This is a genomic window from Leeia oryzae DSM 17879 (assembly GCF_000376945.1).
In the GTDB taxonomy this organism is placed as follows: domain Bacteria; phylum Pseudomonadota; class Gammaproteobacteria; order Burkholderiales; family Leeiaceae; genus Leeia; species Leeia oryzae.
In genome coordinates this window covers 1-57,671 of the sequence record NZ_AQXU01000014.1, presented here as the reverse complement: position 1 = coordinate 57,671, position 57,671 = coordinate 1, and the positions used below count along the sequence as shown (strand labels likewise).

General features: G+C 55.0%; 50 protein-coding genes (1 of these 50 running past the window's edge). 16 read left to right on the top strand and 34 right to left on the bottom strand.

The genetic code is table 11. The features are described 5' to 3' along the window. Positions 1–1,585, bottom strand: the 5' portion of a protein-coding gene (locus F552_RS0102415) for a ribonucleoside-diphosphate reductase subunit alpha (protein ID WP_018150122.1). It extends 1,316 nt beyond the left edge of the window; the window shows 1,585 of its 2,901 coding nt (coding positions 1–1,585); it begins with the start codon at positions 1,583–1,585; its stop codon lies off the left edge, out of view. 604 nt (positions 1,586–2,189) lie between these two features. Here F552_RS0102415 and purU point away from each other — a divergent pair. The 6 genes from purU to tsaD all read left to right on the top strand — a co-directional run bounded on the left by purU (position 2,190) and on the right by tsaD (position 8,463). Then, positions 2,190–3,044 carry a formyltetrahydrofolate deformylase gene (purU, locus tag F552_RS0102410; protein ID WP_018150121.1) on the top strand — a complete coding sequence of 285 codons (855 nt, stop codon included), beginning with the start codon at positions 2,190–2,192 and terminating at the stop codon, positions 3,042–3,044. A gap of 17 nt (positions 3,045–3,061) precedes the next feature. Further along, positions 3,062–3,598, top strand: a complete 537-nt coding sequence (locus F552_RS0102405) for a hypothetical protein (protein WP_018150120.1) — start codon at positions 3,062–3,064, stop codon at positions 3,596–3,598. Between the two features lie 205 nt (positions 3,599–3,803). Next, positions 3,804–4,265: a GNAT family N-acetyltransferase gene (locus F552_RS0102400; RefSeq protein ID WP_018150119.1), complete on the top strand. Its 462-nt coding sequence runs from the start codon at positions 3,804–3,806 to the stop codon at positions 4,263–4,265. Positions 4,266–4,356: 91 nt separating this feature from the next. Then, positions 4,357–5,529 carry a hypothetical protein gene (locus tag F552_RS0102395; protein WP_018150118.1) on the top strand — a complete coding sequence of 391 codons (1,173 nt, stop codon included), beginning with the start codon at positions 4,357–4,359 and terminating at the stop codon, positions 5,527–5,529. Between the two features lie 172 nt (positions 5,530–5,701). After that, complete coding sequence (locus F552_RS0102390) at positions 5,702–7,372, top strand: NAD+ synthase (protein WP_018150117.1); 1,671 nt, start codon at positions 5,702–5,704, stop codon at positions 7,370–7,372. A 77-nt stretch (positions 7,373–7,449) separates the two neighbouring features. Next, positions 7,450–8,463 carry a tRNA (adenosine(37)-N6)-threonylcarbamoyltransferase complex transferase subunit TsaD gene (gene tsaD / locus F552_RS0102385; protein ID WP_018150116.1) on the top strand — a complete coding sequence of 338 codons (1,014 nt, stop codon included), beginning with the start codon at positions 7,450–7,452 and terminating at the stop codon, positions 8,461–8,463. Here tsaD and F552_RS0102380 read toward each other — a convergent pair. Next, positions 8,440–8,745, bottom strand: coding sequence for a hypothetical protein (locus F552_RS0102380; RefSeq protein ID WP_018150115.1), 306 nt, complete (start codon positions 8,743–8,745; stop codon positions 8,440–8,442). The genes tsaD and F552_RS0102380 overlap by 24 nt on opposite strands. A gap of 9 nt (positions 8,746–8,754) precedes the next feature. Here F552_RS0102380 and F552_RS18265 point away from each other — a divergent pair, with 9 nt between their 5' ends. Both F552_RS18265 and F552_RS0102370 read left to right on the top strand, forming a co-directional pair. Next, positions 8,755–9,483 carry a lytic transglycosylase domain-containing protein gene (locus F552_RS18265; protein WP_018150114.1) on the top strand — a complete coding sequence of 243 codons (729 nt, stop codon included), beginning with the start codon at positions 8,755–8,757 and terminating at the stop codon, positions 9,481–9,483. Between the two features lie 261 nt (positions 9,484–9,744). Beyond that, the gene (locus F552_RS0102370) at positions 9,745–10,242 is read left to right on the top strand and encodes a hypothetical protein (RefSeq protein ID WP_018150113.1); all 498 of its coding nucleotides are present in this window, start codon (positions 9,745–9,747) and stop codon (positions 10,240–10,242) included. Between the two features lie 160 nt (positions 10,243–10,402). Here the strand turns inward: F552_RS0102370 and ppsA are convergent, their stop codons facing one another. Beyond that, positions 10,403–12,787: a phosphoenolpyruvate synthase gene (gene ppsA / locus F552_RS0102365; protein WP_026182324.1), complete on the bottom strand. Its 2,385-nt coding sequence runs from the start codon at positions 12,785–12,787 to the stop codon at positions 10,403–10,405. A gap of 333 nt (positions 12,788–13,120) precedes the next feature. Between ppsA and ppsR the strand changes: the two genes are divergently transcribed. Then, positions 13,121–13,948, top strand: a complete 828-nt coding sequence (ppsR, locus tag F552_RS0102360; protein WP_018150111.1) for a posphoenolpyruvate synthetase regulatory kinase/phosphorylase PpsR — start codon at positions 13,121–13,123, stop codon at positions 13,946–13,948. A gap of 108 nt (positions 13,949–14,056) precedes the next feature. On the opposite strand, the gene F552_RS20280 is transcribed toward ppsR, so the two are convergent. From F552_RS20280 to F552_RS18255, 9 genes are all read right to left on the bottom strand, one after another. Next, on the bottom strand, positions 14,057–17,458 hold the full coding sequence (locus tag F552_RS20280; RefSeq protein WP_018150110.1) for an EAL domain-containing protein: 3,402 nt from the start codon (positions 17,456–17,458) through the stop codon (positions 14,057–14,059). A 255-nt stretch (positions 17,459–17,713) separates the two neighbouring features. Next, positions 17,714–18,709, bottom strand: a complete 996-nt coding sequence (locus tag F552_RS0102350; RefSeq protein ID WP_018150109.1) for a sulfate ABC transporter substrate-binding protein — start codon at positions 18,707–18,709, stop codon at positions 17,714–17,716. A 196-nt stretch (positions 18,710–18,905) separates the two neighbouring features. After that, a complete protein-coding gene (gene tauD, locus F552_RS0102345; protein WP_018150108.1) occupies positions 18,906–19,742 on the bottom strand; it encodes a taurine dioxygenase in 837 nt (278 codons plus the stop codon). 36 nt (positions 19,743–19,778) lie between these two features. Beyond that, the gene (locus F552_RS0102340; RefSeq protein ID WP_018150107.1) at positions 19,779–20,639 is read right to left on the bottom strand and encodes an ABC transporter permease subunit; all 861 of its coding nucleotides are present in this window, start codon (positions 20,637–20,639) and stop codon (positions 19,779–19,781) included. Next, positions 20,636–21,421 (bottom strand): taurine ABC transporter ATP-binding protein, encoded by a 786-nt coding sequence (locus tag F552_RS0102335; protein WP_018150106.1) that lies wholly within the window; start codon positions 21,419–21,421, stop codon positions 20,636–20,638. Before F552_RS0102335 ends, F552_RS0102340 begins: the two co-directional genes overlap by 4 nt. A gap of 92 nt (positions 21,422–21,513) precedes the next feature. Next, positions 21,514–22,521 carry a taurine ABC transporter substrate-binding protein gene (tauA, locus tag F552_RS0102330; RefSeq protein ID WP_018150105.1) on the bottom strand — a complete coding sequence of 336 codons (1,008 nt, stop codon included), beginning with the start codon at positions 22,519–22,521 and terminating at the stop codon, positions 21,514–21,516. Between the two features lie 335 nt (positions 22,522–22,856). Then, complete coding sequence (locus F552_RS0102325; protein WP_018150104.1) at positions 22,857–25,070, bottom strand: SulP family inorganic anion transporter; 2,214 nt, start codon at positions 25,068–25,070, stop codon at positions 22,857–22,859. Between the two features lie 184 nt (positions 25,071–25,254). Continuing rightward, on the bottom strand, positions 25,255–25,755 hold the full coding sequence (locus tag F552_RS0102320; protein ID WP_018150103.1) for a GNAT family N-acetyltransferase: 501 nt from the start codon (positions 25,753–25,755) through the stop codon (positions 25,255–25,257). Between the two features lie 93 nt (positions 25,756–25,848). Further along, entirely contained in the window at positions 25,849–26,613 is a 765-nt protein-coding gene (locus tag F552_RS18255) for an EAL domain-containing protein (RefSeq protein WP_018150102.1), read from the bottom strand. Between the two features lie 254 nt (positions 26,614–26,867). On the opposite strand from F552_RS18255, the gene F552_RS0102310 reads away from it, so the two are divergent. From F552_RS0102310 to F552_RS0102290, 5 genes are all read left to right on the top strand, one after another. After that, positions 26,868–27,377 (top strand): glycine zipper 2TM domain-containing protein, encoded by a 510-nt coding sequence (locus tag F552_RS0102310; RefSeq protein ID WP_018150101.1) that lies wholly within the window; start codon positions 26,868–26,870, stop codon positions 27,375–27,377. A 68-nt stretch (positions 27,378–27,445) separates the two neighbouring features. Further along, the gene (locus tag F552_RS20680) at positions 27,446–27,739 is read left to right on the top strand and encodes a hypothetical protein (protein WP_018150100.1); all 294 of its coding nucleotides are present in this window, start codon (positions 27,446–27,448) and stop codon (positions 27,737–27,739) included. Further along, a complete protein-coding gene (locus tag F552_RS0102300) occupies positions 27,739–28,416 on the top strand; it encodes a response regulator transcription factor (protein WP_018150099.1) in 678 nt (225 codons plus the stop codon). Before F552_RS20680 ends, F552_RS0102300 begins: the two co-directional genes overlap by 1 nt. Next, complete coding sequence (locus F552_RS0102295) at positions 28,409–29,767, top strand: ATP-binding protein (protein ID WP_018150098.1); 1,359 nt, start codon at positions 28,409–28,411, stop codon at positions 29,765–29,767. Before F552_RS0102300 ends, F552_RS0102295 begins: the two co-directional genes overlap by 8 nt. Positions 29,768–29,828: 61 nt before the next feature. Next, positions 29,829–30,635 (top strand): thymidylate synthase, encoded by an 807-nt coding sequence (locus F552_RS0102290; RefSeq protein ID WP_018150097.1) that lies wholly within the window; start codon positions 29,829–29,831, stop codon positions 30,633–30,635. A 73-nt stretch (positions 30,636–30,708) separates the two neighbouring features. Here F552_RS0102290 and F552_RS0102285 read toward each other — a convergent pair whose 3' ends face one another. Continuing rightward, on the bottom strand, positions 30,709–31,452 hold the full coding sequence (locus tag F552_RS0102285; RefSeq protein ID WP_018150096.1) for a hypothetical protein: 744 nt from the start codon (positions 31,450–31,452) through the stop codon (positions 30,709–30,711). A 346-nt stretch (positions 31,453–31,798) separates the two neighbouring features. Next, positions 31,799–32,176 carry a nuclear transport factor 2 family protein gene (locus F552_RS0102280; protein WP_018150095.1) on the bottom strand — a complete coding sequence of 126 codons (378 nt, stop codon included), beginning with the start codon at positions 32,174–32,176 and terminating at the stop codon, positions 31,799–31,801. A 152-nt stretch (positions 32,177–32,328) separates the two neighbouring features. On the opposite strand from F552_RS0102280, the gene F552_RS0102275 reads away from it, so the two are divergent. Continuing rightward, entirely contained in the window at positions 32,329–33,249 is a 921-nt protein-coding gene (locus F552_RS0102275) for a LysR family transcriptional regulator (RefSeq protein ID WP_018150094.1), read from the top strand. A gap of 111 nt (positions 33,250–33,360) precedes the next feature. Here F552_RS0102275 and F552_RS18245 read toward each other — a convergent pair whose 3' ends face one another. The 16 genes from F552_RS18245 to F552_RS0102195 all read right to left on the bottom strand — a co-directional run bounded on the left by F552_RS18245 (position 33,361) and on the right by F552_RS0102195 (position 51,308). Beyond that, positions 33,361–33,984, bottom strand: coding sequence for a nucleoside/nucleotide kinase family protein (locus F552_RS18245; RefSeq protein WP_018150093.1), 624 nt, complete (start codon positions 33,982–33,984; stop codon positions 33,361–33,363). An 18-nt stretch (positions 33,985–34,002) separates the two neighbouring features. Then, the gene (locus F552_RS0102265) at positions 34,003–34,449 is read right to left on the bottom strand and encodes a VOC family protein (protein WP_018150092.1); all 447 of its coding nucleotides are present in this window, start codon (positions 34,447–34,449) and stop codon (positions 34,003–34,005) included. A gap of 9 nt (positions 34,450–34,458) precedes the next feature. Further along, the gene (locus tag F552_RS0102260; protein WP_018150091.1) at positions 34,459–35,358 is read right to left on the bottom strand and encodes an SPFH domain-containing protein; all 900 of its coding nucleotides are present in this window, start codon (positions 35,356–35,358) and stop codon (positions 34,459–34,461) included. A 116-nt stretch (positions 35,359–35,474) separates the two neighbouring features. After that, the gene (locus F552_RS0102255; RefSeq protein WP_156802201.1) at positions 35,475–36,287 is read right to left on the bottom strand and encodes a transporter substrate-binding domain-containing protein; all 813 of its coding nucleotides are present in this window, start codon (positions 36,285–36,287) and stop codon (positions 35,475–35,477) included. A 210-nt stretch (positions 36,288–36,497) separates the two neighbouring features. After that, a complete protein-coding gene (locus F552_RS0102250; RefSeq protein ID WP_018150089.1) occupies positions 36,498–37,439 on the bottom strand; it encodes a choline ABC transporter substrate-binding protein in 942 nt (313 codons plus the stop codon). A 241-nt stretch (positions 37,440–37,680) separates the two neighbouring features. Then, positions 37,681–38,628 carry a choline ABC transporter substrate-binding protein gene (choX, locus tag F552_RS0102245; protein WP_026182320.1) on the bottom strand — a complete coding sequence of 316 codons (948 nt, stop codon included), beginning with the start codon at positions 38,626–38,628 and terminating at the stop codon, positions 37,681–37,683. Between the two features lie 128 nt (positions 38,629–38,756). Next, the gene (locus F552_RS0102240; protein WP_018150087.1) at positions 38,757–39,740 is read right to left on the bottom strand and encodes a GlxA family transcriptional regulator; all 984 of its coding nucleotides are present in this window, start codon (positions 39,738–39,740) and stop codon (positions 38,757–38,759) included. 264 nt (positions 39,741–40,004) lie between these two features. After that, positions 40,005–40,853 (bottom strand): ABC transporter permease, encoded by an 849-nt coding sequence (locus F552_RS0102235; protein ID WP_051078245.1) that lies wholly within the window; start codon positions 40,851–40,853, stop codon positions 40,005–40,007. Positions 40,854–40,869: 16 nt separating this feature from the next. Further along, positions 40,870–42,048, bottom strand: coding sequence for a quaternary amine ABC transporter ATP-binding protein (locus tag F552_RS0102230; RefSeq protein WP_018150085.1), 1,179 nt, complete (start codon positions 42,046–42,048; stop codon positions 40,870–40,872). 490 nt (positions 42,049–42,538) lie between these two features. Next, a complete protein-coding gene (locus F552_RS0102225; protein ID WP_018150083.1) occupies positions 42,539–43,648 on the bottom strand; it encodes an FAD-binding oxidoreductase in 1,110 nt (369 codons plus the stop codon). Between the two features lie 2 nt (positions 43,649–43,650). Beyond that, a complete protein-coding gene (locus F552_RS0102220) occupies positions 43,651–44,898 on the bottom strand; it encodes an aromatic ring-hydroxylating oxygenase subunit alpha (RefSeq protein ID WP_018150082.1) in 1,248 nt (415 codons plus the stop codon). A 28-nt stretch (positions 44,899–44,926) separates the two neighbouring features. Beyond that, the gene (locus tag F552_RS0102215; protein WP_018150081.1) at positions 44,927–45,691 is read right to left on the bottom strand and encodes a hypothetical protein; all 765 of its coding nucleotides are present in this window, start codon (positions 45,689–45,691) and stop codon (positions 44,927–44,929) included. A 5-nt stretch (positions 45,692–45,696) separates the two neighbouring features. Then, positions 45,697–46,806 (bottom strand): electron transfer flavoprotein subunit alpha/FixB family protein, encoded by a 1,110-nt coding sequence (locus F552_RS0102210; RefSeq protein ID WP_018150080.1) that lies wholly within the window; start codon positions 46,804–46,806, stop codon positions 45,697–45,699. Between the two features lie 11 nt (positions 46,807–46,817). After that, a complete protein-coding gene (locus F552_RS0102205; RefSeq protein ID WP_018150079.1) occupies positions 46,818–48,701 on the bottom strand; it encodes a (Fe-S)-binding protein in 1,884 nt (627 codons plus the stop codon). Position 48,702: 1 nt separating this feature from the next. Continuing rightward, positions 48,703–50,763 (bottom strand): NADH:flavin oxidoreductase, encoded by a 2,061-nt coding sequence (locus F552_RS0102200; protein WP_018150078.1) that lies wholly within the window; start codon positions 50,761–50,763, stop codon positions 48,703–48,705. Positions 50,764–50,774: 11 nt separating this feature from the next. Next, complete coding sequence (locus F552_RS0102195) at positions 50,775–51,308, bottom strand: DUF5943 domain-containing protein (protein WP_026182319.1); 534 nt, start codon at positions 51,306–51,308, stop codon at positions 50,775–50,777. A 431-nt stretch (positions 51,309–51,739) separates the two neighbouring features. Here F552_RS0102195 and F552_RS0102185 point away from each other — a divergent pair, with 431 nt between their 5' ends. After that, positions 51,740–53,632, top strand: a complete 1,893-nt coding sequence (locus F552_RS0102185) for a putative bifunctional diguanylate cyclase/phosphodiesterase (protein ID WP_169333556.1) — start codon at positions 51,740–51,742, stop codon at positions 53,630–53,632. A 112-nt stretch (positions 53,633–53,744) separates the two neighbouring features. Here F552_RS0102185 and F552_RS0102180 read toward each other — a convergent pair whose 3' ends face one another. The 4 genes from F552_RS0102180 to F552_RS18240 form a co-directional block, all read right to left on the bottom strand. Next, positions 53,745–54,599, bottom strand: coding sequence for a glycine betaine ABC transporter substrate-binding protein (locus F552_RS0102180; protein ID WP_018150074.1), 855 nt, complete (start codon positions 54,597–54,599; stop codon positions 53,745–53,747). Between the two features lie 255 nt (positions 54,600–54,854). After that, positions 54,855–55,826, bottom strand: coding sequence for a dipeptidase (locus tag F552_RS0102175; RefSeq protein ID WP_018150073.1), 972 nt, complete (start codon positions 55,824–55,826; stop codon positions 54,855–54,857). A 126-nt stretch (positions 55,827–55,952) separates the two neighbouring features. Next, positions 55,953–57,242, bottom strand: coding sequence for a serine hydroxymethyltransferase (locus F552_RS0102170; protein WP_018150072.1), 1,290 nt, complete (start codon positions 57,240–57,242; stop codon positions 55,953–55,955). A gap of 30 nt (positions 57,243–57,272) precedes the next feature. Further along, on the bottom strand, positions 57,273–57,671 hold a 399-nt coding region (locus F552_RS18240), incomplete at its 5' end, for a sarcosine oxidase subunit gamma (RefSeq protein WP_018150071.1).

Here is a 57,671-nt window from a genome sequence, read left to right as displayed (position 1 = left end):
TCTTGGCCACACGGATTTCGCCACGCTCTGCCTTGGCTTCATAGTTGGTATAGGCCACTTCAAAGGCTTTACCGTACAGGTCATGCAGGTCTGGCACTTCGCTTGGGCTGAACAATGTCCAGTCCGCACCTTGCATCACACGCTTCATGAACAGGTCAGGAATCCAGTTGGCGGTGTTCATGTCGTGCGTACGGCGACGGTCGTCACCGGTGTTCTTGCGCAGTTCCAGGAATTCTTCGATGTCGGCGTGCCAGGTTTCCAGATAGGCACACACAGCGCCTTTGCGCTTGCCACCCTGGTTAACGGCCACGGCGGTGTCGTTTACCACTTTCAGGAAAGGCACGACGCCTTGTGATTTGCCGTTGGTGCCCTTGATATGACTACCCAAGGCACGTACTGGTGTCCAGTCATTGCCCAGACCACCGGCGTATTTGGACAGCAGCGCGTTTTCCTTGATGCCTTCGTAAATGCCGTCCAGATCATCGGCAATCGTTGTCAGGTAGCAAGAAGACAACTGGCTGTGCAAGGTGCCAGAGTTAAACAATGTCGGGGTAGATGACATGAAGTCAAAGGTAGACAACACATTGTAGAACTCGATGGCGCGGGTTTCGCGGTCGATCTCGTTCAGTGCCAGGCCCATGGCGACACGCATGTAGAAAGCCTGCGGCATTTCGATACGGGTACCATGCACGTGCAGGAAGTAACGGTCATACAGGGTTTGCAGGCCCAGATAGCCAAACTGGTAATCGCGGTCGGCTTTTAGGGCTGCGCCCAGCTTCTGCAGGTCGAACTGTGCCAGTTTAGGGTCCAGCAAGTCTGCCTCGATACCCTTCTTGATAAAGCGAGGGAAGTAATCCACATAGCGCTCGGCCATTTCGGCCTGGCTCAGTTCTTCACCCACGATCTCACGGCGAATACTGTTCAGCAGCAGGCGGGCGGTCACGTAGTTGTAGGCCGGGTCATGCTCGATCATGGCACGCGCGGCCAGAATGGTGGACTTGCGCACTTCTTCTGCCGGTACGCCGTCGTACAGGTTTTTCAGGGTTTCGGCCAGCAGGTGCTCGACATCCACGATGTCTTCATAACCTTTGGCAGCAGACTCGAACAGTTCGCGCAGTTTTTTCAGGTCCAGCGGGCTGCTGGTACCGTCAATTTCCAGTACGTTAATGGCCAGATGCTGGTCATCAGAACCTTGTGCATGACGCTCGCGGTTACGCTCTTCGCGGTACAGCACGTAGGCACGGGCGACATCATGGTCACCAGAACGCATCAGGGCCAGTTCTACCTGGTCTTGAATGTCTTCGATATGAATTGCGCCGCCTTCTGGCTTGCGGCGGACAAACGCGTTAACCACGTTTTGGGTCAGTTGCTCTACGGTTTCACGCACGCGCGCACTGGCGGCGGCCTGACTGCCATGAACCGCGATGAAGGCTTTGGTCAACGCGACAGAGATCTTGACCGGTTCAAACGCAACGACAGAACCATTACGACGAATGGTTTTGTAATTGGCGTACGCGCCTTGATCTTGGGTATCGACACCGCGGTTGGCGGTATCTGGCAGCGCGGCTTCGGCGACAGTTTGCATGCATGGCCTCCATGTTGTGCAGGATAAAACCAGCTTGTCATCCGGCACGATTTATGCACTGTGGACAAGCTGTGGATAATTTGTGAATAACCACTACATCTAGTGTTATTCGTCAAGAACTGCACAAATTCTAGTACTACGAGACAATAACTGCAAGATTGATTTTTTCCAGAATTCAGGTATGTAGCAAGGGCGATTTATGCAAATGTTATTGAAAAATCAGCACGATAAATGCATAACTTCAAGCATGCAATGCAGCATTGCATGACTTTGCATTTACATAAAAATCAAGGTGATAGCGCATGGAGCTAAAGTAGATTTTTGGTCAAATGACATGTGTTTTTTCTGCCAAAAACCCTGATGAAATTATATTTTGAGCTTAATCTGGTTTGTTTGTGATGCAAAACACTAGATCTAGTGTTTTGTGAAATGATCAAACCGAGACGGGTTTGATCGTATTTATTGGTGGATATCGCTTCGCCCCATCCACCTGCCAGCCCCCTATCCTCACCAAAGAACATGGAATAAGGCATGAGCAAAACGGCGGCTTCTGCTAAACTCTGTTTCTTTACTCTCTTGCTTCGCAAAGCACCGCGATCCGCTCATGAAAAATACCGCGACCCTATTGATCAGCAGCCCGGACCGTAAAGGCCTGGTGGCTGCCATTGCCGATTTTCTGTACCAGCACAACGCCAACATCCTGCATGCAGACCAGCATCAGGATGCCACCGAAGGCATCTTTTTGATGCGGGTGGAGTGGGATCTGACCGACTTTAACCTGTCGCTGGACGAGTTTCCGGCTGCATTTGATGCGGCCATGGCAGATTTCAAGATGAACTGGCGACTGGAAGACGGCCGACGCCGTACCCGGATGGCGATTTTTGTGTCCAAGTTTGACCACTGTCTGGTCGACTTGCTGTATCGCCACAAGCAAGGCGAACTGCAGTGTGACATTCCACTGATCATCAGTAATCATGAAGATACCCGTGACATTGCCGATTTCTATGGCATTCCGTACCACGTGATCAGCGTCACGGCCCAAAACAAGGAGGCAGCAGAGGCAGAACAGTTCCGCCTGCTGGCCGAGTACAACATCGACCTGATCGTGCTGGCGCGTTACATGCAGGTATTGTCGCCGGAGTTCTGCAAGCGCTACCCGCAAAAAGTCATCAACATCCATCACAGTTTTCTGCCGGCATTCCATGGCGCACGTCCATACCACCGCGCCTTTGAACGCGGGGTGAAACTGATTGGCGCCACCGGCCACTATGTGACCGAGGTACTGGATGACGGCCCGATCATTGAACAAAACGTTGCCCGCATTTCTCACCGGGATTCGATTGACGACCTGCTGCAGAAGGGGCGTGATCTGGAACGGGTGGTACTGTCCAGTGCCGTGCGCTGGCATATAGATCATCGGGTACTGGTGTATAAAAACAAAACGGTGGTATTCGACTGAACGCCCTGCTTAACCGGTTGGTAGATGATGCCTGGCTGGTAATCACCGGCCGGGTTTCTGCCCCGTTCAAAATCGCTTTCCGGACCTGGGAACTGTCTGCCATTTTGTTGCTGATCGGCTGCGTGACGGCCACCCCCGGCGACTTCTTCAAGGCCGACCTGGTTACCCGGTTTGTCTTTTTTGGCGGCCAGTATCTGGCCGCTACCGCCACGTTCGCCTGGATTACGGCCCGCTTGCTGCGCCAGTCAGGCTACCCGATCCCGTTTATCCTGAATTACAGCCTGCTAACCTTGCTGGCCCTGCCAGATACACTGGTACCGGTAGTAGCTACGTTTGATGAAACCAGTGCCGTGATGGTCAGCATCGGCTGGATGATTTTTAGCCTGTTTGCCTTTTCCAGGGCCATGATGCGCCTGATCCCTGTCTCCAAGCCCCGCATGGCAGGCATCGTACTGGCCGGGCTGATGTCTAGCCAGCTGGTGAGCTATGTAGCCTATCAGTTTGCCGACAGCACCGGCTGGATGGATGTTTCCAGTTTCACGGCCAGCGAGTAAGTCTTTATTTCCCCTGCGGTTTTGCCTGTTGCCCAAAAAATGCCTATAGTGGATGAGAGAGCATGGATTGGCGATCCGGGCACTGCATCTGCAGTCGTGCGGGCTTGCCTCTGCTGCTTCTGGGTAGATTGTGCTCGCCCTTCCCTTACCCGGCCTTCATGCCGGTGAGCACACAGATTCGCTGACTTCTTACCGAGGGAATATCATGCCGGATACCTTACCCATCAATATCGACGTCGTGACTCATGACAATCTGGATGATCTGCTGCCGCTGATAGAGGGTTATCAGCAATTCTATGAGGCTGCGGATATAGACGAAGCACGCAACCGAGCATTCTTTGGACAGCTGATTGATGAGCCCTACCGAGGCATTCAGCATATTGCCTATGCCGCTGGCCAGCCGGTTGGCTTTACCACCCTGTATTTCACCTCGGCCAGCATCACGGCTGAGCAGATCTGCACCTTGTACGATGTATTCGTGTTACCGCTGTTTCGCGACCTGGGTTACGGCCAGCAACTGATGGAGCATGCTGCTGCATGGTCGCGCGCGGCAGGATATCCGGCCATGAACTGGTTCACTGCGCCAGACAACCACCGGGCACAGGCGGTCTACGACAAACTGCCCGCCACCAAAAGTAACTGGCTGGAATACGAGTGGAGGCTATGAACCTTGACCAAACCGGTTATTCTGACAGCATAAATATTCCCCTTGCATGATACAATGTGACTTCCTTCATTCTCGAAGCCACATTGTCATCATGCGCACTCTTCTGCTTGCGGCAAGCCTGCTGCCGACACTCGCGATTGCAGCCCCGGACTTTACGACCACCACCGGGTTCCAGCAAACCTGCCAACACGCTCCCCAAACTGCGCAAATGGCTAACGCCAATGCCGACAAACAAGCATTTGTCTTGTGTCGCGATGTTGCTTTGGTGCAGCAGGTTAGCGGCTGGCTCAAAACCAATATGGCCCGGCTGGACCAATCCAAGACCGGTTACAAACAGCTGGAGGAAGACTTGCACCGGGAAATCCTGCTGGTACGGGACCACTTGCGTACCACACGTGCGGTGCTGACGAAAATCAACCTGCAAAAAGGGGATGGCCTGAAAGTGACACCCGGAACCTGGCAGGTTGACCTGGATGGCGACAGCAAGATAGACGTCTGGGAAAAATACTTTTTTGCCATTCCCAAGGCCGGCACCCGTCCGTTTGAAGTGCATCCGCCGATGAACGAACCGGATTACTACGCTAACGAATACCAGCTGGATGCGAGCTTTCGCATCGACCAGAGCGATATCCTCTGGGCGCTGGCTTACCACCAGTTTGCCGAAGGCATCATCGAGCTGGTGGGGGCTTACCGGGTTAACCCGGACGAACAAAAAGACTTTGAGCGCATGGTTTATCTGGGCGACCCAAAAGGCATGACTCGCGCACATGCACTAATCACCAAAGGGTTCGAGACCTCGCTGGCGATGTCTCGCAGCGTACTGGCAGAAACGGATGACGAAGACGAATGGATTCCGAACCCGAAACAAAAGCATACTGCCTTTCCGCTGACGCTGGATGCTGAGTCCTTTAGTACATGGCAACACCTGCTGGAAGAAGTCATTCCGGCCTGGAAAGGCAAGACCTTGCTGGTGTCAGAAAAAATGGACAGCGGCATGCTGGCTGGCGTCACCGAGCTCTGCCCTGCCGGCCAGGGGCTGAATATTGCCCGGTATTTCCAGAAACCGCTGAAGTACCCGATGCAATCATTCACGGCCATGAACCGGGATGGGCGCATGCATCTGCCTGGTGGTTGCCAGACCGTAGACAAACAGCACCCCAAGTCTGGCCTGTTTGCGTATATTCGTGACTACATGAGTCGCCACGAAAATGATCCGCAAGCCCCTGGCATGCACTTCTTGCGGCATTTGTACTGGGTCAACTGACACACGGACCATCTGCCAAGCACAAACGGCCACTTCCACATGAAGTGGCCGTTTGTTTTTGTACGGGCAGGTTGTGCATGCACACACGTTTGAACACACGCATCAATAAACGGCAGAAAAGCACTGCATACTACGTTACAATATTGGCAATACACACCAGATGTACTCTGGCATGCAATTGCATGATGACTCCCGCTCCAACCTTATCCGACATGCGGTCAAACACGATATGCGTATAGCCATTTCCCAATTCAATGCCATCGTTGGCAATCTGTCACACAATACCCAGCAGATGCTGGAACAGACAATCACGGCAAAAGCCGCCGGTGCGCGCGTGGTGCTATTCCCGGAGCTTTCGGTGTGCGGCTATCCGCCGGAAGACTTGCTGCTGCGTCCATCCTTTTATCATGACTGTGATATGGCTCTGCAGCAGCTGGCCGATGCCAGCCAGGGGATCGCCATGGTCATCGGGCACCCGGTACTGGAAAACGGCAAACGCTTTAATGCCGTGACCGTACTGGATGGTGGCAACAAGATTGCCCACTACCGCAAACTCAGCCTGCCCAATAACGAAGTATTTGATGAATACCGTTATTTTACACCGGGCGGTGAACCTGCCGTCTTTGAGCTGGACGGGGTCAAACTGGGCATCAACATCTGTGAAGATGTCTGGCATCCGGAAGCCCCAAGGCGTGCCAAGGCGGCGGGTGCAGACATCTTGCTGGTCCCCAATGCAAGCCCATACCACCGCGGCAAAGAGCAGGAACGGGTACACATTGCCGAAGAACGCGTAGCAGAAACCGGGCTGGCCATGGTGTACGCCAACTGGGTGGGCGGACAGGACGAACTGGTGTTTGACGGTGGCTCTTTTGCGATGAATGCCAACGGACGTCTGGCGGCGCACCTGCCCCTGTTTGAATCTGCATTGGCGTATGTAGATTATGCCGATGGCCAGCTCAGCTCTGATACCCTGGCCGCCTGGCCGGATGAAGAGGCGGCGGTATATGCCGCGCTCGTGGTCGGCGTACGCGACTATATCCAGAAAAACCGTTTTCCGGGCGTACTGCTTGGCCTGTCTGGCGGAGTGGATTCGGCCCTGACACTGGCAATCGCTGTCGATGCACTGGGCGCCGACAAGGTACATTCCGTGATGATGCCTAGCCGCTATACGGCCGACATCAGCTTGACTGACTCCCGCGACATGGTAAGCCGCGTACATTGCAAATATTCCGAACTGGATATCTGGCCCATGTACGAGCAGTTTGTGGGCACCCTGGCCCCCGAGTTTAACGGCCTGCCACTGGATACCACCGAAGAAAACATTCAGGCACGTGTTCGAGGCACCCTGCTGATGGCCCTTTCCAACAAAACCGGCAAACTGGTGCTGACCACAGGTAACAAGTCCGAAATGACCACCGGTTATTGCACCCTGTACGGCGACATGGCAGGCGGCTTTGCCGTACTGAAAGACGTCAGCAAGATGTGGGTCTACCGGTTGTGCGAATATCGTAACCGCGTGACGATACATGGCCTGACCGATCCGATCCCGACCCGCATCATTACCCGGCCGCCGTCTGCCGAGTTGCGTCCGGACCAGAAGGATCAGGACAGCCTGCCACCTTATGACGTGCTGGATGCCATCATGGAACGCTATGTCGAGCATAACCAGAGCATTGCCGACATCATCAAGTCAGGTTATGCCGAGGCCGATGTCTTGCGTGTGGTCAAACTGCTGAAAATCAACGAGTACAAACGCCGTCAGGCCCCTGTGGGGGTACGCATTACGCCGCGCGGTTTTGGCAAAGACTGGCGCTACCCGATTACCAACGGGTACTTTGCGTAAGGCACGAGCTGGGATAATCCCTCGGCCGCTTGTTCATATACATATATATAGTTACTTTTAGACAGATTAGATCTCATATGCTCGTTCTTGGTATCGAAACCTCCTGTGATGAAACAGGCATTGCCCTCTACGACACGGACACCGGACTGCTGGCCCATCAGCTGCATAGCCAGATTGCCATGCATGCCGAATACGGCGGCGTAGTGCCGGAGCTGGCATCTCGCGACCATATCCGCCGGGTGTTGCCGCTGACAGAAGCTTGCCTGAAGGAGTCTGGCAAGCAGTTGAGTGATCTGGATGCCATTGCCTACACCGAGGGTCCGGGGTTGGCAGGGGCACTGCTGGTGGGTGCCAGCATCGCCAATGCGCTGGGGTTTGCGCTCGGCAAGCCGGTGATACCGGTGCACCATCTGGAAGGTCATCTGCTATCTCCCTTGCTGGCGACACCTGCACCGCAGTTTCCGTTTATCGCCCTGCTGGTGTCTGGTGGCCATTCACAACTGATGGCGGTACGTGGCGTGGGCCAATACGAGTTGCTGGGCGAAACGGTAGACGATGCCGCTGGTGAAGCATTTGACAAGACCGCCAAGCTGCTGGGCCTGTCTTACCCCGGTGGCCCCGCCTTATCCCGACTGGCTGAGCAAGGCTCGCCAGAGCGCTTTACCCTGCCCCGCCCGATGCTGCACTCCGGTGATCTGGATTTCAGCTTCTCCGGCCTGAAAACGGCGGTACTGACGCTGGTCAAGCAGCAGACAGTGCTGGATGACCAGACCAAGGCTGATATCGCCCGCGCCTTTCAGGATGCCATTGTCGACGTGCTGGTCAAAAAGTCATTGTCTGCATTAAAACAAACCGGCATGAAACAGCTGGTAGTAGCTGGTGGCGTAGGGGCAAACAAGCAACTACGCGAACAGCTAAACGAGGCAGCGGCCCGCCGAAAACTGCAAGTCTATTACCCGCCGCTGGCATTCTGTACCGACAATGGCGCCATGATTGCCTTTGCCGGTGCACAACGTCTGGCCAGCGCCAACCACGATTACCGGTTTGCCATCAAACCGCGCTGGGATTTATCCAGTTTGCCCGCCGCCTAAGTTACGTTTCGGCTCGTTAGCAGGCACCTTCCCGGGTGCCTGTTTTCCTGCGGTTCCGCCGCTGCAAAATACCCGTGTTTTAATCACCCAAACCGCATTTTTGCCCTGTTTTTCGGGTATCAGAACCTCGTTTTTGTGGTTTTTAAACGACAGCACGAACAGCGCCACAGCCCGCACCAAAACTAAACCAAGGACATTGTCATTGAGAATAGCCAAGGCATAAAACAGGCCAAGTTTTTGAAAAATATGGTTTTTCTGGTAAACTGGCGTTTTAGAGCACATTGATTACGCATGACATTTAAATATAAAGCCTCGCTTGCCGCACTCCTGCTAAGTGCCTCTTTTGCAGCCAGTGCCGACATCTATGCTTTTGTAGATGGTGACGGTGTAGCCCACTATAGTAATGAACAGGTCGATGATCGTTATACGCTTTTCAAGCGTGAAAACACGGTCACTTTGTCTGACAGTGAGCCACTGGCCACCCAGCAAAGACTGACCCCTGTCCCTAATTTCAAGCCAGCGGCCCCCGGTGTCGATGAACGCCGGAAAAAGTACGCCAAGCTGGTTCAGAAGATCGCCAAAGAGACCAAGGTTAGCCCGGCACTGCTGGATGGCATCATTACGGCAGAATCCGGTTACCAGCCCGATGCCGTATCACCACGCGGCGCACTGGGCATGATGCAGATGATGCCGGCCACTGCCGTGCGTTATGGCGTCAAAAACCCGATGAACCCGGAGCAAAACATCCGTGGTGGCGCCAAATACCTGCGCGACCTGCTGAAGATGTTTGACCAGAACCTGGAACTGGCGGTAGCAGCTTACAATGCCGGCGAAGGCTCCGTGATCCGTGCCGGGTATAACATTCCCAAGTTCAAGGAAACCCAGGACTACGTACCCCGCGTGATTGGCAACATGAACCGTGCACAGTTCCAGAACGTCAGTTTGCGCATCAGCCAGCGTTTGCGGGTTACCCTGCTGCCGATGGGACGCAAGCTGGTTGCCAAGGTTCGCCAGTTCTAAGCCATACCGTTTCGCTAAAACCAGTGTTCGCCCGCCATACTACGGCTGAACTTTTAGCGCTTGAAGCCATCAGACTACACTCAGGTCCAGTCTGGTGGCTTTTTACATTGACCGGCTGATACCTGCCTCGGGGGTAATTGACCGTACCGCTCCACCCGCAGAAGCATACCGTCCGTCAAAACACGGTTTATTCTGTCTGCTTTTTTATCAGTTACGTGTAAAATTGCCAGCTTACTTAACTTACCCACTGGACAGTCGCTCATGATGAACAAGATGCGCTATCTAGCCCTTGTGTTGCCACTCTGGCTAGGCACCTCATTCTCTGCCCATGCAGAAGGACCTGCCCCGCTTCCCTTTGATACCCCTGGCTATTCAGAGCCGCCTGCCACCAAGGCACCTGCTGCTGCGAAAGATGAAGCCCGCAAACCGGCCGCAGAAGCAGAAGAAGATGCTGAACCTGCCAAATGTGAAAAGGCCAAGCCCGCCAAGAAGGTCAAGGGCAAGAAAGCCAAACCCGTAAAAACCGTCTGCAAGCCGATAGCCAAGAAAGGCAAGGGCAAAGCCAGTGACGAAGCGGATAATGGCAGCAAGGCGTCCAAGAAAGGACGCAAGCAGGATCACGCGGATGCGCAGGAAGCGCCTGTCAAAGGCAAGCGAGGCAAACATGCCAAGCAAGAGAGTGAGAAGTCTGCACAAAGTGATAGCAGCACCAAAAAATCCAAAGGCAAAGTGATTGTGAAGAAGAAAGTGCGCAAGTAATACGTACATTCCTGCCACAATAAAAAAGGAGACCACGAGTCTCCTTTTTTATTGTTTGCTGGTAGCGCGATTTGTACAGCTGCTGCTACCGTCAACAGACAAAAAAATCCCCGGGGCTGTGAGCACCCGGGGATTTTTTAGGCAGTAAACCCGTGAAGGTTTATTTGGTGCCCAGTTCTTTTGCCAGATAGATCCAGGTTTCAACCACGGTATCCGGATTCAGGGATACGGTTTCGATACCTTGTTCTACCAGCCACTTGGCCAGATCAGGATGGTCTGACGGGCCCTGGCCACAAATACCGATGTATTTGTTGTGCTTGCGGCATGCGGTAATGGCCATGGACAACATGGCTTTCACGGCATCATTACGCTCGTCAAACAGGCTGGCAATCGGGCCGCCAGAATCACGGTCCAGTGCCAGTGTCAGCTGGGTCATGTCGTTAGAGCCGATAGAGAAGCCATCAAAGTATTCCAGGAACTGCTCAGCCAGAATGGCATTTGAAGGAATCTCGCACATCATGATCAGACGCAGGCCGTTCTTGCCGCGCTCCAGACCGTTTTCTTTCAGCAGCTCGACCACTTTGGCTGCTTCGCCAACGGTACGGACAAACGGGATCATGACTTCAACGTTGGTCAGGCCCATTTCATCGCGTACACGCTTGAGCGCACGACATTCCAGCTCGAAGCAGTCACGGAAATCGGTAGAAATGTAGCGGGATGCGCCACGGAAACCGATCATCGGGTTTTCTTCATGTGGCTCGTAGTTGGTACCACCGATCAGGTTGGCGTATTCGTTTGACTTGAAGTCAGACATACGCACGATCACCTTTTTAGGGGCAAATGCGGCACCAATGCTGGCGATACCTTCCACCAGTTTTTCAACGTAGAAGTCTACAGCAGAAGCGTAGCCGGCAATGCGCTCTTCTACCTGGGCTTTCAGGTCCCAAGGCAGGTTAGGATACGCCAGCAGGGCTTTCGGGTGAACACCGATCATGCGGTTGATGATGAATTCCAGACGCGCCAGACCCACACCTTCGTTAGGCAGCTGGCTGAAGTCGAATGCCAGCTCTGGGTTACCCACGTTCATCATCAGCTTGACTGGAGATTTTGGCATGCTGTCCAGCGCCAGATCGATGATCTCGATATCCAGCAGGCCGGCGTAGATGTTACCGGTGTCGCCTTCGGCACAAGACACGGTCACTTCCTGGCCTTCGGACAACAGGTCGGTTGCATCGCCACAACCTACCACGGCAGGGATACCCAGTTCACGCGCGATAATCGCGGCGTGGCAGGTACGACCACCACGGTTGGTCACAATGGCAGCAGCACGCTTCATGACCGGTTCCCAATCCGGGTCGGTCATGTCGGTTACCAGTACGTCGCCTTCCTTGACGTGATCCATCTCGGAGGCGTCCTTGATCAGGCGAACCACACCCTTGCCCACTTTCTGACCGATCGCACGGCCGGAAGCCAGCACTTCAGAGCGGTTATTCAGGCGGTAACGGCGCAGGGTTTCCACACGACCTTCCTGAGACTTCACGGTTTCAGGACGGGCTTGCAGGATGTACAGCTTGCCATCGATACCGTCTTTGCCCCACTCGATGTCCATTGGACGACCGTAGTGTTTCTCAATGATCAGGGCAAAACGGGACAGTTCGTTGACGTCTGCATCGGTGATAGAGAATTTGCTGCGATCTGCCAGAGGCACATCGACCGTACGGACAGAACGGCCGGTTTCTGCTTTGTCGGCAAATTCCATCTTGATCAGTTTGGAACCGATGTTACGGCGCAAAATGGCTGGAAGACCGGCTTCCAGGTTTGGTTTGTAGACGTAGAATTCGTCAGGGTTCACTGCGCCCTGCACCACGGTTTCGCCCAGACCATAAGAAGAGGTCAGGAAAACTGCTTTGTCAAAACCGGATTCGGTATCCAGGGTAAACATCACACCGGCAGCACCTTTGTCTGAGCGAACCATGCGCTGGATACCAGCAGACAGGGCAACGTCAGCGTGGGCAAAGCCTTTGTGCACACGGTAAGAAATGGCGCGGTCATTGTACAGGGAAGCAAACACGTGCTTGATGGCGGTCAGTACGTGCTCGATGCCGGAAATGTTCAGGAAGGTTTCTTGCTGGCCAGCAAAAGAAGCGTCTGGCAAGTCTTCTGCAGTGGCAGAAGAACGGACAGCCACGCAAATGGCAGAACCGGATTCTGCTTCCATTTTTGCATACGCTTCATGGATTTCTTTTTCCAGCGCAGCAGGCAATGGTGCATCAATCACCCATTGACGGATTTCTGCACCGACTTTGACCAGCGTCGCTACATCGTCAACATTCAGTTCATCCAGTGCCTTGTTGATACGGTCTGTCAGGCCGCTTTCTGTCAGAAACTGACGAAAAGCTTCTGCTGTGGTAGCAAAGCCACCCGGTACACGTACACCCGCACCAGCCAACTGGCTGATCATTTCACCCAGAGAAGCGTTCTTACCGCCAACACTCTCAACATCCGTCATCCGGAGGTGCTCAAACCAAACTACATTTTGCGACATCGTCGATTTCCCGTTGATTTACGTTTAAAACCGGCTATAGCACTGCCATCCGCATGCCGAAATGCGTTTCGCCATAGACAAAACACACCTCTTGCTAACAGGGGTGCTATTTAATGTCCGCATTCTACCGTGTTTCGTTTTTCAAGTGCGCCTAACAGGGCGAAAATATGTACAAAAAAATGAAAAAGTTTTTTACCTACACAAAAACAAGGTAATTTTGTGTAACTGCGGTAACATGGGCTATGTATTTGATCTCTTGATGTTTTGTTTCGATTCTTAGCCATCAAAATACTGGCTATAATCTGTGTTTCTTTTCTCCCCTTGGATGAGATCATGTCTTCCAGACGTAAAGTCTTTTTTGTTTCTGACCGCACCGGTATCACGGCCGAAGTTCTGGGCCACAGTCTTTTGACCCAGTTCGAAGGCATCGAATTCCAGCGCACCACGTTGCCGTTTATCGACAGTGTCGAAAAAGCGCAGCAGGTGGCTCAGAATCTGGCAGAAATCTGTCTGGAAAGCGACACGCGTCCGATCGTCTTCTCTACCATGGTGGATGCATCCATCCGCAACGCCTTGCGTCAGCGTAACAATGCGCTGCACATGGATTTTTTCGAGAAGTTCATCGACCCGCTGGAGCAGGAACTGGGCATGATGTCCTCGCACACCATGGGCAAGAGCCATGCGATTGATAACAACGAGGAATACAACACGCGGATTGATGCAGTGAACTTCACCATGAACAGTGATGACGGCGCATCCACCAAGTTCTACGAAGATGCCGACGTGATTCTGGTGGGTGTCTCCCGCTCTGGCAAAACGCCTACTTGCCTGTATCTGGCACTGCATTACGGCATCAAGGCGGCCAATTATCCGCTGGTACCGGAAGACTTCGACAGCCAGAAACTGCCAACCCGTCTGCAGCCATTCCGTAACAAGCTGTTCGGGCTGACCATTCATCCAGACCGCTTGCAGCAGATCCGTCGCGAACGCAAACCGGACAGCAAGTATGCGTCCCTCGACAATTGCCGTTTTGAACTGGCGGAGGCCGAGTCACTGATGCGCCGCGAGCGGATTCCGTATCTGGATACCACGCACAAATCGGTGGAAGAACTGGCGAGTACCATTGTGCACTCTGCCGGTCTGGCAAGACGGCTGTTCTGACCCCGTTTGCCGCATCCACCCCATAAAAAAACCACGCCAGCCAATGCTGTGCGTGGGTTTTTTATGGGTCAACCACCGGAATGGTGCTTCTGTCACGTGTCACGGCACCTAGACCTCGGGACGCTTCCAGGGCTTTAGCAGGGCATGGATCGGCTCCGGTTTATGCAGCAGGAACCCTTGTGCATAGTCGACACCGATTTCCTTGAGGCGGGACAGCGTGGCGGCCTTGTCGACAAACTCGGCCACCGTTTTGACCCCGATGGTGCTGGCAACTTGCACAAAGCAGTGCACGGTCACGTCATCCAGTGCGTCGTTTTCCAGATTGCGGATGAACTGGCCGTCGATTTTCAGGTAATCAATGGTCAGCATCTTCAGATAACCGAACGAGGATGCGCCGGCACCGAAATCATCCAGCGCGATGCGAACGTTCAGCGAACGGGCATGCTTGATGAAATGGGCGGCATCGGCCAGATTGGTGATGGCAGCGGTTTCGGTAATCTCGAAACACAACCGTTTGCATAAATCCGGGCCGGCCTCGTGCAGCATTTCATTGGCGAGATGGTGAAACGCCCGGTCACCGACCGACTGGCCAGACAAGTTGACCGATATCATGTCGATGCTGTCGAGATGCTTGACCGAACGCAGCCACGCCAGAGCATGGGCCAATACCCAGCGGTCTATCCGCGAGGTCAGGTGAAAACGCTCTGCAGCCGGAAAAAACGCCCCTGGCAAAATCAGTTTGCCATCCGTATCCACCAGCCTCAGCAGTACCTCGGCATGGATGCCTTGAGACTCGCAGTGCAGCGGTTCGATGCGTTGTGCCATCAACACAAAGCGGTCTTCATCCAGCGCCTGCTCGATGCGGGTTGCCCATTGCATTTCTCCATGACGGGATTGCAGTTGCTGGTCAGAATCAAACCAGACGTGAACCCGGTTGCGACCGGCTTCCTTGGCGGCATAGCACGAGGTGTCTGCCGCTTGCAGCAGCGTGGCAATGGATAGCCAGCGGTCGTCGATCGGGACAAGCCCGATGCTGGTGCCGATGCGGAAGCGATGCTGGTCATGGATGAAGCGGAATTTCTCCATCCGGTCGCAGATCTGCTGTGCGACCCGCTGGGCCTGCTCGGCCGGGCAGTATTCCAGAATGACAGCAAATTCGTCACCGCCCAGGCGCGCCAGAATGTCGCGCGAGCGGATGGTATCTTCCAGCAGTTTGCTGACCTGCTGCAGCAACAGGTCACCAACCGCATGCCCGCAGGCATCGTTGACCAGTTTGAACTGATCCAGATCGATATACATCAGCGCGTGTTCGCTGTGCTCTTCTTGCGCTCTGGACAAGAACTGCTGCAGGGTGGATTCGAATTCGGTGCGGTTGATCAGTCCCGTCAGCGGGTCATGGGTGGCGCGGAAAGTCATTTCGCTGGACAGGCGACGTTGTTCGGTCACGTCCCGGAACACCAGCACCACGCCCAGCAAGTCGCCCGACTCGGTGCGAATCGGGGAAGCGGAATCCTCGATGCCGAATTCGGCGCCGAACCGTGAAATCAGCATGGCATGGTGATGACTGCTGCCAACCTGCTGCCCCTGTGCCAGGCAGATGGCGACCGGGTTGGCGATAGGCTGCCGGGTTTTTTCATTGGCAATCTTGAACACATGGTCCAGCGGCTGGCCTTCGGCCTCCTGGTTGCTCCAGCCGGTGAGCTGCTCGGCCACCGGGTTGAGCCAGCGGATATTCTGGTGCACATCGGTGGTGATGACCGCATCGGCAATGGATTGCAAGGTCACACGCAATAATTCGTGCTGGGTAGCAAGTTCTGACGCCAGCTGCCGCAGATCCGTCACGTCCCAGTTGGCACCGATCAGGCGGACGATGTTCCCCTCTGCATCCCGGTACGAGCGCGCCCGGGTACGTATATGGTGCAGGCTGCCATCCGGCCAGATCACCCGGAATTCGCTGTCCAGATCCCGGCCCTCGGCGATGGCATCGAATTTTTCTTTTTCGATCTTGGGCAGGTCGTCAGGATGCAGCCGTTGGCGCCAGTGGTCATCCGCAGACATGCCGGGCTGTTCTGTCACGCCAAACAGGCGGTATACCCAGTGGTCCCAAATAACCGATTCGGTGGCGAGGTCGAACTCCCAGATGCCGATCTGGCCGCTATCGGTCGCCAGCCGGATACGGTCTCGGGCTTCTTCGATATCCTGCCGCTGCATGACGCGATCGGTGACGTCCTGAAAGGCCCCCACGACCCGCGTCCGCTTGTCTTCATCGTATTCGACTGAACCCACCACCCGTGCCCACATCGGTTTACCGTTAATCGGCAACATGGGGAGTTCCAGATCCCAGCCTTCGCCGGTCATCAGGCTGTTTTCCAGTGCCTGGCGAAACACGGGGCGCGCTTTGGGCTCGAAGAAATCGATGGCTTCGTCCAGAATCGGCTGGTAACCGGGTTCTACCCCGTGCAAACGGCAGGTTTCATCAGACCAGATCAGCTCGTAACTCTGCGCGTCAAACTCCCAGCCGCCGACGCTGGCCAGACGGCCAGTCCGATCGAGGAAGGTCTGGCTCTTGCGCAGCGCGTCTTCCTGATGCCGTCTGTCCGTGATGTTTTGCTGGATGCCATACATCCACTCGGGACGACCATCCGGCGTCCAGGACATGACCTGTCCCTGGTCCAGTACCCAGATCCAACGACCTTCTTTGTGATGAATCCTAAACTCGCATTGATAAGTATCTGTCTTGCCGGCGAGGTGTTTTTCGATTTCTGTGATGACATGCGGCATGTCATCCGGATGAATCAGGTCATCCCAGGCGCGAGAGGACATCGCCAGCACTTCGTCCAGCGTCATACCCAGCATGTGGGCCCATTGCGCATTGAACCGGGTTTCGCCGGTCTGGGGGTTCCACTCCCAGGTGCCTGCGCGCGCACTGTCCAGCGCATAGGTCAGGCGCTGGCGCTCTTGCTCCAGTGCCTGTTCGGCTTGCTGCCGCTCTGCCAGCAGCTGCTCTTGCTCCCGCATGGCACGGCGGCCTTCCAGCAAGCTGGCCGCCACGGTCGCCAGATGGCGCAGCAGGTCTTTTTGCTGATCGGTCAGGTGACCAGGTTTCTGGTCGATGATGCACAGGGTGCCGACTGCAGCACCGTTGCTCAAACGGATGGGCGCACCTGCATAAAAGCGGATGAACGGGCTTTGGGTCACCAGCGGATTATTGGCAAACAGCGGGTTCTGCAAGGCATCCTGCACTTCGTAAATGTCTTGCTGCCCGATGGCATGGGTACAAAAAGAAATGTCTCTTGGCGTTTCGGTCACGCCTTCCAGGCCTTTGTTGGCCTTGAACCATTGACGGTCTGCATCGATGAGGCTGACCAGAGAAACAGGGGTGCCGCAAATCGTGGCTGCGGTTTGTACCAGGGCATCAAATGCCGCTTCGGGCATTGTATCCAGTACGTGCAGGTTACGGAGAGCCTCCAGGCGGATAAACTCGTCCTGCGGCATCGGGGTTGGGTGCATCGGACATCCCGAACTGAGAATTGATTTGATTTCAGTATAGGGAAAGCATTTGAGCAGCACAAGTAAGGTTTGGCAAGGAATGGCGCCGACTCTACGGCCTCTTGCCTCGCTTGCGACTGTTTTCGGCCAGTGCTGTCACATTCGGGCTTGAGGTGATGACTGGACATTCAGTTTCTGCCCATGTAAAAAACCCGGGTAGCATATCTGCTACCCGGGTTTGTCTGCGTATCGTGGGCGCATTCACCATGCGGATGATTATTTTGGCTGGTAAATCTGGTCAAAACTGCCACCATCGGCAAAGTGAGCCTTGGTCGCTTTTGGCCAGTCACCAAAGAATTCACCCAAGGTAAACAGTTTCACCTTCGGGAACTGCTTGGCATATTTGGCCACGGCGGCAGCATCACGCGGGCGGTAGTAGTTTTGACCGATCAGGTCTTGCCCTTGCGGGGTGTACAGGAACTTCAGATATGCTTCGGCTTGCTTGCGGGTGCCGTGCTTGTCCACGTTTTTGTCGACCACTGCCACCGGTGGTTCTGCCAGAATGCTCTCGCTCGGGGCGACAATCTCGAACTTGCCCGGCTCCAGCTCTTTCAGTGACAGCAGGGCTTCGTTCTCCCAGGCAATCAGCACGTCACCCACGCCTTTTTCCACAAACGTGGTGGTGGCACCGCGAGCGCCAGAATCCAGCACCGGCACGTGCTTGAACAATTCAGTTACGAATGCCTTGGCTTTGGCCTGATCACCCTTGTTCTGTTGCAATGCCCAGCCCCAGGCGGCCAGATAGTTCCAGCGGGCGCCGCCCGAGGTTTTCGGGTTCGGGGTAATTACCTGTACGCCCGGCTTGATCAGGTCGCCCCAGTCCTTGATGCCTTTCGGGTTGCCTTTTTTCACCAGAAACACGATGGTGGAGTAGTAAGGGGTACTGTTGTTTGGCAAACGGCTTTGCCAGTTGGCGGGCAGCAAGTTGCCTTTGTCGGCAATTTCATTGATGTCTTGCGCCAGTGCCAGTGTGACCACGTCGGCCTCCAGACCATCAATCACCGAACGGGCCTGTTTGCCGGAGCCACCATGCGAGGCCTTGAGGGTGATGGTTTCGCCGGTGTCTTTTTTCCATTTGTCAGCAAATGCCTTGTTGACGTCCTGATACAGCTCGCGGGTCGGATCGTAGGAAACATTCAGCAGCGACACATCGGCAAACGCCGGGGTAATCAGGGCAGACAGCGTCAGGGCAATCAGAGACTTCTTGAACATGAGTACGGCTCCTTGATGGGTTTGGTTTGTTTAATTCAGTCAGTGGTTAAATTCAGTGAGGCCAGTGTACCCATCCGCAAATAAAAACAAAAAGAATATAAAATAATTTTTATAGATCAAAATAGAATATATTGGTCAATAAAAAACCCCACACCAGTTGCCTGTGTGTGGGGTGAATGAGGCGCTTGCAGACGGATCAGAACGGCTTGTCTCCCAGAATGGTGGCCCGATGCATGATGCGCCGATGCGGCAGGTAGTCGTCCACCGCAATGTGCTGGGTAATCCGGTTATCCCAGAACACGACATCATTCGGCTGCCAGCGCCAGCGGACAGTAAAGTTGGCCTTTGCAACGTGCTGGTAGAGGAACTGCAAGATGGCACGACTTTCTGCTTCGGGCAGCCCTACGATACGACGTGTGAAATCTTCATTCACGAAGATAGCCTTCTTGCCGCTGACCGGATGCGTGCGCACCACCGGATGTATCACGGGCGGGTTGGCCGCCTTGGCTTTGTCCCATTGCTCACGCTGCCGGGGCGTAATGGCATAACGGTCTTCCGGAAACGAATGGGTAAAATCGTGCACGGCCGTCAACGGGGCAATCAGCTGCTTGAAGGACTCTGACAAGGCATCGTATGCCGCGGTTGCACTGGCCCATACGGTATCGCCACCAAGGGGTGGCAACTGCTTGGCAGCCAGTATCGCCCCCAGTGGCGGTGTCTCGATACAAGACACATCGGAGTGCCAGTGAATGGCATCCGGCGGGTTATCGCCATGGGTATCCAGAATCATGATTTCTGGCTCGTCCGGTACTTGCGGGTAGATTGGATGAATATGCAGCTTGCCGAAGCTGGCGGCAAAATCGCGCTGCTGCCGGTCGGTGATGGGCTGATTACGGAAAAACAGCACCTGATGTTCGACCAGCAGCCGGGCAATGTCCTGCTTCAGGGATTCGGTTAACGGCGCCGCCAGGCTCAAGCCGCTGACCTCGGCCCCCAGTGCGGGGGTCAGTCTTGTCACGTGTAATTCACTCATGATGTTTTCCTGTGAATGATGCGGATAAAAATGGCCTCATAACTCGTTTTGCCAGGGGGTTAGTCGGGCCTGGAGGGTGCGCAAGCCGAGCTCCAGCACCAGCGCGATGGAGGCAATGACCAGAATGCCGGCTATCACCACATCGGTGACCAAAAACTTGGACGCCGCATGCACCATGAACCCCAGTCCCTCGGTGGCGGCGATCAGCTCTGCCGCCACCAGGGTGGACCAGCCCGCCCCCAGTGCGATGCGCAGCCCGGTGAGCACGTCCGGCAAGGCACTGGGCAACACCACATGCCGCAGCAATTGCCAGCGGGATGCGCCCAGAGACAAGGCGGCCTGACGGCGGGTGTCCGACACGCGCCCGACGCCGCTGGCAGTGGCAATGGCAAGCGGGGCAAAAATCGCAAAGTAGATCAGCAACACTTTGGAGAGTTCGCCAATGCCAAACCAGATCACCATCAGGGGTAGGTAGGCCAATGGCGGGATGGGCCGGTAAAATTCGATCAGCGGGTCCAGGATGCCGCGCCCTACCCGGCTCAGCCCCATGAACAACCCGGCGGGCACCGCTGTCACCAGCGCCAGGCCCAAGGCAGCGCCAATCCGGAACAGGCTGGCTTGCAGATGCGCCCATAGCGTGACATCCATAAACCCGTTGCGGGCCAGGTCGCCTAGCCGCTTGAACACGGCCCAAGGCGAGGGCAACAGGATGTCCGGGATCACCCCGAACACCGTCACCAGCCACCAGGCCGCCAGCACGGTTAGCAGGGTCAGGCTGCTGACCACAGCCTTGATGCTCAGGAATGCCTGCAACCGGGCCAGTAACGATCGCTCGTCGGAAACCTGCGGAACGTGCGGGTTCTCATAAAGAGACGGGTCTTCCAGCAGAATGCTCATGCGTACTCCGTTTGTTGAATGATGTCATCCAGCACCTGGCTTTTGGCAATGGCAAAGGCCGGGTCCTGCTTGATGCTGCGGGCACTCTCGCCATTGGCGTAGCGCCGCGCAAAGTCATACTCGTGCCGGGCGACAATCCGCCCCGGCCGGGGCGAGAAAATCAGCAGCTCCGTCGACATCAGCACTGCTTCTTCGATACTGTGGGTAATCAGGAAAATGCCCTTGCCGGTATCCCGCCAGACATCCAGCACCAGCGTCTGCATCTGCTCCCGGGTCAAAGCATCCAGCGCCCCCAGGGGTTCATCCATCAGCAGCCAGGACGGATTGGCCGCCAGCGCCCTGGCCAGTCCTACCCGCTGACGCATACCGCCGGAAATCTCGCTGATTCGGTGTTGCTCGAACCCCGCCAGCCCGACCTGAGCCAGCACCGTACGCGCCCGGGCTTGCTTCTCTGCCTTCGATATCCCCTGCAGCGTCAGGCCAAAGGCCACGTTATCCAGCACCGACAGCCACGGAAACAGGGCATCGTCCTGAAACACCACGCCTCGGTCTGCACCCGGCCCGCTCACTACCTGACCGTCTACGGCGATTCGGCCTGCAGAGGGGAACTGGAAGCCAGCCAGCAACGACAGCAAAGTACTCTTGCCGCAGCCAGAGGCGCCCAGCGCCACCACAAAATCGCCCTGCCGGATACTGACCGAGACATTTTCCAGTGCATGGACAGTGCCTCTGGGCGAGGGATAGGTTTTATGAACCTGATGGGCTATCAAGGTAGAAGACATGGCATTCCTGACACTCAGCGACGCGGGGCGTCAGACAAGGTGCGCCAAGTGTGGCCACCTTGTCTGACGGGCGAATGGTTTGACAGATGACGTTACTTCAGGCTGGCCGCCTTGCGAACAAACTGGGCATCGACCGCCTCGGTGTACGATGGCAAGGTCTGATCGATTTTCTTCTGCTCTTTCAGGAAGGCCGCCGTCGCGGTAATCGCCTTGACAGACCCGCCGCCCAGAATGGCCGCAGACAACTGTTCACTGGCAACCGGATACTTGTTACCGGCCAGCAGCGCCGGGATATCCTCTGGCGTAGCGCCGCTCAGGTCAGAGATTTTCTTGACGATGTCGGAGTTTGCCGTCCATTTGCTGGCGTTTTTGCGGTACTCCGCATTCACATCCAGCGTAACTTTGGCAAATTTGGTCACAAAATCCGGATGTGATGCAGCAAAGTCCTTGCGCACCACCCAGCTATCAAAGGTTGGCGAGCCCCATTTGCCGACTTCCGCCGAATCTGTCAGCACCTTGCCGCTTTGCTTGATCTTGCCCAGCGCCGGGTCCCAGGTGTAGGCCGCATCAATATCGCCACGTTGCCAGGCCGCAAAGATTTCTGGCGGGGCCAGATTGACGATCTTGGTTTTGGTCGGGTCCACCTTCCAGTGTTTCAGCGCAGACAGCAGGCTGTAGTGGGCGGTCGATACAAACGGCGTGGCAATGGTTTTACCGGCAAAATCCTGCGGTTTGCTGATACCGGCACCATTGCGAACCACCAGCGCCTCGGAGCCACCGGTAAGCGCATTCACCACAAAGGCCTTGATCGGCAAACCACGGCTGGTCGATGCCGCCAGCGGGCTGGAACCAATATTGCCGATCTGCACATCGCCAGAGGCAATGGCAGTCACAATATCTGCACCGCTGTCAAAACGCTTCCAGTTGATCTTCCAGCCGGTGGCTTTTTCGTAGCGCCCTTCAATCTGGGCCAGTTTGGCCGGATCAGCCCCATACTGATAAGCGACAGTGACTTCTTCTGCGGCGGCGGAGGTGAGCCAGGTAGCTCCGGTGAGTGCGATGGCAATGGTCAACCAGCGTTTGTGGGCAGGCTTTTTCATGAGGTTTCTCCCTGATGGATTCATTAAAACAAATCGGTTTATCGTGAACACAGGGATATATTAAATATCGTTTTTTATTTCTAAAAATTATATTTAATCATTATTAAATGCAGAATTGATCTAAAGAGGCCGCCAGTTGTTTCTGCGGATGAAAAACCCGCCAATCCGGGCGAGAAAAACATAATTCGGGGTATTTTGGTGCAAAAAAGGGAGGAGATACCTGCATAGGAGCACTGCGGCGCACTAAGCAAAGAAGCAAGTATTCTAAGATGACCGGCCAGCAAGGCCGGTCAGACCGGGGAGGCGTCTCCCTCCCCATCGGCGTGGATCATGATTTAACGCCGTAACGCCTGGATTTCGATGACCGACGCATGCAAGCGCACCGCCAGCGCGTGTGCCATGTGATACAGCAGGGCATGTGCCAGATCCGGATAAAGGGCACTCAACTGGTCGAACTGTTCCTTGGTCAGCACGTAGACTTCTGTCTCCACCGCTGCGGTCGCATCCATCAGGTACACGCCGCCTTCCAGAAAGCCCATTTCGCCAATCATTTCTCCGGCGCCGCAGGTTGCCAGATGGTAGCTGCCCTTCTTGCGGATGGGCGCCTTTAGCTTCACCAGCCCCTTGCGGATCAAAAACAGGGCATTCCCCTCCCCGCCGGCCTTGTAGATCCGTTTGCCTTCCTTGACCAGCCGCAACTCTGCCACCGCCGTCAGCGCAGCCATTGCTTCCTCAGTACAGCTGGCAAACATCGGCATGGCCCGCAGTTCGAACGTGGCATTCTCCATGGCGGGTGGTACATTTGCCTCTGCCAGCTGACGGGACTCTACCCACTCCAGCGCGTCGTCCAGCTGATTAAACGCAATTGCTTTGCTGGTAAACCCGACCAGACCCGTCGCCTTCAGAAAGCGCTTCATTTTCAGCCCGCTGGGCAAGCCCTTGGGAATATCGCAAAACACAAGATGGGCATTGTTGGCGTCTAGCTGATCCTTGATTTTTTCCAGCACGTGGGTCGCCGTGACATCCAGCGATTGCACGCGCCGCATGCTGAGAATCACGAATTTTCGGTGAGGAATTTCCGGCTCCAGCGCCGCCTGCAACTGGCTGGCCGTCCCGAAGAACAGACTGCCCTGCAGCTCGAAAACCACGACGCCTTTGCCCTCTGGGTCGATTCCTTCGGCTGCCGACACCCTTGCCGTGCGTTTGGAAAAAATCTCGCTGCCTTCAATCCGGCTGCGGATCACCGAGCTACGCGTCTGCTCCCGGATAAACAGCATGATGGCCAAGGCCACGCCAACACCAGCAGCGGCCACCAGATTCACAAACACCGACACCATGATGACCGAAAAGATCACCACAAAGTCCAGACGGGTTGCAGGCGTAAAAAAGAAAGCCAGGCTGTGGCGGTCGATCATGCGCACGCCGATCACCATCAGAATGCCCGCCAGCGCCGGGATAGGCACCCAGGCAATCAGTGGGGCCAGCATCAGCAATACCAGCAAAGAAGCAATGCCGGTCAGCCAGGTGGATAACCAGGTAGAGCCGCCACTGGAGATATTGACCAGCGAAGCCCCCATGGTGCCAGAACCGGAAATCCCGCCCACCAAAGCTGATAGCAGATTCCCCACCCCCTGCCCGATCAGCTCCCGGTCCGGATCTTGATGCTTGTTGGTCAGCGTCTCGACCACCAGTCCGGTTTTCAGGGTGTCGATCGACAACAGCGCAGCCAGTGTCAGGGCGGGTGCCAGTACCTGGGCAATTTCCTGCATGCCGATCCCGCGTAACACCATCCAGTGTTCATGGATAATCTCGGACATGGGCACATTGCCGCTGCTGATCACCCCGACCAGCAGCGGGTTATCCGTGGTACGCCAGTCGGCCTGCCCCAACAGCCCCAGCAGGACATAGCCTGCCACCCCGGCGACCAGCGCCAGAATGGATGCCGGGATGATGCGGATGAAACGGGGCGCCCAATACATCACCGCAATTACCAGTACCCCGATAACGATGCTCTGCCAGTGCCAGAGGGCCGGCGTGAGCAGGACATCCAGCAAATGGGCAGATGACGGCACGCCCAGAAACCTGGGAATCTGGCCACTGATGATGATGATGCCCACCCCGCTCAGATAACCGCTCACCACCGGATAAGGGATATAACGGATCAGACGGCCAATACCGGAGAAACCGAAGCCGATCTGCAAAATGCCGGCCAGAAGGCCAATCAGGGCCAACTGGATCAGGATGGTCGAGGTTGCATTCCCCTGTTGGGTCAGCGTAACCGCCAGTGCCGTCAGCACGGCAGCAGCGGGCGCACTGGGCGCGGTGACAATCAGGGAGCGACCACCAAACAGGGGTGCGGCAATCCCCAGGACGATGGCCCCCAGAATCCCGGCCAGCGCACCGTCGGCCGCCAGAGCACCGCCCAGCGCAGAAAAAATGGCCACGCCAAAGGCAATGGCAGACGGAAGCGCAACCAGCATGGCGGCCACGCCACCCCACACATCGCCTGGCAAGGTGTTGCGGTTGGGCAAAATGCCTTCGTTACTCATCCTCTTTTGGCTTTCTGTCTCTGAACGGACATGATGATGCTAGCTTGATAAGCCCGCCCTGACGGGCGATTACCACGGCATGAACTTACGGGTCATTTATTAACTTATATGTCCCGCCAGCGGGTTACGCAAGCGCTTTTGAATGTTTGCTGCGGCTAAACCGGGGCCAACAGGCCCCGCGTCGTCAAAACTGCTCGGCGTTGGCTTTTAACTGATCCGGCGCAAAACGGTAAATGGTCATTTCATCGACCGAGTACGCGCCCAGGCCACGATAGAATTTGATGGTAGGTTCGTTCCAGTCCAGACAACCCCACTCCAGCCGCTGGCAACCACGGTCCAGCGCCAGCCGGGACATGAAAGCCATCATGATCTTGCCCAGCCCTTTAAAGCGCATGGTGTCATCTACCAGAAACCCGTCGATGTAGATACCGGACTGGCCGATAAACGCAGAAGAAGTCTGGCAGAAATACACAAAGCCGACCATATCGCCATCGTACATCCCGAAAACGGCTTCGCCCCGCTTGTCCGTCAACAGCTTGCGGATGCCTTCTTCCGTGGCGATGATTTTATCCGCCATTTTCTGATAAGTACCCAGTTTCTTCATGAACGCCACGACCATACCGGCATCGTCTGGCGTGGCAAACCGCAAGGTAAAACGGGGGTCTTTGGTCTTGATGATATCCATAGCGATACTTCACCTGCGCAGGGTTGATGGGGGGACTTTACCTTAGAGGTCCCCTTAGCCCCTGTCAACATCGTGACGCAATCGTGTACGGATTTAAGTGGCAAACTGCCGGTTGACCCATGGGCCTTGCAGCCCGATGACAGAAGGGATGCCATTCATTGCGGGCAGCGGCGACTGGCGAACGTCTTTCAGAATCACGGGCACTGCAGTCACAACCTCGCCCGGCGATAGCACTTGTCGCATGGCAAGCCCGACAGGCAACTTCAGCAGATCCGGCTTCACATCGGCCGTCAGGATACCCTCCAGGCTGCGTTCGTCCAGACTGGAGGCCACCCGGAAGCCATGCCGGCGGTAATTGCTGATGACAGACGCAGACAAGGCCGGCTTGGCGGCCACACTGGCAGGCAGTTCAATCACGATATCCGCAGGCGACAAATCCAGATACCCCAGCAAGGTTTCAAACACCTCGCCATGCCCCTCTTTAACAATCACCGGCAAGCGCGGGTGTACATTCAGATACAGTGGCAAATGCCGGTAGGCACTCACTGCATGGTTCAGCGTATGAATGATCCGGCTCAGACGGTCCAGCCTGGCCAACGCTTCATCCGAGCTGGCCAGCGAAAACAGACTGGCCGCCGGCAGGCCAAGCCCGGTGATCAGGCGGCTATCCAGCCGCGCCTCTACCCCGATCAGCGAATCCCCCTGACTAGACTGGATCGGTTCAAACCGGCTGCCGATAATGCATTTGAAAAAGCGCCCAACCACCTGGCCGCGCTCATCCAGCGCCAGCGGCTGTTCGGCAAAATAACGGTTATGCACCGTATCAATATACGTTTGTAACAGTCTTGCATCATTCATGTGCGCATCTCTGGATACCCGGACAGACCACCATCGGGCGGCAACGATGCGAAATAGTCTAGCACTGGCACCTTGTATTTCTAATGAATGATTGGTTATGTTTTTATAGCCGGCATGCCCGTATGATTGATACGCAAGCATGCGGCAAACCGGCTTTTTGCATCCTCAAACCGGTTCAGCAAATGTTCAGTTGACTGCGCCTATGATGATCTCCAACGACACACACATTGTGGTCACCCGACAGGAGAAACATCATGCGTAACTACATTCTTTCTTTGATGGCTTTGGCAAGTGTTGCTCAACTGCATGCAGAAGGCTACACCGACTATGCCCGTGTCAAAAGCTCAGAACCCCAGTACGAACGGGTCAGCACCGACCGCCAGGTATGCTGGAATGAAACCGTGAATGTACGTGATGACCGTAACTATAGCGGCAACAACACCGCCGGCATGATTCTGGGTGGTGCCACGGGTGCCATCGTCGGTCACCAGTTTGGTGGTGGCCGCGGCCGGGATGCCATGACCGCCATCGGTGCCGTCACCGGTGCCATGATCGGTAACAAATGGGGCCAGAACGACAACAACCGGAACGATAACTACCGTACCGAAGAAGTCCGTCGCTGCCGTAACGAGCCAGAGTGGACCCAGCGCATTACCGGCTACAAGGTCACTTACGAATACGCAGGCCGCCGCTACACCACCATCATGCCAAACGACCCAGGTCGTGACATGAAAGTGAATGTCGCCGTCAGCCCCGTGTTTTAAGGACAGGCGATCATCGGCACGCTACAATACGCACATTGCATTAATCCGTTAGCAACAAAGGAAGCATCATGAGACATTCTGCCCTGCTGTGCCTTGCACTTTTGCTGCCCGTGCTAGCCTGGGCAGATGTCAGCCGCGATGACGCCGCCCGGATGGCACAACAGCAAACCGGTGGCGGCCGCGTATTGTCTGTCGATGATAAAAGCGGCGGCTACCGGGTCAAGGTACTCAAAAACAGCGGTGAGATCGTGATTCTCTGGATCGCGAATGATACCGCCCCCACCCCGCGCGGCGAGCCGGACCAGAACGGTCGTGGTAATCCGCACGGCAAAAAATTCCGCCCACCTCAGGATGGTTTCTGATGCGCATACTGGTGATCGAAGACGAACCCATCCTGAACGCCCGTCTGCGTGACTGGCTGACCAAAGAAGGCTACCGTGTCGAAGGCGCACAAGACGGGGAAAACGGCCTGTATCTGGCTCAAGAATCCCAGTTTGACGCCGCCATTATCGACCTGGGCCTGCCCAAGCTGCCGGGGATAGAGGTCATCAAGAACTTGCGTAACCAGGGCAAAACCCTGCCGATACTGGTTCTCACTGCTCGCGACCGCTGGCAGGACAAGGTCGAAGGTCTGGAAGCCGGTGCCGACGACTACCTGACCAAACCGTTTGAACCACCCGAGTTGCTGGCGCGTGTCAAAGCCCTGCTGCGTCGCGCAGGGGGTGCCGCCAAAATGGACATGCAGTTCGGCCCGCTGATGCTGGACCTGAACGGCCAGAAAGCCTTGCTGAACCAGCAAGAGCTGGAACTCACCGCCTTTGAGTACCGCCTGCTGGAATATCTGGTCCGCCATCGGGACCGGGTGGTCACCAAGCTCGAACTCAACAACTACCTCTACCCGGTTAACGATGACCCGGACAGTAACGTAGTCGAGGTGCTAATGGGCCGTTTGCGCAAAAAGGTAGACCCGGATGGCAGTTTGCAACCGATAGAAACCCTGCGTGGCCGCGGCTACCGTTTTGTACTGACGCATGCATAAACTCTGGCAGCACTTGCGCCTGTCCGCGCCCTCCATCCGGTGGCGCATGATGCTGGCCAGCCTGCTGTTGCTGCTCGCCTTTACCCTGCTCACCGCCGCCGCCCTGGAAAAAGCCTTCCGCAGCCATGCCGAAGCCACCCGGCAAGAACGTCTGCAAGCTGTCGCCTATCTGCTGATGGCGGCGACTGAGCTGGACAGTAATGGCAAAATCCAGCTCCCCGACCAACTGACTGAATCCAGCCTGATGCTGCCCGGGTCCGGCCTGTACGCCCAGATCATCAGCGCCCGCAGCCTGTGGCAATCTCCCTCTTCGCTTGGCCAGCCAGTGACCTTTGTGTCCAGTCTGCCATCGGGCAAACGTTATTTCTCCGCCATCGACGAAAACGGACAGCGTTATTTCTCGTTTGCCATGGGTGTCACCTGGCCTACCGACAAAGGGCCGGTTCCACTCACCTTCAGCGTCAGCGAAGATGCCAAGCCGTTCGACCTGCAAATCCAGCAATACCAGCACACCCTGTGGCGCTGGCTGGCCGGTTGCGCCGCCCTGCTGTTGTTACTGCAAGTGCTCTTGCTGCGCTGGGGGTTACAACCCCTCCAGCGGCTGGCAACCAGCCTGCAAGCCATCGAAAATGGTGACAAAGACACGCTGGAAGGCAGTTACCCGCAAGAAATCCAGCCCTTGACCGATAATCTGAACGCGCTCATTCATAGCGAACGCGCGCGCCAGCAGCGCTACCAGCATGCGCTGGACGACCTGGCGCACAGCCTGAAAACCCCCATCGCCGTCATCCGCAGCACCGACACGGCCGATCCGCACTTCCCTGCAACCGTTCAGGAACAAACCAGCCGCATCGAAACCCTGATTGGCTACCAGCTGCAACGTGCGGCCACCCGCGGCGCCATGCCGTTGTCCAGACAAACGCAGCTGGCCCCAACCATTACCCGTCTGATCAGCACGCTGGAAAAAGTACATCGGGACAAAAACCTGACCTTTGAAAACCAGATACCGGCCACGCTCAAAACCCGCATCAGCGATGGCGATGCCATGGAACTCTTCGGCAACTTGCTGGATAACGCTGCCAAATGGGCCGCCCATACCGTGCGTATCCGCCCACTACTAACCACCGGTTCACTATCGATTCTGGTGGAAGACGACGGCCCCGGCGTGGCCGACCCGGCTGCCGTCTTGCAACGCGGTGTCCGGCTGGATGAAAGCGTCCCTGGTCACGGCATTGGCCTGTCTATCGTGAGCGACATTGTCGCCAGCTACAACGGCACCATCACCGTCGGACAAGCCCCAGGTCTGGGTGGCGCCTGCTTCGAGATACGTTTCCCGCAAGTCAGTCACTGACCTCTCTCACCGCCAAACGGGATGTGTTAAAATCGACCGCAATCCAGATAAAGGTTTTCTCATGTCACGCAGCGAACAAGCCTACCTCGACATTCTCCGCCATGTGATGGCAAATGGTCACACCAAGACTGACCGTACCGGCACCGGTACTATCTCCGTTTTTGGGCACCAGAGCCGCTATGACCTGAGCGAAGGCTTCCCGCTGCTGACCACCAAAAAAGTCCACCTGAAGTCCATCATCCATGAACTGATCTGGTTCCTGAAAGGCGATACCAATATCGCCTACCTGAAAGAACATGGGGTGAGCATTTGGGACGAATGGGCCAAAGAAGACGGCAGCTTGGGGCCGGTGTATGGCTACCAGTGGCGCAACTGGCCCAAGCCGGACGGCACGCATGTAGACCAGATCCAGCAGATTCTGGACCAGCTGAAAAATTCGCCAGACTCGCGCCGGATTATCGTTTCTGCCTGGAACCCAGGCCAGATCGACCAGATGGCCCTGCCGCCCTGCCATGCCTTCTTCCAGTTTTACGTGGCAGACGGCAAACTCTCTTGCCAGCTGTACCAGCGCAGTGCAGACCTGTTCCTCGGCGTACCGTTCAACATCGCCTCTTACGCGCTGCTGACCATGATGATCGCCCAAGTCGTCGGTTTGCAACCCGGCGAATTCATCCATACGCTGGGTGACGCGCATATTTACATGAACCACATGGATCAGGTCAAAGAACAGCTCAGCCGCGAACCACGTGCCCTACCGACCATGCGCCTGAATCCGGCGGTCAAGAACCTGTTTGACTTTACCTTCGAAGACTTCACTCTGGAAGGCTACGATCCGCATCCGGGGATCAAGGCGCCGGTGGCTGTATAAGATGATGGAGTGATGCAAGCATCACTCCATGTACGTGCTTTCAAATAGCAAATCGTAATAGCTGCACCCACCCTTAATCGGGTATTGATGTCATCACTACTGTGTTCAAACAATACTCGCCTAAATAATAGTCATGCGCGGCATGGAACTTGGTTGTGATGGTTTTGGCATGCGATTTCTGACCATCACTGCTTTGCTCAACCGTTTTCACCCCTTTTGCAAAATCGATGGACACTTTCTCGATGGAAGATGCATCCCCATCCAAACCCTCAAATCTGGCCAACTTAAAAGCATTCTTTGGCGTCAGTAAAAAGGTCACGTCCCAATGGCCGTGAATGGGCAAGTATGCAATGTGCAACCTGCCAGCGGATAACTGCAACCGGGTTTCCTGATCTTCAGAAGTCGCATCCCGGTCATTTTTTCTATCCAGAAGAAATGGATCAGCCACCCAGAGGCCATACCCGCAAGTTGCCTTGCCTTTCAGGATAATCAGCATTCTCGGATAGGTGTACACCGGCGATCCATCCGGTTTTCCGTCCATCGTAAAATCAATAACCTCTTCCGCTGCCTTGGTTCGATCAATCACCATTGCCCGGTCTGCAACCCCATCCTTATCCAGATCACCATCTGCCCAAGTAACCAAGTGCCAGCCCTTGGGGATGACTTGCTTAGACTCAACGACGGTTTTAGGCATGGGAGGATAGATACCATGATTGGCCTGGCACGCCGCATTTACGTCAGGAATACAGCTACTGAGGCATAATAAAAAAACCATGTTTGGCCATTGCAACAACATATAAATGAAATCCTTTAACATGAATGTTATCTGGTCGGTGCTGCCAGCATCTTTCAGACTGGGGTTTGCAGAAAGACACGCATCCTCACAAACAAATTATACATTTGTCATAAAATGAATACTTAAAATTGATCGTCAGATCATGGTGCAGGAGGTCACGATATTGGTCGGATTGTCGCAGGTGGGAAATGCTGCATTCTTCAGAACCAGCTCGTTAAGAGCCGGCCTGAAATGATTAGTGCTGATGAAACTCTAGAAGGTGGCGCCCCTCATCCAAGTATCGGCATTACTGAGTAAATTTACAGTCGGGGAGGTGCGGAAAGTGCTGGGCCATTACAAATAAACCCTAGCACTTTTAAACAAAATCTCAGCTAGGTGTCATGTCATGCCACAACTTGGCAACAATCATGAAACGGCCATCTATTCTGGCGAAATTGAGATGATCGATAAACACCTTGTCATGGATGCGTAAACGAACTTTAGCCACGCCGATATCTTGTGACAATAAGTCGATCGAAATTAACTCATCTTCGCGCATCTGGCTGATGCTAGCCGGGGACCTACGGTTGGCGATGATGTCTCGATAATCTGCAATGGGCATCGCCGTAAAAGAATCATTCGTGGCATCAAACAAACTGCTACTCGGGTGGAAGACCTGATCAAATTTATGAAGGTCACACTCATATAACGCATTGAAATACAATTCTACAGCCTTGGATATCTCATGAATCGATTGAATCGACATGGTTAGCAACCTTTAAAGTAATTGAAAATTATGTAGATACCGCCCATAACTAGCGGAGTCTGAACACGAGTCACATTCTAATTGTTTTTAAAAACCTTATAATCAAAGAAAATTTAAACATACTATTTTGGTTTTTATAATAATGAGGATATATGGATCGTCTTGATGCACTGCGGCTTTTTTGCCAGATAGTAGATACCGGCAGCCTTGTAAAGGCAGCCAAGGTACTAGGCCTATCGCCAACAAAAGTTACACAAAACCTTGCAAAGCTCGAAAAAATCTACAACACCCGCCTGTTGGAAAGAACTACGCGTCGAATTGCTGTAACAGAAGCAGGAATGGTTTTGTACGAACGCGCCAAGCACTTGCTTGAACAAGCAGCAAGCTTAGAGGCAGCAGTTTGCGATGCCACGGAGAAACCGAAAGGAAGTCTGAGAGTCACGTTGCCGTTGGGTGTGGCAACAACCTTTATATATCCGCGTATAGGCGAGTTCACAGCGCGCTACCCGGAAATTTCATTGGACTTGCAAGTGAGCGATCAAATCGTAGACCTAGTTGCAGGAAACTTCGATATTGGATTGCGCGCAGGCTTATTGGCGGACGCCAATGTTATTGCCCTTCCTTTACTGCGTTATCGGCGCATCACCTGTGCCAGTCCAGCCTACCTTAGGCAGCATGGCACTCCTGCGTTTCTGGAAGATTTGAAGCACCACACCTGCCTGATTTACCGACACGATACTTCGCCAGTAAGTTGGCGCTACTGGCATAACAATACTTATCAGACTATCAATATTAACGGTAACTACGCTAGCAATGAATCGTTTGCGCTGATCGCTATGGCACGCAGCGGGCTGGGAATTATCAGGCAACCCGATTGGCTGCTAGCAAGCGATTTGCGGGAGGGCAAACTGATCGAGATCCTCGATCAGTTTAATGAACCCCTAACACCTGAGGCACCAGGTATTTACGCGATTATCCAACATCGTCGTTATCGACCGGCAAAAGTGGATGCATTTATGGAGTTTGTTCGGAATGTCATTGGGGAGTGGAAAGGGCTAACTATGGATGCCTAGTCCACCTTTTCGAAGGTATAGGTTAAGTCTTTTTGAACATCCGTATCAGTTGTGTTTCCCTCTTTCGTTCTTTATTGGCAACTCAATTTCAAAAGTAGCTGGCTCTGATGCTCAAATTGTATCCATATGCAAAACATACCCAGCCAACACCTTCGTCGCCTCAATCATCCTCGCATTCGGTTCATCCGTTGCCTCGACCCAGGCTTCTGCTGCTTGACGGGTGCGGCCAAATTGCATGTGTCGGTTAATCAGTCGTTCCAGGCGGGTGTTGGCATCGACCTCGATGTACCAGGTGTCATCCAGTAGAGGTGCAGCGTTACGCCAGTGGCCAGTGTTTAGTAGCAGGTAGTTACCTTCCACGATGATCAGTTGGGTTTCTGGCAAGACGGGGATGGCATTGGCGATGGGTTCTTCGATCTCGCGGCGGAACTCGGGCGCGTAGACAATTTCATCCGCGTCCTGGTGCTTCAGGCGATGCAGCAGGCTGACAAACCCGGCGCTGTCGAAGGTGTCTTGCGCACCTTTGCGGTCTGCCCTGCCCAGACGCGCCAGTTCAACATTGGCCAGATGATAGCCGTCCATAGGGACGACGACGCTTTGCTGCGGGAAGTGCTGGTGAATCACGGCTGCCACGGTGGACTTGCCGGCGCCGGGCGGGCCGATGAGCCCGAGGATTTTGCGTTGGCCGTCTTGTAGCAGGTGTTCAAGGCGTTGCCGTGCTTCTGTCGTAAACATTTGCGTATTCCATCTGTATCAGGCGGGTTGATCATCCCAGTGATCATGTCGCCATTGTCGTTCTTGCCGGTAATTGGTGATTTCCAGCCGGATGCCGTCCGGGTCATACAGGAAGGTAGCCCAGTAGTCCGGCGCATAGTCCGGGTATAACGCGGGAGCGGTACAGCTGATGCCCCGTTCAGCCAGTTCTCTGGCAGCGGTCTGAACATCGGCAATGGTATGCACCCGGAAGCATAGATGATGCAAGCCCGGTGCGTAGTTGTCATGCACCGGGCCTGACTTGGCCGGGCGCAGCACATAGCCGAAGTGGCGGTTGTAGTATTGCACGTGCAGGTCCGCGGCCAGTTCAAACCGGTTCTGGCGGAAGCCCAGTACGTCTCGCAACACCGCGTTGTAAAAGGCCTCTGACGCGGTCAGGTCAGACACACTGATATAAATGTGGTCTATGCCGGTGACTTCGACCATGCCGGTCTCCTAGGCGGATTTGTCAGTATGGTCATCCGCTGCTGCTTTGCGCTTCAGGCCACCCAGCAAGGGCATTAATGCCTGTTGGGTAGCATCGGATTTGGCCAGGTCCAGAATCACCAGATTGTTATGTTTGCCGATTTCGCGCAGGGCATCGATGCGGTTGGTTTCCAGCAGTACGGCGATGGCTTCATGGGGCGGAATGCCTTCAAACTCCAGTAACGATTCTTTCAACCCCTCGGCCAGCAGCTTGCGCGAGTCTGCCAGGCCCTTGGCGCGCTGGCGCTGGGCCTCTGCCTCGGCTTCTGCCTGTTTCACCGTACGGATTTTGGCGGCTTCGGCTTCTTGCTGGGCGGCTTCTTTCTCGCGGGTAGCGGCCACGACCCGGTTAAACGAGGACTGGACTTCCAGCGATACGGTTGGCTGGTCAATCAGCACGCCTTCCAGCCGGTAGCCAAATTCGGACAATTTGGTGGTCAGTACCGTCCGCACTTCGCCGACGATCTTTTCGCGGTCCTTGAACATGTCTTCCAGCGTCATGGAAGCCGCCACCGAGCGGACGGTATTCAGCACCCAGGCACGGACTTGTTCGTGGGGTTCTTTCAGCTTGTAAAACGCATCTGCGGCATTTTCTGCCTCCACCTGAATCATCAGGTTCACGGGCAGGGCCACAAACATGTTGTCCAGGGTTTTGACCTCGACCGTGGCGGGGACGGATTCGATCTTGAGCGACAGCTTGCCCGCGGTTTGCTGAAAGGGAATCCAGATCCAGTTTAAGCCTGGGGTAAGGGTTCTGGCATAGCGGCCAAGCGTTTGTACAATCGCCACGGTTTGCTGTTCGACGATGCGTACCCCTAACACTAGGGTAGCAACCACCACAGCGGCAATCACAAGCAAGAACAGATCCATAAAGCATCCTTTAGCGGTAATGGCATTGCCATGATTATGGCATAGACAAAGTCCAGAAAACCGGCCTCATCCAGAGAACAGCAAAGATTTTGCGCAGACACACCATGCTTCTGGGATTAACGCAGCATCAGCTCATGATAGACGGGTTCCAGGTGCTGCATCAGTGCATCGCGGCGGGCGGCAATCTGCCGCCACAGACATTGCACAACTTCAGGCTTGTCGGCCTTGTAGGCATGGCTGAACGGGAGGAAGTAATCTTTTTCGATGATGGCCGGTGTCAGTTCGACGATATCCTGCCGGCCTTTGAGGTACGCTTGCGCCAGCGCGGGCTGGACGGCAAACGCAGAGATACGTCCGGCCTTCAGCTTGGCCAGATTGGACTTGAAGTCGGTAGCGGTATCCACGGGAATTTGCATTTTTTGCAGATCTTTTACGATGGACCAGCCAAAGATGGCGCCAACAGGCAGATCCGAACCGGTCAGATGCTGGCCATCCCAACCCATACGCTGGTTGGCATTGGTAAAGAAACTGTATTTCAGGTGCGTCAGCCGTACATTGGCATCAGGCTGATTGTCTTTCATGGGAAAAGCGGCGTAATCATCCCGCTCTTTGCTATAAGAAAGCTGAATCACGCCATTGATGCTGTTGACCTTGAGGGCTTGCAGCAAGCGCATGGCAGACAGCCGCTGCAGCACAATGTCTACCTGACAGGCATTAGCGGCCACTTTTACCAGCTCGACAGACAAACCGGGCTGGGTGGCAAAACCGGGCCCGTCTTCCATGATATAGGGCGGCAGGGATAATTCATTGATGCCGAGAATGACGGACTCTTTAGCCTGGGCCGACCCCATGCTCAGACACAGGACAAGGCTAGCGCGGAATGATGCACATAAAAGCCTGCTGAACACGGGTTTCATATGCTGCATCATAAATTGCAATACCTTTTGCCGGGGGTGTCTCGTCTGGTGACGGATGGGTCGTGATTGGAGGCGATGCCATCATTTGGCATCACAAACCGATGCAGTATACCATTTGAATATTATGTAGATATTACCAGTGTAGCTGCAACTCCCAAAAAAGCAAAAAGGGTTGGCAAACGCCAACCCTTTTTTACGCAAGGCATTGCGTAACTGGTCAGATTACAGACCCAGAGATTTCTTCACGGCAGCCAGGCCATCTTTGCCGTCGAATGTTGTCACACCTGCCAGCCATTTGTTCAGCACGGCCGGGTTTTTCTTCAGGTATTCTTTGGCAGCCACTTCAGGCTTGGTTTTGTTCATGATCGGACCCATGACCATGTTCTCGATACCGGTGGTGAATTCCAGATTGTTCACAAACTTGCCTACGTTCGGGCAGCGTGTTTCGTAATCTGGGGATACCGCGGTATACACTTTGGCTTCACCCAGGTTCGGGCCGAATACGTCATCCCCGCCTGTCAGGTAGGTCATGCGCATTTTCACGTTCATTGGGTGTGGTTCCCAGCCCAGGAAAACGATGAATTTCTTCTGGCGAACGGCGCGCTCGGCTTCGGCCAGCATACCGGCTTCACTGGACTCGATCAGTTTAAAGTCTTTCAGGCCAAACTGGTTTTTCTGGATCATGCCCTGAATCAGCGCATTACCATCGTTACCCGGTTCGATACCGAAAATCTTGCCGTCCAGTTCTTTTTTGAACTTGGCGATGTCGGCAAAGCTCTTCAGGCCGGCAGCGGCAACGTAAGATGGCACGGCCAGGGTGTACTTGGCACCGACCAGGTTAGGCTTGTCCAGCACCTTGATCTGCTTGGCCTTGATGAACGGCTCGATGACTGGCGTCATGCTCGGGTTCCAGTAACCCAGAAACACATCGATCTGTTTGGATTTGATACCGGCAAACGTAATAGGCACAGAAGCAATGGTGGTTGATGGTTTGTAGCCAAGACCATCCAGCACGACAGAAGCCATACCGGTGGTGGCGGCGATGTCGGTCCAGCCGACATCTGCGAAATGTACTTTTTGACAGGCAGCAGGGTCTTGCGCGAAGGCAAGCTGGCTACATGCCGCAATTGCAAGAGTGGCCAACAGTTTACGTGATTGCAGCATTACTGAATCTCCTTGAATAAGCCAAACAATACCGGTAACCCGTCAGAACGGGTGACCAGTCTCTCTCCGATAACACTTTGTTTTTGGGTACAGCAACGGTCAGCGCCCCTCTCCGGACCTCATCCGTTGTAGCGGAAGAGTGACAGGCATTACCTTGTGCGAATTGAACGACAGCGACATGAATTTGCCATTCAGCGCCTCCGGTTTTCATGCCATCAGCAAAACGGTCGTACGCCTTTCGTCACGCCCCGATGGCCGACATGACTGCTGGCAACGCGTCCTTGCCATCGAATGTCGTTACGCCATTCAGCCAGTTCTTGAGCACTGCCGGGTTCTGTTTTAGCCAGTCTTTGGCGGCCACCAGCGGTTTGCTTTTACTCATGATGCTACCCATGACCCGGTTTTCCATGTCCAGCGTAAATTGCAGGTTCCCCAGCAGTTTGCCAACATTCGGGCAGCGGGTCTGATAATCGGAAGACATCAGGGTGAATACCTTTGCTTCGCCATAGTTGGCACCAAAAATGGCATCGCCGCCTTTAAGGTAGGTCAGGTTGAAATCCACATTCATGGGATGCGGCTCCCAGGCAAGAAACGCAATCCAGCGTTTTTCGGAGATGGCTTTCTTCACTTCCATCAGCATGCCGCGTTCGCCCCACTCTGCCACCATGAAGTCGCCCAGACCGAACTGGTTTTTGCTGATCATGTCGTTAATCAGTTTGTTGCCATCGTTACCAGGCTCAATACCGTAAATGGTATACCCGAGCTTGTCTTTGTATTTGGCCAGATCGGCAAAACTCTTGAGCCCGCCAGCCGCGGCATAGGCAGGAACCGCCAGCGTATATTTGGCCCCTACCAGATTAGGGTGCGGCACCATCTTGATATCGCCCGACTTGAGAAACGGGGCCACTACCGGGGTCTGGCTCGGGCTCCAGTACCCCAGAAAGGCATCTACCTGCTTTGACTTCAGATTCTTGAATGTGTCGGGCAGAGACAGAATGGTGGAGGAAGGGTTGTAGCCCAGCGCCTTTAACACCGTCGATGAAAGTGCGGTCGTAGCGGTAATGTCGGTCCAGCCGACCTCGGCAAACCGGACATTCTGGCATTGCGGTGCTTCTTGCGCCTCGGCCCCCATCACACAAAAAGAAACCAGCATGGTGCTGGCTGACGATAGCAATTTACTGATACGCATTTGCATCCGAACTCCAGGGTTAGATGAAACAGGTCGTAAAGAGACACCTGACCCTACACCTGCAGGGCCATGATATCCGTGAATTGCGATAACACCGGGCTGCGTGCAGTGGCAGCAGCCCTTCAGAATTACATGATGGTGACGTGCTGAACGTCAGGGTGACGCTCACGGCTTGGCGGGTAGCCAAAGACACCGCGATAAGACTTGCTGAAATGCGAAGAAGACTGAAAACCGCAGGCGACAGTGACTTCCATCACCGACATATTGGTTTGCAGTAGCAGCTCGCGTGCACGGCGCAGACGCAGGTCCAGATAATACTGGGCCGGCGTGGTCCCCAGATAGCGTTTAAACAGGCGCTCCAGATGTCGGAGAGACAACCCGAGATCTTCGGCCAGTTTGTCCAGCGAAATCGGGTTTTCGATATTGCCTTCCATGGCCAGTGCGGCTTCCAGCAAGGATTCGTGACCGGCACCAATGCGCGCCACCAGCGGGATGTGCTGGCGGTCTTTTTCATCACGGATACGATCCATGATGAATTGTTCCGAAACATCCGCGGCCAGGCTCTTGCCACCCTTGAAGCGGATCATGTTGATCATGAGGTCTAGCGGCGCAGTGCCGCCACTACAGGTAAAGCGGTCACGGTCGATCACGAACAGCTCACCTGAGAAGTCGATGCCGGGGAATTCCTCACGAATGGCAGAGAGGTTCTCCCAGTGAATGGAACAACGGTAGCCATTCAGCACCCCGGCTTTTGCCAGCGCAAACGTACCGGTACATACCGCCCCGAGCGCCACACCTGCCTGATGATATTTGCGAACAACGGAAATGACCTGGTCAGTGACTGCTTCCCGCACATGGGTTCCGCCACAGACAAACAGGATATCGGGCTTGGGGACTTCTTCCGGACGTACTGTAGGCGTAATGGCCAAACCATTACTGGCCAGCACGGGTTCGTCAGTACAGGTGATGATGGACCAGCGATACAGACGCTTGCGGCTGAGCTGGTTAGCCATCCGCAGCGGTTCGACCGCATTGGTAAATGCAATCATGGAGAAACTGGGTAACACCAGAAAGCCGATGTGGGAGAGTTGTGAAATATCTTGCGGAACCATCAGGTCATCCCCTATCTACATATTGCGCGGGTATTGCATTGGGCACTTGCCATGACACATGGCGGCAAATGGGATCCAATCTACAAGTATGCAAATAAATTAGCTTACATCAAAAAGACTGGCGATACAGCAGTAGTATTACTTTATTCCAAAACAATCTGAAATTAGCCAAACCGTAGAACATAATTTCCGTGCTGCACCATGCATTCACCCCGGCCACACCTGTTGGCATGGGACGGGGTGAATGCATGCTTACCTTTGTACTTACTGCTGTTTGCTGCTGTTGGAACCGCCAAAACTCTCGGTAATACGGTCCAGAATGATCGCCAGCAACACCACGGCCAGACCACTTTCGTAACCCAGGCCGACATCCAGACGCTGAATGGACGCCAGCACATCGTTACCCAAACCGCCGGCACCCACCATCGAGGCGATAATCACCATCGACAAGGCCATCATGATGGTCTGGTTAACACCTGTCATGATGGCAGGCAAGGCGGTTGGCAACTGTACCTTGTACAGCAGCTGGAACGGTGTACAGCCAAAGGCATGACCCGCTTCGACCAGCTCCTTGTTCACCTGGCGAATACCCAGGTTGGTCAGGCGGACGGCTGGCGGCATGGCAAATACCACGGTCGCCAGAATCCCTGGTACACGACCCAGGCCGAAGAACATCGCGGCCGGAATCAGGTACACAAACGCTGGCATGGTTTGCGAGAAGTCCAGAATCGGCCGGACGATCTGGTTGACCCGGTTGCGCTTGGCACACCAGATACCCAGCGGCACGCCCAGTAACAGGCTAAGCACCGTAGACGAAACCGTGAGCGCCAGCGTGACGATGGTTTGCTCCCAGAAGCCCGTTACGACAATCAGTCCGAAAGACAAAAAGACAAAGGTGGCAAACTTCCAGCCCAGACGCCAGAAGCCGATACCGATGAACAAGGCCATCATCGCCCAGACCGGAATCACCAACAGGCCGTGTTCAATGCCTTCGGCAAACAAGTCTACCGACTTGCCGATGGCATCGAATGCCTTGGAGTTGTGGTCCAGCAGGTATTTAACAAACTCATTGACCCAGTCACCCAGCGGGAAATAACTATGTGGGTCAGCCATAAAATTTTTCAGAAAATCAGACATGGAGGCCTCGCTGAGAAATTCTTGTAAGCACACTATAGGCAGACAGCACGCCGGTATAGTGACCATCATCATCCAGAACTGGCAACGGTGTACGCTGGCCCAGCAGTTTAGGCAGCACGTCTTGCAGAACAGAGCGATGACTGATGGAGTCAACGGTAATCAGGTTATCGATGGATACCGACTGGCCAATGCTGGCTTGGGCACGTTCGGTTGGCAACAGGCCGAGGAAGCGGTTGTCTTTGGACAGACAGACGCACCAGGCGTAGTCGTTCAGACGGCTGCTTTCAATGGTTTCACCCTGCTTGAACACCGGCACGGCGTGTGAATCCAGCATGTCTTTAGCCATCAGGTAGCGAGACGTATCCACGCTCTTGAAGAAGTCACGCACGTAATCTTCGGCCGGATTTTCCACGATCTCTTGCGGAGTACCTACCTGCACCAGACGTCCGCCCTCCATGATGGCGATACGGGTACCGATGCGCAGCGCTTCTTCCAGATCATGCGATACAAAGAAAATGGTACGGCGATGTTCGCGTTGCAGCTTCAGCAACACGTCTTGCATCTCAGAGCGTTTGAGCGGGTCAAGTGCAGAGAAGGCTTCATCCATCAGCATCAGTGACGGGTTGACGGCCAAGGCACGTGCCAGACCAACACGCTGCTGCATGCCGCCAGACAACTGGTGCGGATACTTGTGGGCAAACGCGGCCAGGCCTACTTGCTCCAGCACGGTCATGGCTTGCATTTCGCGCTGTTTCTTGGGCATGCCGGCAACTTCCAGGCCGAATGCAGCGTTGGCGATCACGGTGCGATGCGGCATCAGCGCAAAGCTCTGGAACACCATGCTCATGTCTTTGCGGCGCAAATCGACCAGCTTCTGGGGTGGCAGTTTGGCGACATCTTCACCGTCGATGATGATCTTGCCATCGGTGGGGTCCACCAGACGGTTGATCAGACGGATCAAGGTTGACTTGCCGGAGCCGGACAGGCCCATCAGCACAAAAATCTCGCCAGCACCGACTTCGAACGATACATTGTTCACGCCGACAACCTGGCCCGTTTTTTCGAAGATCTCTTCTTTTTTCTTGCCCTGCTTTAACAGGGAAACCGCATCCATCGGCTGCGGACCGAAAACCTTGTAGAGATTCTCGACAATAATCTTACTCTGCTGCATCTCCCCTCCTCGGAATCTGACAAGCCCGGGTATTAGTGCTTACCCGACCAGACAAACCCTGCCTGTGAGCCAACCAAACAATCATCAAAAAAACTTCAGTACGCTTGACAAACTGCTTCGGACAACAACTACGCGCAGCTCGCTTTGATATTCGTCAAGTGAAACAATATAAGTCTGAGTCACCTTCAAGCAATGACAGAACGACAGAAAATTTAACCCAGGCGACATTGTGGCTATTTAGTACAACTCGCCGGTCATATTGCCTGCCACGCGCCTGGAAACCGCGCCAAATCTTGATTTGTCTTCTGCCGGAACAATGTGCAACATGTTGCCTAGCCCTGGAAATGTCGTGCCAGCGGTCCTGATTTCTGCATGGCAGACATGCACAAAACAGACACGCCAGGGCAGGATAAAAAAACAGCTGCTGACCTACCAAGTATCAGCAGCTGTGATTACCCAACAACATGCACTACAAAAAAACGTATATAGCTTAACGGTCCAGCACAACATCCGTTTTAGGAATGCTGCAGCAAGGCAGAATCCAGCCCTGATCAATCTCGCGCTGACGAATGCCGCCGCCGTGCTTCATCTCTACCTCGCCTGACACCATTTTGGTCTTGCAGGTGCCGCACATGCCTTGCGCGCAAGACGAAGGGAAGCGCATGCCAGCCTCTTTGGCCGCCGCCAGAATGGTTTTAGGCGGCGTGCACGTTACCTTGAGTGGCGTTTTGGTAAACGAGATATTAAAACCACCCGTACCATCCCCTGCTGCCGGTGCTACCACCTCCGGTTCTGCAACCGGGGTAGCCGTCAGGGTTTCAAACGAGAAACTTTCTTCGTGATAATGTGCCATGTCAAAACCGAGGTTTTGCAGCACATTCTTCACGGCCGTCATGTAAGGGCCAGGGCCACAACAGAAGATTTCCCGGTCTTTAAAGTCTGCAGCGATCAGCTGCAGCATGGGCGCCGTCAGGTACCCCAGATAACCGGCATAATCCCCGTCCGCACCCGGGCGCTCGCAAATTACCGCATGCCGGAAACCCGACTGGTGCTTGGAGAATGCCTGCAGCTCGCGGGCAAAAATCACATCGGCCGGTGTTCTGGCACTGTGAATGAACACAATGTCACGGTTGCTGCTGATATCCACGTGCGCACGGCTCATGGACATCAGTGGCGTAATGCCGCTACCGGCAGACAAGTACAGGTACTTGGGTGCGTCTGGTGCAAGGGAGAACGAGCTGAACTCCCCCGCCGGGCCGAGCACGCTGACGCGATCCCCCACCTTCAGGTTGTCGTGCAGCCAGTTGGAGACCATGCCGCCCGGTACGCGCTTGACCGTAATCGACACGGCATCCGGACGGGTTGGCGTACTGGACAGTGTGTAACAACGGTTGACCGTTTCACCCTCAATTTGCAGCTCCAGTGTCAGGAACTGGCCAGGATGATAGGCAAACCGACGCGGTTCCGAACTACGGAACACAAAGGTTTTCACATCGTGGGTTTCCTGGCGGATGCCCACACAGACCACGGTATCATCCACACCCGCTTTCCATTGTTTGGCGGCGGGTTTACTGAAATCGGGCAAAGTCAAAGTTGTCATGGTTAGTCACCCAGCAGTTCTGTCAGGCGGTTAACGTACCAGTTAGAGAACTTCTCCACCAGTGTTTCGGTGTAAGGAGAGTATGGGCCTGGCAGATATTCCGGGCTCATGCTGCCTTTTTGCGATTCTTCTACCAGGAAACGGTCCTGAGAGTTGGTTGCGTTCCAGACGGCGGTCAGGTTCTCGATGTCGTAATCTACACCTTCTACCGCATCCTTGTTCACCAGCCATTTGGTGCGGACCAGGGTTTTATCAGGACCTAGCGGAATCACGCTGAAGGTCACGATATGGTCAGCCATGAAATGGTGCCAGCTGTTTGGCTGGGTCCAGAAGGACAGACCGCCAATGGCCGGATCCGCAAAGTCTGCCAGCAGCTTCTTGCAGGCAACCTGGGTATTCATGGTTTGCGACTGGCCTTCTTTGTCCAGTGGCATGCGCATGGTGCGGAAACCGCTGATGGTAGAGTCCAGGCAATCGACTTCTGCCGAAGGCAGGCCACAAGACTCCCACTTGGCGTGGCGTTCTTTGACCATTTCTTCGTACTGGCGAACACCTTCATCGGTATCTTCGCTTGGCGCAAAGCCGTAACTGTAAGCATATAGGGAGATGGTCAGCTCTGGATGGTTACCGGTACAGTGGTAGCACTCGCGGTTGTTTTCCATCGTCAGTTTCCAGTTGCCCTCTTCGATGATGTCGATCTGGGTGGCAATCTTGGTATTGGCGATGTTATGCGGCGCGATGTACGGGGTCATGGTGTCGACCAGATGCTGGAAATCTTCTGGCGGATTTTCTGCCAGGCAGATAAACAGCAAGCCGGCGACATTTTTCAGGTGCACAGGGGCCAGACGGTGTTTTGACGGATCAAAATCATCGCCCATGTGTTCTGCAAACAGCAGCTTGCCTTCCAGGTTGTAAGTCCACTGGTGGTAAGGACACACCAGGTTACCGGTGCTGCCCTTGTCATGCGTACAGACGCGTGAACCACGGTGACGGCAGACGTTGTGGAAAGCACGGATCTGGTTGTCATCATCACGAATGATCAGGATTGGCTGCTTGCCAATCTGGATGGTCATGTAGTCACCGGCTTCCGGCACATCAGGCTCTACACCAACGTAGATCCAGTGTTTGCCGAAAATCTGCTCCATGTCAGTTTCAAACACTTCCTGACTGTTATAAAACGGGGCCTCGAGGCTGTAACCCTTTTTACGGCGGGCCAGCAATTCACGCAGGTTGATAGGTGCCTGACTCATGTGCGGTGTCTCCTAAACGTGGCAGCAATCAAAAATCAATGAGACGATGTTCGCGCAGGTAGTCCAGAACAACTTGCGCTTTTGCGACCGCATCACCTGTTTTCACGACCTGACCGCCAGTTTTGCCGTCATCACTGGCAATGGCGCCCAGCATACGGGCATGACCACTCTGTTTGAGCTTGGCTTTTAGGGGCAACGGGCGGCGTGTTGCGGCCTCGTATTGCCAGAAAGAGGCCACTTTACCGGTTGAACCGGTGCGGCTATGCAGCAGCTTACCCTGTTTGGCACGGGCAAAGGCATACTGGACCGATACCGGCGCACGCGGATGAACCGCGATAATGGCAGGTAAAGTAACTTCTACCTGCCGGCGCAGGCCTTTGGGCATGAATTGCGTCACCCGGGCCGTCTTGCCGGAAAGCTGGATCTCCAGTGCATCCGGCACCAGCGGCAAATCCAGCAAAGCCGCCAGCTGATAGGGCAGCAAGCCGCTGGCTTCGCCACCATCGGCACGACCGCCCAGCAAAATCAGGTCTTGCGATGCCAGGGCACTGGCCAGCACGCTGGCCGTATCGGCAACGTTGCCACCCAGTACTTCAATCTCGCCGGCGCCCAGGCCCAGATAGCCATCCAGCGAAGCATCGCTGGGCGTCCCTGCGGTCAGCACCCTTAGCTTGCCGCCCGTATCCTGCCCCAGTGCCAGGGCAGCAATATCTGCCTGTGCGGGACGAGGCCGTCCGCTAACCGGGTGGAAGCCCGGTGTGACCAGTACGGCAACTTTTACATTCGTACTCATTGCGGTTACTCCTTGCCTTTGGCCGCTTTGGCATCGTTGACCAGTTTCAGCAGGGCTTTCATGAAAGCGGTACTGTCTTCAATCAGGGTCAGATTGGCCCGTTTCACAATCGGGGCGCTTTCATCCAGGTTCACCGCAATCACATGACGGCAATCCTTGATGCCTTGCAAATGCTGGACCGCGCCGGAAATACCGATGGCCATGTACATGCTGGACTGCACCGTTTTACCGGTTGCCCCCACCTGCTTGGGTCGCGGGAAGCGACCGTCATCCACGGCCACGCGGGACGCACCGGTTGCGGCGCCCAGCGCATCGGCCAAGGCCTTGAAGGTATCCATGTCGCGCATGCCGTTACCGGCAGAAACAATGGCGTCGGCTTCTTCCAGAGCCACGTTCTCTGGCGCGCTGGCCGCCACTCCAAGGTCTTTGATTTTTTCACTGACCGTTGGCAGTGCGGGCGCATCAGCTACCTCACCCTTGCCGACAAACGGCAGCGTGGTATCCGCGGCGTTTCTGGCCAGCAGCACCACATCCGTCAGGGCGGCCACGGCAAACTGGTTGCCCGGAATCCAGCGGCGCACTTGCTTATCGTTCAGTTCGACCACATCGGTCGCCACTGTTTTACCCATACGGGTGGCAAAACGGCGTCCGGCTTCTGCATCTGCACCGCGGTCCGGCATAAAGAGCCGCACCGGGGCATACTGCTCCCACAGTGCTTTCATGGCGGCCTGTGTCGCTTCTGGCGAGTAACGGCTGACATCCAGCGAAGGCAATACCACGACACGGTCTGCCCCCAGTACGGCCAGGTCATCGTTACAGGTACCCAGCACGGCCACCACCACGGCGGTGTCCGGGCCAGACAACAGGCACGCACCAGCAATACTCTGCTTGGCATGCTCATCCAGCGCGCCACGGTCACTGTGTACGACTACCAGTGTATTTCTGGTTGTCACGGCAGTGGTACGGAACGGTTTCTTACCTTCATCGTGACCCGCTACCTGCATCGGGTCACGCATACCGGTTTCTGCGCCCAGAATAATTCGCTTGAGTCCGCTTGGCCCGATGATGTACGGACGGCGCGGATCAATGCGAGGAATGGAATGCATCTCTTGCATGCTTATGTCCCTCAGTCAGCCAGTCGCTCTGCGACCAGTTCAGCCAGTTCCACCACGTCCGGACGGTCCCCCACGACACCTTCAAGCATGGCCGTGCAGTTCGGACAGGCAACGGCTACCTTGCTGGCGCCAGTGGCTTTCACGTCCTGCATCCGCATATCGGAAATACGTGCCTCACCCGGAATATCGGTAAACGCAGAGCCTCCGCCCCAACCGCAGCAGCGTGCCTTCATGCCGGAGCGTTCCATTTCGACCACCTTGATGCCAATGCCTTTCAGGACATTGCGCGGTGCATCGGTTTCACCGTTGTAACGGCCCAGATAGCACGGGTCATGGTAGGTAAAGTCTGGCGTCGCAGCGACCGGCGCTTTCAGGCGCACACGGTTACCCTTCATCAGGTCCTGAATCACCTGGCTGTGGTGATGCACGTCAAACTGGCCACCAAATGCCGGATATTCATTTTTCAGACAATGGAACACGTGCGGATCAGGCGTCACGATATGTTTGAACTTCATGCCTTTGAGCAGGCCGATGTTTTCCTTGGCCAGACGCTGGAAGGTGGCTTCATCCCCCAGACGACGTGCCAGGTCACCGCAATCGCGCTCGGCAGCACCCAGTACGGCAAACTTCACACCAGCGTGTTTCAGTACCTTGACCAGTGCACGCAGGGCACGCTGGTAACGCATGTCGAAGGCACCTTCACCGGCAATCAGCAGCCAGTCGGTCTGTTCACCCGCTTTCAAAACGGGTACATCCATATCAATAGACCAGTTGTAACGCACGTCCACCGGATAACCGCCGACGGTATCGGTGGTACGCAGGTTTTCCAGCGCCTCGGCACCTTTGTTGGGTACGTTACCGGTGGTCAGGGTGATGTTGCGACGCAGGTTGACGATGGTGTCCACATGTTCGATCAGCATCGGGCACTCTTGCACACAGGCACGGCAAGTGGTGCATGACCATAGCGTGTCTGGGTCTACCAGGCCGGAGACAATCGGCTGGTCTGGCGCGCCACTGTGCTGACCCACCGGCTTGCCCGGGTATGGACTACCGGCAAAGCTGGCATCGCTGCCACCCACCATGCCGACTACCATGTCCTGAATCAGTTTTTTCGGGTTAAGCGACTGACCCGCTGCAAATGCAGGGCAGGCTGCCTCGCATTTGCCGCACTGTACACAGGCGTCGAATGACAGCAGGCGGTTCCAGGCAAAATCGGATGGCTTGGCCACACCAAAATCACCCTTGTCCAGATCCAGCGGTTTCAGATCGGTAGACAATTTGCCGGCAAAACGGTCCTGACGCGGATGGAATGCCAGATGCAGCAAACCGGCAACCGCGTGCTTCATCGGACCACCCGCACCAATGCCACGAGCAAACTCGATGGCGCCCGCCAGTACCCCCAGCAATGCCAGTACGGCAATGATGTAGGCAGAAGCGGCTGCATGGGTCACCATCAGCACGGCCATACCGACCGAGAACGCAATCAGGTTTAACGGCAGGCGATTCCAGGCCCCTTTAGACAAACGGGCCGGGGCGTTGCGGCGACGGTGCCATACAGCCACCGACCCCGCCAGCATCACCAGTGAGAAGAAAAGAATCACGTAGTCGAGCCAGGTCTGATATAGCATCAGACCGTAGTTCAGTGCTACCAGTCCCAGCACGGCAACCGCCCCCCCGGCAGTTGCCACGTGTACCCTGGCAATAAATGGCTCGCGTGCCACTACGTGATGTAAATCGACAAAATAGCGCTTTGGGACTGCCAGCAAAGCAGACCATGCAAATGGTGCTGCCCTGCCCTGTCGCCACAAGGCCGAGCGGCGGACGAGACCGCCAATCAGCACAAGTATGGTCAGCCAGAAGAGTCCTGTCAACGCATGAGCAAGAGATGTGCCCATATTAGAAGTCCTTAACCAGCCTCAGTGCGTCGTAGATCGCACCATGGATGTTGTGCATAGAAATGCAATCGCCCACCCGGAACAACAGGAAGCGCCCATTACCCAGTGATTCAGTCAGTGATGGCTGAGGCTTGGATGCAAACAGGGTATGAACATCGGTCTGGCCTTTGTTGACCGACTGATCTTTCAGTTCCCAGTACAAGCCGTCATTCGGGGTAATCCCGTTTTCGATCACGACCTGGTCCACTGCGCGCTCTTCCAGCGCCTCGGTGTACTCGTTGCGCAGCACGGCGATTTTCTTGCCGTCTTCTTCGTACACGCGGTCCAGCCAGTAGTTAGGTGTCGGGATGATGCCGTTGGCGTACATGCGACGATAGAAGATCGGGAACGTGGTACCACCAGTGTCATCACCCACCTTGACGTCAGGCGTGACGATCTCGACCTTGCTGCCGCGGTTGGCCATGAAGTCCGCCACGCCAAAACCGGCATGCGCACTCATGGAGTCATAGACCAGTACATTCTCGGCGGGTGCTACCTTGCCAGACAGGATATCCCAGCCGGTCACGGCCAGACCTTCTGCCACCCCCCAGCCAGCGACCTGTTCAGAGAACGGACGGCCACCGGTGGCCAGTACCACGATGTCTGGCTGTTCGGCCAGAATCATCTCTTTGGTAGCAGCTACACCCAGACGACGATCGACGCCTAGGCGTTTGGTTTCCATGTCGAACCAGCGGATGATACCTGCCATCTGTTCGCGTTGTGGTGCCTTGGCCGCCAGATTGACCTGACCACCGACCTGGTCGTTCTTCTCGAACAACACCACGTCATGACCACGTTCACGGGCGACACGAGCGGCTTCCAGACCGGCTGGACCACCGCCGACCACCACCACTTTGCGCTTCAACGGGGCTTTTTCGAACACGTGCGGCATGGTGGCTTCACGGCTGGTGGCCGCGTTTTGCACACACAACACGTCCTGACCGTGATACTGACGGTCAATACAATAGTTTGCACCCACACACTGCTTGATCTGGTCTTCACGACCATCACGAATCTTGGTGACCAGATACGGATCGGCAATGTGCGCACGGGTCATACCTACCATGTCGACCATGCCGCTGGCCAGAATCCGCTCGGCCTGGTTAGGGTCGCGAATACTCTGGGCGTGCATGACCGGCACTTTGGACACGGACTTGATGCCGGCAGCCAGGTGCACAAACGGCTCTGGTGGCAAGGCCATTGGCGGCATGCAGTTTGCTAGCGTGTTGTGCGTATCTGCACCAGAACCCACGACGGACAGATAGTCGATCAAACCGCTTTCGGACATGGCCTGGGCGATTTCTTTCAGCATTTCATGAGACAAGCCGTCTTCATGGAATTCGTCACCGCACATACGCAGGCCGACACAGAAATCTGCGCCAACTTCTTCGCGTACGGCTTTCAGGACTTCCACGCCAAAGCGCATGCGGTTTTCCAGGCTGCCGCCCCATTCATCGGTACGGAAGTTGGTACGCGGGCTCCAGAACTGGTCGATCAGATGCTGGTGAGCCGCAGAAATCTCGATGCCATCGAGGCCAGATGCCTTGACCCGGCGTGCAGCCTGGGCAAAGTCGGCGATGATGCGACGGATTTCTTCGGTTTCGATGGTTTTTGCGTTACCCCGGTGCACAGGCTCGCGAATACCGGAAGGGCTGACCAGATGTGGCCAGTGTTCGCCATAGTAGCTGGAGCGGCGACCCATATGGGTAGCCTGGATCATGATCTTGGCACCGTGGCGATGCATGGCTTCGGCCAGACGGTTCAGCGGATCAATGATGTCATCGGTCGACAGGTTGACCGACTTCCACCAGCTTTGCGGGCTGTCGATGGACACCGGGCTGGAACCACCACAGATGGCCAGACCGAGACCGCCCTTGGCTTTCTCTTCGTAGTAACGGATGTAGCGGTCACCAGGCAAACCGCCTGGTTCTGCGTACACTTCGGCGTGCGCCGTACTCACCACCCGGTTACGGATGGTGAGTTTATTTAGCGTAATGGGCGCAAATAGATTTGGATAACGCATGGCCTACCTCGTTATTTCGGCTCAACGGTAAATACACAGTGATCAAACCCTTCACCGGCACATTGGGTTTCGGTACTCACCGTACGGTAATCACGACCGGTATGTTCACCCACCCAGTCCATGGCACCGGCAAACCAGCCTGCAAACATATAGCACGCTTTGTTGTCGGTTTTAGGAATGCCGGCAACGCCCTGAGCCAGTACAAAGGCAGAGTTGTCCAGACGGATATGTGCATGACCGGTTTCTTCATTGGCATCGATGAAAGAGAACTGGCCCCAGCCGCGTTGTGACAAGCGGTTCAGATAGTGTTCAAACACTGGCATGCCTTGCAGGCCGTGGGTTTTGGATTCGCTGTCACACCAGAAATAAGCAGAGCGGTAGCCGGCATCGTAAAGAATCTGGGCGTATTCGTCCTGGCCCAGTACGGTTTCGACGGCACGGTGATTGTTGACAAAGAAATGTCTTGGCACATAGAGCATCGGCAAGCCGTTGGTGGACCAAACACCGGTTTGTGGATCTACATCGATAGGCACTTGTGGTTGCATGTCTCGCTCCCCTGGCAGTTGCAAAAAAGTATCCGCATAACAAATGCGAACTTCATTCAGATGCATGCATGTTGCCGGACAAGCGCCGCTGGCAATACCGCTTTGGCGACAGTTTTTTGCCGCGCGACGACCATTCGTCGTTTATTGGCATTTTCCGGACGATTGGCCGGTTTTTTGATCCAGGTTAAATTTGGCCAAAGTTTGATCAAAATTCGTGACATGCCATCACAAGGCAGATATACGCAGGTAAGATGGGCCGAAAAAAACAATCCCCAAGAAAAATCACACAGACCCATGATGGAGCTGATTTGCAAACCCAATGGACCTCCCCCCTCCTGAGAAAGAGCGTGCCATTCTGGCTTCTATTGATGGCATTACTGATGATACTGGCTGGTGTCAGCAGATCGATGTTCACATCAGGCGCCGGCAGCATGAGCTACATCCTGATTCTGGGCGGCACGCTGCTGGTCATTTATAGCGTTCGCATGCTGGATCGGCACATGCGTGCATCGCTATCGCATATTGTGGATACGTTTACCGCCGTCAAGAACGGCAATATCCGGCAAAACCAGATTTCCACGCCATTTGTGGCACAGGAACAATTAGCCAAACTCAACGAGCTGCTGCGTTCGTTCAGCCTCTCGGAACAGCATTACCAAGCCCTGTTTGGCGCAACGGTAGATGGCGTGATGATTGTCGACGAGCGCATGAATATCGTACTGGCCAATCAGGCTGTCAGTCAGTTGTTTGGCTATACGACACAAGAGCTGACCGGTTCCAGCATCAACATGTTGCTACCGGATCACATCAAGAACAGCCACGACCATCTCGCCAGCTCGTTCATGAAACATCCGGCACACAAACCCATGGGCCATCGCCCCATCCTGGAAGGCAAGCACAAGTGCGGCGAGCACGTCCCCATTGAGATCTCTCTTAATCCGATGCCTGGCACCACCGATAAACAGGTTGCCGTCATCATCCGAGACGCCCGGTTGCGCTTTCAGTACCAGAGCAAGATTCAGCACCTGCTGCAGTTTGACACCCTCACCGAACTTCCTAACCGGCGTCTGTTTGAAGACCGGCTGGTACAAGCCATTGCCCGCGCCAGCAACAACAACCATCAGGTGCACCTGATCTTGCTGGGGATTGACGGTTTCAAGACCGTCAATGATGTACTCGGTCACGCAACCGGTGACCGTATCCTCAGTACACTGGCCAAGCGCCTGAGCGAAAATCTGGGCGAGCACCGGACCATCGCCCGTATTGGCGGAGACGAATTCGCCATCATCGCGGACGAACCGTATTCACCCCACGTCATACCGGTATTGATCGACCGGGTACAGCATGGCATCAAGACGCCTTTCCGCGACGGAGACCAGACCATCAAGCTGACCGGCACCATCGGCGTCGCCACATATCCGGACGATGCCGACAGCGCAGACGTGCTGTTAAAGCATGCAGACATAGCCTTGCTGCAAGCCAAGCAATCCGGCCGCGGCAAACTGAACTTCTATAATAGTGACCTGATTCCGGAAGTGAAGGAGCGCCTGGAAATCGACAATCAGCTACGGCAGGCGCTTACCCGCGCCGAATTCAAGGTGCACTATCAGCCGATTGTCGAACTGAAAACTGCCAATATCGTCAGCGCCGAGGCGCTGCTGCGCTGGACCAACGAAAAACTGGGGCCGGTATCGCCAGACCGCTTCATTCCGGTCGCCGAAAGCAGCGGCATGATCCACGAACTGGACCACTGGACACGCCGGATGGCATTTAGCCACGTCCAGTGCTGGAACGAGATGCACAAACCCATCTCGATTGCGGTCAACCTGTCTGCCGTTGATTTTGAGCAGGAAACCCTGGCTGGTGACATCATCCAGTTATTGAATGAAAGCGGGCTGAACCCGGCCAGTGTCTCTCTGGAAATTACCGAGAGCATGCTGATGAAAGACCCGGCTCAGGCCAGCGAGACCCTAAGGCAGCTAAGGGCGCACGGGGTACATATTGCGATCGACGATTTCGGGACAGGGTACTCGTGCCTGGCACACCTGCAAAAACTGCCGGTTACCCGGCTAAAAATCGACCGGGCCTTTGTGGCTGGCATGCTCAAAGAGCAAAACGCCCGCAAGATCGTAGAAGCCATCATCAAGCTGGCACAAACCCTGGGACTGGAAGTGGTGGCCGAAGGGATAGAGACCGAGGCCCAGCGCCAGGCGCTGATCGAAATGGGTTGCGTGCTGGGACAGGGATTCCTGTTTTATGCCGCCATGCCGCCTGAGCAACTCAGCGAGCTGATCGCCTATCAGGCTGGCGCCATCATGAAATAAACCGGTGCCCCCTGCTGCACAGCAGACAGGGCTCGATGCCATCATCAGCACCATAAAAAACGCCGCGGTTCATTCAAGAACCGCGGCGTTTTCATTCTGCTAAAACGTCAGCTTATTTCAGCCATTCGCCAACACGTGCCTGATGCTCTGCAACCCATTTTTCGGCAGCAGGAGCAGGTTTGGCACCATTTTCAACCGCCAGCATCACGCCACCGATTTCAGGACCATTCCAGGAGAATTTCTTCAGGAAAGCAGCTACATCTGGTGCTTTAGTAGCCAGACCAGGGTTAGCCACCGTATCTACGTGCTCTTCTTCACCAAATACTTTCTTTGGATCTTCCAGGAATTTCAGTTTCCACTTGGCAAACATCCAGTGCGGAATCCAGCCGGTCACCGCAATGGCTTTGTTTTCCTTGATGGAACGTGCCAGTTCTGACGCCATGCCTGGACCAGAGCTTGGCAACAGTTTCAGGCTAAGACCATAAGCCTTGATCGCTTCTTCGGTGTGCTTCATCACGCCAGCACCGGCATCAATACCCACGATGCGGCCATCAAATGCAGCTTTCTGGCCTTCCAGATCACCAATGGTTTTTGCCGTTACGTACGCTGGCACAATCAGACCGATCTTGGCACCTGCGTAGTTGGTACCCAGAATCGTTACCTTGTCTTTGTACTGCTTGTAGTACGCTTCGTGCGTACCAGGCAGCCAGGCAGACAGTGTGACATCCAGATCGCCGCGAGCAACGCCGCCCCACATGATACCGGCAGCAACCGGCACCAGTTTGACCGGGTAGCCCAGCTTGGTACGGATAATGGTAGCGGCCACGTTAGTGGTTGCCACGCTATCAGACCAGCCTTCTACGTAACCGATTTTGATTTCTGGCTTGTCGGCCGCAAATGCGACACCAGAACCCAATACAGCCAGAGCAATCGTACTTAAACCAAACAATCTGCGCATCTTGTTCATCTTAAAATCTCTCCTGATTAAGACTACAACGAGTGGTAACTACGAACATAAAACTACTTTGATATTTTGGATGGTGCTTAGATGCACTTCTCGGTAAACATTGTCTGGTAATACGCTACTTATAGGCTTAATTTAGTTACATTTAACAGAAGTTACAATAGTATCGACGAACTTATTACATATTTTAAACAAAATTCTACATATTATTTTGCAAAAAAATGGTCGCCCCATCGGGGCGACCCATAAAGGAGCGTATTAACTGCCCCAGACATCCTTGAAGGTACGGAGCCAGTTCTCGCCCAGCACCTTTCTGATCTTGCGTTCGCCCCAGCCTGCTTTTTCCATGGCAATGGCGAGGTTTGGCGTTTCGCCAATGGTCTCGATGCCTTCCGGGTTTTTGATCTTGCCAAAGCTGGTCAGACGGCGGTAACGGCCTTTGTCGTGTGTCAACCAGTCAAAGAAGCCTTTGTCGTAACCCTGGGTAAAGTCGGTACCAAAACCGACACAGTCTTCACCCACGATATTGATGATGTAATCCATGGCTTCCACGTAGTCATCAATCGTTGCCTCGATACCGCGCTTGAGGAACGGAGGGAACATGGTCACGCCGATGAAACCACCGTGATCAGCAATGAACTTCAGTTCTTCATCGCTCTTGTTGCGAGGATGCTCTTTCAGGCCCAGTGGTGCGCAATGCGAGTAGCACACAGGCTTTTTGGATTCCAGAATGGCCTCTTCAGAAGTTTTGCTGCCCACGTGTGACAAATCCACCATCATGCCCACACGGTTCATCTCGGCAATCACTTCGCGGCCATAACCGGACAAACCGCCGTCACGCTCGTAACAGCCGGTGCCGATCAGGTTCTGTGTGTTGTAACACAGCTGGGAAACGCGCACGCCCATGTCCCAGAAAGCTTCGATATAACCGAGGTTGTCTTCAAACGCATGAGAATTCTGGAAACCGAGGATAATGCCAGTCTTGTTGGCTTGTTTGGATTCCAGGATGTCATCGGTACTGCGCACCAGTGTCAGCAGGTCGGAGTTCTCGCCAATCATCTTTTTCATGTTGGCAATATTGTTGACCGTACCCTGGAAACCATCCCAGACCGAGACGGTACAGTTGGCAGCAGTCAAACCGCCGCGGCGCATGTCTTCAAAGACTTCACGACCCCATTTGGCGATGATCAGACCATCAATGACAATACTGCTCTCAAATACGTTTGACATGCATTCATCTCCTTAACAGATGCGACGGGTCAAAACACCATCGCCTGTATGACACAAAAAATCGGTTGACCTAACTGTCGTTTAAAACCGGCTTGGCAACCATCGTTTGTGCGACATGAAAAACTGTTAATTCGACGTATACACCGGAAAGCGACGACAAAGCAGAGCAACTTCGTCCCGGACGCGGCGTTCGGTATCCGCATGGCCTTGAGACTGGATCTGCAAACCGGCCAGCACCGCCAGCACCAATTCACCAATCCGCTGGAATTCGACCACGCCAAACCCCCGGCTGGTGCCGGATGGCGTCCCCAGACGAATGCCAGAAGCAATGGTCGGTGGTGCCGTATCAAACGGAATCCCGTTCTTGTTGCAGGTGATTCCGACCCGCTCCAGCGCCACCTCCGCCTGATTGCCCCACAAGCCTTTGGGACGCAGGTCTACCAGCAGCAGATGGTTATCGGTCCCTTGGGTGACCAGATCCACGCCGCCTTCTTTCAGCACTGCGCCAATCGCCTGGGCATTTTCCAGCACGGACCGCGCATAGTGGCGAAAAGCCGGTTGCGAGGCTTCGGCAAATGCAACAGCCTTACCGGCAATCACATGCATCATCGGCCCGCCCTGAATACCGGGAAACACGGCCGCATTGATCTGGCGGGCAATGTCTTCGTCGTTAGATAAAATGAAACCGCCGCGCGGACCGCGCAGCGTTTGATGAGAGGCAGATGTCACCACATGGGCGTACGGCACCGGGCTATCGTGCAAGCCCGCAGCGACCAGCCCGGCGATATGGGCCATGTCGACCATTAGATAAGCCCCAACCGCATCTGCAATGGCACGGAACCTGGCCCAGTCGATACGGCGCGGGTAAGCCGAGTAACCGGCAATGATCAGCCGCGGTTTGTGCTGCCCGGCCAGTCGCTCGACCTCATCGTAGTCGATTTCGCAGGTATCTTGACGCACACCGTAATGCACGGCATGAAACCACTTGCCCGATAGCGTGACGCGAGCGCCGTGCGTCAGGTGGCCACCCGCCTCGAGCGACATCCCCAATACGGTATCGCCCGGCTGCAGCAAGGCCAGCATCACGGCACTGTTGGCTTGTGCCCCGGAATGGGGCTGGACATTGGCAAAGCGGCAATCAAACAAGGCTTTGGCCCGCTCGATCGCCAGTTGTTCTATTTCGTCTGCAAAGCGGCAACCAGCGTAATAGCGGCGCCCCGGATAACCCTCGGCATACTTGTTGGCAATGACCGATGCCTGTGCCTCGATCACCGCTCTGGATACCAGGTTTTCCGACGCGATCAGTCCGATCTGGTCCGACTGACGCCCCGATTCCTGCAATAACAAATCCGCAATGACAGGGTCACTGTGTGTCAAATCCGTCTGAAAAAATGCTTCCACTTCCGTTAATGACACCGCAATGACCCTTTACAACATAAACGACACTTACTCAGCGGCAGCCAACCCGAGCTCGGACGACACCGCACATACCCCAAACCCGTACGGACGCGATACCCGCTCCAGAATCCGCCACACGTAATCCGCAAAGCTTCTCCGGAAGATCACAAAGCATCCCTTGTCGTCATGACGGTACACCGTCACGTTGATCTTGGTCAGCACGGTACTGATCGCCTGACCCGGTGCAATGCTCTCGAAGTCGTACACCCCCAGGTGACGCAGCGCCGTGACGTGCTCCTTGCCGGTCAGGTAGGCCATGGTGTAGCCACCGGAGTTGTCGGCAACCTGCACGTGCTGGCCTTTCAGGGCTTCTTCCAGCGCGTTGATCAGCGCGGTGTTGCCACCTTTCGGGCCGGTAATCAGCCATTCGTCCGGCGACAGCCAGAT

Excerpts from the sequence above, each read along its gene's own strand:
- tauD (WP_018150108.1), bottom strand. The coding sequence starts at position 19,742 with ATGAGTGAATTACACGTGACAAGACTGACCCCCGCACTGGGGGCCGAG.
- F552_RS0102275 (WP_018150094.1), top strand. The coding sequence starts at position 32,329 with ATGGATCGTCTTGATGCACTGCGGCTTTTTTGCCAGATAGTAGATACC.
- F552_RS0102175 (WP_018150073.1), bottom strand. The coding sequence starts at position 55,826 with ATGTCAAACGTATTTGAGAGCAGTATTGTCATTGATGGTCTGATCATC.
- F552_RS0102265 (WP_018150092.1), bottom strand. The coding sequence starts at position 34,449 with ATGGTCGAAGTCACCGGCATAGACCACATTTATATCAGTGTGTCTGAC.
- F552_RS0102350 (WP_018150109.1), bottom strand. The coding sequence starts at position 18,709 with ATGTTCAAGAAGTCTCTGATTGCCCTGACGCTGTCTGCCCTGATTACC.
- F552_RS0102210 (WP_018150080.1), bottom strand. The coding sequence starts at position 46,806 with ATGCAAGAGATGCATTCCATTCCTCGCATTGATCCGCGCCGTCCGTAC.
- F552_RS0102195 (WP_026182319.1), bottom strand. The coding sequence starts at position 51,308 with ATGCAACCACAAGTGCCTATCGATGTAGATCCACAAACCGGTGTTTGG.
- F552_RS18245 (WP_018150093.1), bottom strand. The coding sequence starts at position 33,984 with ATGTTTACGACAGAAGCACGGCAACGCCTTGAACACCTGCTACAAGAC.
- F552_RS0102390 (WP_018150117.1), top strand. The coding sequence starts at position 5,702 with ATGCAATTGCATGATGACTCCCGCTCCAACCTTATCCGACATGCGGTC.
- ppsA (WP_026182324.1), bottom strand. The coding sequence starts at position 12,787 with ATGTCGCAAAATGTAGTTTGGTTTGAGCACCTCCGGATGACGGATGTT.
- F552_RS0102255 (WP_156802201.1), bottom strand. The coding sequence starts at position 36,287 with ATGATGCAGCATATGAAACCCGTGTTCAGCAGGCTTTTATGTGCATCA.
- F552_RS0102320 (WP_018150103.1), bottom strand. The coding sequence starts at position 25,755 with ATGGATATCATCAAGACCAAAGACCCCCGTTTTACCTTGCGGTTTGCC.
- purU (WP_018150121.1), top strand. The coding sequence starts at position 2,190 with ATGAAAAATACCGCGACCCTATTGATCAGCAGCCCGGACCGTAAAGGC.
- tsaD (WP_018150116.1), top strand. The coding sequence starts at position 7,450 with ATGCTCGTTCTTGGTATCGAAACCTCCTGTGATGAAACAGGCATTGCC.
- F552_RS0102205 (WP_018150079.1), bottom strand. The coding sequence starts at position 48,701 with ATGGGCACATCTCTTGCTCATGCGTTGACAGGACTCTTCTGGCTGACC.
- F552_RS0102220 (WP_018150082.1), bottom strand. The coding sequence starts at position 44,898 with ATGAGTCAGGCACCTATCAACCTGCGTGAATTGCTGGCCCGCCGTAAA.
- F552_RS0102300 (WP_018150099.1), top strand. The coding sequence starts at position 27,739 with ATGCGCATACTGGTGATCGAAGACGAACCCATCCTGAACGCCCGTCTG.
- tauA (WP_018150105.1), bottom strand. The coding sequence starts at position 22,521 with ATGAAAAAGCCTGCCCACAAACGCTGGTTGACCATTGCCATCGCACTC.
- F552_RS0102290 (WP_018150097.1), top strand. The coding sequence starts at position 29,829 with ATGTCACGCAGCGAACAAGCCTACCTCGACATTCTCCGCCATGTGATG.
- F552_RS0102200 (WP_018150078.1), bottom strand. The coding sequence starts at position 50,763 with ATGCGTTATCCAAATCTATTTGCGCCCATTACGCTAAATAAACTCACC.
- F552_RS0102235 (WP_051078245.1), bottom strand. The coding sequence starts at position 40,853 with ATGGCTGACCCACATAGTTATTTCCCGCTGGGTGACTGGGTCAATGAG.
- F552_RS0102225 (WP_018150083.1), bottom strand. The coding sequence starts at position 43,648 with ATGACAACTTTGACTTTGCCCGATTTCAGTAAACCCGCCGCCAAACAA.
- F552_RS0102335 (WP_018150106.1), bottom strand. The coding sequence starts at position 21,421 with ATGTCTTCTACCTTGATAGCCCATCAGGTTCATAAAACCTATCCCTCG.
- F552_RS0102180 (WP_018150074.1), bottom strand. The coding sequence starts at position 54,599 with ATGAACAAGATGCGCAGATTGTTTGGTTTAAGTACGATTGCTCTGGCT.
- F552_RS0102325 (WP_018150104.1), bottom strand. The coding sequence starts at position 25,070 with ATGAGTAACGAAGGCATTTTGCCCAACCGCAACACCTTGCCAGGCGAT.
- F552_RS20680 (WP_018150100.1), top strand. The coding sequence starts at position 27,446 with ATGAGACATTCTGCCCTGCTGTGCCTTGCACTTTTGCTGCCCGTGCTA.
- F552_RS0102185 (WP_169333556.1), top strand. The coding sequence starts at position 51,740 with ATGAGCTACATCCTGATTCTGGGCGGCACGCTGCTGGTCATTTATAGC.
- F552_RS0102285 (WP_018150096.1), bottom strand. The coding sequence starts at position 31,452 with ATGTTAAAGGATTTCATTTATATGTTGTTGCAATGGCCAAACATGGTT.
- F552_RS0102295 (WP_018150098.1), top strand. The coding sequence starts at position 28,409 with ATGCATAAACTCTGGCAGCACTTGCGCCTGTCCGCGCCCTCCATCCGG.
- ppsR (WP_018150111.1), top strand. The coding sequence starts at position 13,121 with ATGTCTTCCAGACGTAAAGTCTTTTTTGTTTCTGACCGCACCGGTATC.
- F552_RS0102310 (WP_018150101.1), top strand. The coding sequence starts at position 26,868 with ATGCGTAACTACATTCTTTCTTTGATGGCTTTGGCAAGTGTTGCTCAA.
- F552_RS0102260 (WP_018150091.1), bottom strand. The coding sequence starts at position 35,358 with ATGGATCTGTTCTTGCTTGTGATTGCCGCTGTGGTGGTTGCTACCCTA.
- F552_RS0102230 (WP_018150085.1), bottom strand. The coding sequence starts at position 42,048 with ATGCAGCAGAGTAAGATTATTGTCGAGAATCTCTACAAGGTTTTCGGT.
- F552_RS0102370 (WP_018150113.1), top strand. The coding sequence starts at position 9,745 with ATGATGAACAAGATGCGCTATCTAGCCCTTGTGTTGCCACTCTGGCTA.
- F552_RS0102240 (WP_018150087.1), bottom strand. The coding sequence starts at position 39,740 with ATGGTTCCGCAAGATATTTCACAACTCTCCCACATCGGCTTTCTGGTG.
- F552_RS0102250 (WP_018150089.1), bottom strand. The coding sequence starts at position 37,439 with ATGCTGCAATCACGTAAACTGTTGGCCACTCTTGCAATTGCGGCATGT.
- choX (WP_026182320.1), bottom strand. The coding sequence starts at position 38,628 with ATGCGTATCAGTAAATTGCTATCGTCAGCCAGCACCATGCTGGTTTCT.
- F552_RS20280 (WP_018150110.1), bottom strand. The coding sequence starts at position 17,458 with ATGCACCCAACCCCGATGCCGCAGGACGAGTTTATCCGCCTGGAGGCT.
- F552_RS18255 (WP_018150102.1), bottom strand. The coding sequence starts at position 26,613 with ATGAATGATGCAAGACTGTTACAAACGTATATTGATACGGTGCATAAC.
- F552_RS0102400 (WP_018150119.1), top strand. The coding sequence starts at position 3,804 with ATGCCGGATACCTTACCCATCAATATCGACGTCGTGACTCATGACAAT.
- F552_RS18265 (WP_018150114.1), top strand. The coding sequence starts at position 8,755 with ATGACATTTAAATATAAAGCCTCGCTTGCCGCACTCCTGCTAAGTGCC.
- F552_RS0102215 (WP_018150081.1), bottom strand. The coding sequence starts at position 45,691 with ATGAGTACGAATGTAAAAGTTGCCGTACTGGTCACACCGGGCTTCCAC.
- F552_RS0102340 (WP_018150107.1), bottom strand. The coding sequence starts at position 20,639 with ATGAGCATTCTGCTGGAAGACCCGTCTCTTTATGAGAACCCGCACGTT.
- F552_RS0102395 (WP_018150118.1), top strand. The coding sequence starts at position 4,357 with ATGCGCACTCTTCTGCTTGCGGCAAGCCTGCTGCCGACACTCGCGATT.
- F552_RS0102280 (WP_018150095.1), bottom strand. The coding sequence starts at position 32,176 with ATGTCGATTCAATCGATTCATGAGATATCCAAGGCTGTAGAATTGTAT.
- F552_RS0102380 (WP_018150115.1), bottom strand. The coding sequence starts at position 8,745 with ATGTGCTCTAAAACGCCAGTTTACCAGAAAAACCATATTTTTCAAAAA.